Raw genomic sequence first — 55,802 nt, forward strand, 5'->3', positions numbered from 1 at the left:
GTGCGACAAGGACTTCGAGGATCTGATCCAGAAGGCCAAGAAGACCAGCGACCAGGCCGAACGTACCAAGCTCTATGAAGAGGCGCAGGTTGTCTTCCAGAAGCAGGCTCCGGCCTTCCTCATGGCACACAGCCAGGTCTACGCAGTCGTGCGCAAGAATGTCAGCGGCTTCATGATGGACCCGCTCGGCATTCATCGCTTCGACGGCGTCGACAAGGCCGAATAGAACTGTTAGGCGGGCGGCGCGCAATCAGGCGCCGCCCGCTTTTCAAGATGCTCCGATATCTCCTAAACAAAATCGTCTTGGTGCTGCCGACGCTGATCGGCATCACCATCTGCGCCTTCGCTTTCGTCAGGCTGCTGCCCGGCGATCCCATTCTTGCCATGGCCGGCGAGCATGGCGTGTCGCCCGAGCGTTACGCGGAACTGAAGGAACAGTTCGGCTACAATTTGCCGATCTGGGAGCAATACGCGCATTATGTCCGCGATGCCGCGACCGGTAATTTCGGCGTGTCGATTTCGTCCAAGCGGCCGGTCATCGAAGATTTCATGACGCTGTTCCCGGCAACCATCGAGCTCTCCGTCTTCGCCATGATCTTCGCCATGGTGCTGGCCATACCGGCCGGCATCATTGCTGCGGTCAAACGCGGCTCCTGGTTCGACCAGGGGCTTATGGGCACCGCCCTCGTCGGCTATTCCATGCCGATCTTCTGGTGGGGCCTGCTGCTGATCATCTTTTTCTCCGGCTATCTCGGCTGGACCCCGGTTTCAGGCCGCATCGGCCTTCAGTTCTTTATCAAGCCGATCACCGGCTTCTTGACCCTCGACAGCCTGCTCTACGGCAAATGGGATGCTTTCCGCTCGGCATTGAGTCACCTGGTGCTGCCGACAATTGTGCTCGGCACCATCCCGCTGGCGGTGATCGCGCGCCAGACGCGCTCGGCCATGCTCGAAGTGCTGGGCGAAGACTATGTGCGGACCGCCCGCGCCAAGGGCCTGTCGTCGTCCCGCGTCATCGGCGTGCATGCGCTGCGCAATGCGCTGATCCCGGTGGTCACCACCATCGGCCTGCAGGTCAGTACCCTGCTCGCCGGCGCCATTCTCACAGAAACCATCTTCGCCTGGCCGGGCATCGGCAAGTGGATGGTCGAATCCATATCCAAGCGCGACTATGTCGTCGTGCAGTCAGGCTTGCTGCTGATCGCCCTTATCGTCATGGCGGTGAACCTGATCGTCGACGTGCTTTATGCCGTCATCAACCCGCGCATCAGGGCGGCGTGATGAGCCAGTCGACCGAAATCGCCCCGATGGCCGCCGGCAACCCTGACCGACTGACCGGCTTCAGGACTTTCTGGCACTATTTCTCGGTAAACCGCGGCGCCGTCATCGGCCTGTTCGTCTTCATCCTTTTGGTGCTGGCCGCGCTCTTTGCACCGCTGCTCGCGCCCTATGCGCCCGACATCCAGGACAAGACCGCTTTCTTGCGTCCGCCGGCCTGGCAGGCAGGCGGCAGCATGGAATATCTGCTTGGCACCGACGCGGTCGGCCGCGACATGCTCTCGCGCCTGCTCTATGGCGCGCGTTTCTCGCTGCTCATCGGCGCCGTCGTGGTCACGCTGGCGCTTGTCGGCGGCATCACGCTCGGCCTTTTGGCTGGCTATTTCCGGGGCTGGGTCGACGTGGCGATCATGCGGGTCATGGATCTGATCCTGTCCTTCCCGTCGCTGCTCTTGGCGCTGGTTCTGGTCACCATCCTCGGCCCCGGCCTGTTCAACGCCATGCTGGCCATCGCGCTTGTCCTGCAACCCCACTTTGCCCGTCTGGTGCGCGCTGCCGTCATGGCCGAAAAGAGCCGCGAATATGTGGTCGCCGCCAAGGTCGCCGGCGCCGGCCATATAAGGCTTATGCTGCGCACCATCCTGCCCAACTGCCTGGCGCCGCTGATCGTGCAGGGCACGCTGTCCTTCTCCAACGCCATCCTGGAGGCGGCCGCTCTCGGCTTTCTCGGCCTTGGCGCCCAGCCGCCGACACCGGAATGGGGAACCATGCTCGCCTCGGCGCGTGAATTCATCCTGCGCGCCTGGTGGGTGGTGACCTTCCCCGGTCTGGCCATCCTCATCACCGTGCTTGCCATCAACCTGATCGGCGACGGTCTGCGCGATGCGCTCGATCCGAAGCTGAGGAGGTCGTAATGGCGCTGCTCGACATCCGCAATCTCGTCGTCGAGTTCCAGACCGCATCCGGCCCGTTCCGCGCGGTCGATGGCGTCTCGCTCCATGTGAACGAACGTGAAGTGCTGGCCATCGTCGGCGAATCCGGCTCCGGCAAGTCGGTGTCGATGCTGGCTGTGATGGGACTGTTGCCGTGGACGGCGACGGTCACTGCCGACCAGATGAGCTTCAACGGTCGCGATCTTCTGAAGATGAGCCCGGCCGACCGTCGCAAGATCGTCGGCAAGGACATGTCGATGATCTTCCAGGAGCCGATGGCCAGTCTCAATCCGTGCTTCACCGTCGGCTTCCAGATCGAGGAAGTGCTGCGCTTCCATATGGGCATGGACAAGGCCCAGCGTCGCGAGCGCGCCATCGAATTGCTGACGCAGGTCGGCATTGCCGAGCCGGCCGAACGGCTGAACTCGTTCCCGCACCAGATGTCGGGCGGCCAGTGCCAGCGCGTGATGATCGCCATCGCCATCGCCTGCAATCCCAAGCTTCTGATCGCCGACGAGCCGACCACCGCGCTCGACGTTACCATCCAGAAGCAGATCCTCGACCTGCTGGTCTCGCTGCAGGTCAAATACGGCATGGGCCTGATCATGATCACCCACAACATGGGCGTCGTCGCCGAGACCGCCGACCGCGTCATCGTCCAGTACAAGGGCCGCAAGATGGAAGAGGCCGACGTGCTGTCGCTGTTTGAATCGCCGAAGAGCAATTACACCCGCGCGCTTTTGTCGGCGCTGCCGGAAAATGCCGTCGGCGACCGGCTACCGACCGTCGCGGACATGCTGTTCGAACCGGCTGCCGGGGGCGTCTGATGAGCATCAAGGTCGTCGAAGGCAAGGACATCGTGCGCGACTATCACGTCGGCGGCGGCCTGTTTCGCGGCGCGCGCACCGTGCATGCGGTCAAGGGCGTCTCGTTCAGCGTCGACAAGGGCAAGACGCTGGCCATCGTCGGTGAATCGGGCTGCGGCAAGTCAACGCTGGCGCGCATCATCACGCTGATCGATCCGGCAACGTCGGGCGAACTGTTCATCGACGGCAACAAGGTCGACATCGCAAGGAACGGCCTGACCAGGGAGATGCGCCGCAAGGTGCAGATCGTCTTCCAGAACCCTTACGGATCGCTCAATCCGCGCCAAAAGATCGGAGATGTGCTGGGCGAGCCGCTGCTCATCAACACCGACAAGCCGGCCGAAGAGCGGCGCGACCTCGCCATGAGGATGCTGAAGAAAGTCGGCCTCGGAACCGAGCACTACAATCGCTATCCTCACATGTTCTCGGGCGGCCAGCGCCAGCGCATCGCCATTGCCCGCGCGCTGATGCTGAACCCGAGCCTGCTGGTGCTTGACGAACCGGTCTCCGCGCTCGATCTTTCGGTGCAGGCGCAGGTGCTCAACCTGCTCGCCGACCTGCAGGACGAATTCCAGCTGACCTATGTCTTCATCAGCCACGATCTGTCGGTCGTGCGCTACATCGCCGACGATGTGATGGTGATGTATTTCGGCGAAGCCGTCGAATACGGCTCGCGCGAGGAGGTCTTCGCCGACCCCAAGCACAACTACACCAGGACGCTGTTCGCCGCGACGCCGCGCGCCGACGTCGCCTCGATCAAGGCGCGGCTGGCGAAGAAGAAGGCCGCCTGACCTCCCACCGAGAATTGTTTTTGAACAATCGGAAATGCGTCGCGGCGGTGGTTTGCCGGCAGGATTGATCGCAATCTGCGAGCTGCCGGGCGCAAGCCGCGTCGCAGGTCGGGGTGCGCCCCATCACTCACCCGCTCCGTGCTGGTAAAGCTCGTCCATGCTGAGCATTGCCAGGGTTGCGAAGGGGGCCTGTTTTTTCACCCGACCGCGGCTCAAGATCACCACGTCGTCGCAGAACGATATGGTGCTGTAATGATGACTGATGACAATGGTGGTGCGGCGGCCGGCCCGCGATTTCAGCGTCTCGACAATAGCGGCTTCTGACAACCCATCCACCGCACTGGTGGCTTCGTCGAGGATGAGAATATCGGGATCGCGCACCAGCGCCCGCGCCAGGGCGATCCTTTGCCTTTGTCCGGCTGACAGGTTGATGCCCCGGTATCCGACCAGTGTCGCGTAGCCCTGCGGCAGGTGCTCGATGAATTGATGTGCCTCGGCCAGCCTTGCGGCGCGCATGGCGTCGCTGGCCGACGCCGTGTCGTAGCCGTAGATAATGTTTTCAAAAATGGTGCCGTCGACCAGTTCCAGCTCCTGACTGGCCAGGGCAATGTTCCGCCGCCACTGGCTTGGGTCCACTTCATCGAGCGGTGCCCCATCGACGAGGATCCTGCCGCTGTCGGGTTTGACGAAGCGGCACAGGAGATTGACGATCGTCGTCTTGCCGGCGCCCGAGCGGCCGATCAGCGCCGTCGAGCGGCCGCTGCGGATGTCGAACACCGCCTTATGCAGCACCGCCTCGCGCGCGTCGGGGTCTGACAGGGGACCGGAATAGGCGAAGCTCACGTCATCAAAGCTGATCCCTTGGCGCAAGCCGTCGAACGGCAGGCTGCCCTGCGGCGCCTCGGGCTTGTCGGAAGGATCGAGCAGCCATTGTACCTCCTCCAGCGAGCCGCTCATGCCTTGCAACTGACTCCAGGACATCTGCAAGGCGCGCATATGCGGCTGCAGTCGGTAGAGCAGGATGAGGAAGGCGACGGTCAGCGGGAAGCTTACATTCGCCAGCCAGGCTCCGATCACCACCGCCAGGAACAGCATCGCGTGCAACACCTCGGTCAGTGGCGGCAAGACGCCCTGGCGGATTGAAAGCACGAAAGCCGCCCGCCGCACCCCGTCGGACGCTTTGGCGAAGACCGCCTTTTCGCGGTTCTCCTGCCCGAAGATGCGAATTAGGCGCCCGGCATGCACCAGATGCAGCATCTGCGACGCCAGTGCGCTGTTGCGCGAGACGACGCTGCGGCTCGGCACCTTCAGATTGGACGACAAAACCCCGTGCGCCAGTTGGACGAGCGCCAGCCCTAGCGTCACCAGCAGCGTCATCTGCCAAGAGAGGAGCAGGAGGAAGGCGAGCAGGATGACGGCGGCCGAGGCACTGACGATCGCGCCGAGCAGGGCCTGGATAGCGTCGGATGCTCGCCAGGATTCGTTGGAGATGATGTTGAGCAGCCGCCCGGGGCTTTGCTGCAGGAAAAAGGGGTAGCCGACCCTGAGCAACTGCTCCGACAGTGCGCTACGGATCGAATAACCTGCCTTGCCGTAGATGTAGCTGGTCAGCAGAGTGTTGGCGAAGGCAAAGACATTTTTCAGTACGATCGAACCGAGGATCGCGGCCGAAATGGCGATCAGCCGCTGGCGCTCGCCGAGGTCCGCTCCAACCTGCTGGAGGAGGGCGGAGAAACCGGCCATGCCTGATGTTTCGCCACGTCCCATAATGATGCCGAGCAGCGGAATGATGAGACCGATGCCGAGGCCTTCCAGCGCGGCGCCTGCAAGCCCGAGCCCCACCACGACGGGAACGAGCCGCAACAGCCTGCCACCAAGCGCGCGGCGCAGCATTGGCAGGGCTGACGGAATCAGTGACATTATCGCGCTCTGGCCTCCGCGTTGGCTTCGCTGGCTTGTCGGTCGTGGCGCAGTGGCAGCCGTTTTGGCCATCCCATCATGACGAGCAGCGCAAATCTGGCGGCACCTGCCAGATTCATAAAGACAATAGGCCAGTGCGACAGATCGAGGTCGCGGTCAAAGCGAGGACGGCCCGCCAGTTCCCTGAACGCGGCCCGCGCGGACCAATAGACATGGCGAAGCAGCCAAGGGGCGTGGCGGACATGTTTCAGGCACAGCGCACCATTACCGAGGCTATAGTCGCGGTGCAGCCTGTCGATCGATTTGCGGTCTCGCCGGCCGTGATGATGCAAGACCGTCATGTCGGGCACATACTCGACCGGCATGCCGAGCAGCATCGCCCGCACGAGATAATCAGTATCTTCAGCCGAGCGTAGCGGGCCGCCAGCGCCGAAGCGTTCGTCGAACGAGCCGATGCGGGCCGCGACGTCGCGGTGCATGGTCATGTTGCAGCCGAGCACGAAGCCGCCGGGGTGGACCGCCGGGGTCAGCCGCTCGCTTGCCTCGCGGAGCTTTATGGTGAAGGGCAGGTCCCGGGCATCACCGAGCTCGACCCGGCCGCCGCGGATCAGCCACTTCTCGCCACTCCGGTAGTGCCGCTCCAGGTCGCGGAGATAGTCGCGGTCGAGCTTGCAGTCGTCGTCGACGAAGACCAGCACGCGGCCTCGCGCTCGCGCCAATCCGGCATTGCGGGCAGCGGCTAGTCCGGGGCGAGTCTCCGAGACGGCTGTGACTGGGATGTCGGAAGTTTCGGCGATAGCGGCCAGCCGCTTTGACGTGCCGTCCCGTGAACCATTATCGACCACCACCAACTCTGCCGCGAAGGTGGCGTGCACCCGGCATGCCGCCTGGATCGAGGCTATGCAAGCCTCCAGCACAGCGGCGCGGTCGCGCGTGCAGACGATGAAACTGACCTCGAGCGACGGCCGCTCCGATCGGGGAGATGTCGGGACAGGCGCACTCGCAAACTGGTGATCGCGCAGGAGCGGGTGGGGCCTGTCGGTCATACCAGTCCCCGCTGATAACGCGCAAGCACCGCTTCGGCCGGCGTGGTTTTGAAGAAGTAGGCCACCGCGTCCGCCCGCTTTCCGGCCCTTATCGAGAGCAGGCTGAGCCAAGGCGCCCAGACGCCGGGACGCAGCGCATATTGTTCGCGGCGCCGGATGAAATTCCATCTCGCCGTCCGCGTGAGCAATTCGTGGGTGAGCGGCGGTTCTCCTTCGTCGCCGACGAGTTGGTAGAGGAAATAGAACAGGTTCAGCGCGCCTGCCTCGAAGCTTGGCCGTGTGTCGGTCGGCAGCTCGGAAATCCGCTCTTCGAGCGCACGGATGAAATCGGCTGCGCGCGAAACCGTGTCGAAAGAGACGGCCTCGCCGATGTCGCGCAGATCCGCTGTGGTTTCCGCAAGCCCCTCACGCTCGAGATTTTCGGCCACGATCCGCAAATGCGTCCTGCGCATTTCCTTGGCATGCCGCATGGTCACGCTTCCCGCGTGGATGCGATAGACGAGCAGGCTATCGGGCAATATGGTCGCCGGGAAACGGCCGGCAAGCCGTCTGAAGAGATCGAAATCCTCGGCATGCCTATATTTTGGATCGTAATAGAGATCGTTGTTCCCAATAACCTTCCTGTTATAGATCACCGTCGGATGTAAGAATATCGTAAAGAACATCGACAATATGTCGAGCCGGCCGAGCCGGAACACCGGGTCTAGCCTGCCTTTGGCGATACGGCCGTGAAGCAAGGTATCGACGCAGGCGCCGCAGAAGCCGAGATCGGGCCGCCGCTCGAACAGTGCGACCTGGCGCGAGAGGCGCCGGGGATAGGCGACATCGTCCGCATCCATTCGCGCAACAAGCTCGCCCTGGGCCAGTCGTAGCCCTTCATTGAGGGTGGCGACGAGGCCGCGGTTCTCACGCGAGATGACAGAAACGCGATTGTCTGCCCGGCGGTATCGTTCGAGAATCTCGAGCGAGTTGTCAGTCGATCCGTCATCGATAGCGATGACCTCCAGGCGATCGTAGTCTTGCCGCAGAATGCTCTCCAGCGCAGCGGTGAGATAAGGCCCGGCATTGTAGACCGGCAGCAGGACGGAGACGAGCGGCGCGGTGGTCATCTCTGCGCATCCGTTCGCCGGAGTTCGAGTGCGGCGCGGCCATCGGGGGATCCGCCGGGATAGGCGTCCGCCGCCCTGCCGAGCCAGCCGGCATCGCCAGAGCGTGCCTGGGAGCGGCGGCGCGCTACATAGGGGAAGCGGCGCTTGAGGCCGTTGAGCGGCTTTTCGAAAGCCGTCCACGAGATCGAAGCGACGGCGATCGTGGCGGCGCTCGCGACCAGGAAACGCCCTGGCCCCTGCTCCGAGACATTGAGCGGGATCCAGGGCTGTGACTTGACGGCGAGCGACAGAAGGATCGGATGGTAAAGATAGACGCCGTAGCTGATGCGGCCCAGTGACAGCAGCGGTGGCAGTTCGAAAACCCTGCCGAGGACGCCGCCAAGGCCGGCTGAACAGGCGGCCACAACGGCCACCAGCGGCACTAGGGGCAGGATCTGCAGCAACGCCCAGCGGGCCCATTCCAGCATAGGATCGGCCGGCGCAGGGATAAGCCACTCAATCGCCAGGAAGACAGCCGCAAGGGCTGGCCAGCCTAGCCGCATCCATTGCGGCAGGCCGGCGCCTCTGGTCCGCCAGCAGGCAAGCAAAGCACCAAACGCCAGCGCGTCCATCGATGCTGGCGGCAGCAGGTCGCGCGCTAGCGCCGGGGTGGCGGTGATCGGCCAGTAGAAGCGATAGGCCAGCGACAACAGGATGACGCCGATAGTGATCGCTTCCACCCGCAGGCGGGGTGCGAGAAGCACGACCAGCGGCCAGGCGATATAGAACTGCTCCTCGATGCTCAGGCTCCAGAAATGGCAGAGTAGCCAGGGCGTCCATTCGTTGCGCAGCGCGTACCAAAAATTCGACAGGTAAAGCGCATGCCAGACGAGCGATCCACTGGACTGCTCCAGATCGGTCAGCCAGACGAACCCAAGCACGGCGAAATAGGGCGGGAATATGCGCAGCGCGCGCCTGATGTAGAAGGAACTCAATGCAGGGCCGGCTTTGAATTCGGCCGCGGCGCGCGCTTCGAGCAGCAGTCGTGTGATCAGGAAGCCGCTCAGCACAAAAAAAAGCCGCACCCCGATGTGGCCCCAAAAGGAGGACCCGTTGGGTGCAAGGAAATGGGAATAGAGAACCATCGTGACAGCGATGGCGCGCAGAGCGTCCAACTGATTGTCACGCGCGACCGCCATCAGCCATTTCCGCCGGTCTGAAATCTCCGATGAAGCCAGCGGCCCTGCATTCCGGGCCTCAGGTCGAGGCCTGCCAGCGTCGAGAGTGCGCCGACAACATCAAACCCGCGCCTTTTGCGCGGGGCAGCCTCGAAATCGGTGCTGGCCAGCGAAAAATTCAAGCTGATCAACTTGGCGGAATCCTCCACGGCGCACTTCCCAGTACCAAATCCCCCAAGAAATGGTGCAACCGGGCAATGGTGCAGTGCAACACAAAATATCTATCGAGCTGTAATATTCGTGTGAGTTACTGATAAAAATGGGTATGATTTGCGAGTGCGTTGCGTCGCTGAGGGTTTTTCACGTCCGCAATGCTGTACGAGAAGTGGTACCATGTCAGAAAAGACACGGTTTAATTACACAACTATAATCCGGAGTGTCTGATATAGGTCAAAATTGACGAAGATTATTCTAAGGTAGTGGTTTTGTATCTTATAAATTATGCTTGTAGTGTCGGGTTCTCTAGGTTGTCGATCTTGCGCGATGCAGCATAGTCGATGGTCAAGCGTCTGACGACGCAATCCTGTGGCGGCGGCCATATGGCGCATGTCGACGAGGCAGACAGGAAGTGCCGGTGTTGGCCTAGGGAGTGACGTGCATTAGCCTTGCACCTGCCGTCACGCTTGCGTCGGATGGAGAACTGGTGCCGCTTAGGTGACTCGAACACCTGACCCCATCATTACGAATGATGTGCTCTACCAACTGAGCTAAAGCGGCCCAGGAAGCGCGAAGCCTCCAGGATCGGCTGGGTGATAGACTCAACCGGCCGCTAATTCAAGATGGGCAACCGTGATTTCAAGGCTGGATCCGGCAATTCGTCCCGTCATTTTCCATTGGCGCGGAATAAGCCACCGCCTCGTTTGCTTTTTCGGTTACGCGGAGACGTCGCGCCGGACTGCGCGCAAATTGCCCGGCGAGGCGGCAAACGGGACTGATTTTATTGCCAAAAAGCATCGAAATGGGCGTTGAACAGGCCTGTAAGGCAGAATGCGGGCGCTCGCCCGTTGATTGATTGGTCGCCTGCGGCTAACGATCATGGCAATGTAAGCGAACGGACAGGGGAATTCGCTTGGACGCGATCGAAAAAGCGATCCGCAACGCCTTCGAGAAAGGCAACGCCGAGGACCGGGCATTTCGCGAGAGGGTCTATCGGTCGGCTTTCGCGGCGCTCGACCGCGTGCTCCAGGCCAATCCCGGCGTGACGGTGGAAGCCGCCATCAAGCGCCGCAAGGCGGTCCAGGAAAAGATCGCCGAGATCGAATCCGAATTCCTGCCCGCGGTCCCCGATGTCGCCGCGCAGACGCAGAGCGCTGCGCAGACACAAGATACCGCGCTGACGCAACGCGTTGCGCAGCCGCAAGACGCCGTACAGGGCGCCGCCGAAGCGCCCGCGGTCGATGCCCCGACAGGTGTCGCGGCCGGACCGTCGCCGGCGATCGTCGTTGATGAACCGGTTCAGCCCGAGGCATCCGACGCGCCGCGTTCGCGCGTGCTGCCGGTCGTCCCCGACATCATGCCTGACGCCACGCTGCCCGGCGCCCCGGCGATCGATATGGCCGATTCCGCGCCGGCCGAGGCCGCGGCGGAAGTGGCGCCTGACCGTGATGAAAGGCGGATGAGGGGCCGCCGCCTGCCGCTGACGGCGATCTTCTTTGGCGTGACGTTGCTCGCCGCCGCCGGCATCGGCCTCTATTTCGCCGTGCAGACCGGAGTCTTCAAGACGCCGGCGCAGCTCGACACGGCGCCGCCCGAAGCGCCGCCGACCGTCGACGATGACGACTTCACGCCGCCCGCCGATACAACTGAGCCGCAGCAGCCTGGCGCGCCGCAGCAGCCTGGTGTCGCCGAACAGACGCGCGACTGGATCAACGTGTTTACACCCACCGATCCAACGCATGTGGCGACCCCGTCCGACGCCAAGGCCGATGTCGTGCAGGACGACACCGGCTCCTTCCTGCGCATCCGCTCCGGTGCTTCCGGCTCGGCCATCAGCTTCGATGTCGGGCAGGGCGTGCTGGAGAAGCTTGCCGGCAAACATGCCGTGTTCGACGTCGTCGCCCGCGCCGAGGACGGCAAGGACACGCAGATCTCCGTCGACTGCAATTTCGGCGATCTCGGCGATTGCGGCCGCAAGCGCTATGCGGTCGGCCAGCAGCGTAACGAATATCTGTTCGACGTGAAATTCCCCGACAAGCCCCCGGGCGCCGCCGGCAGCATCGCCATCAACTCCGACTTCGACAAGCAGGGCAAGGCGGTCGACATCTACGAGATCCGCGTCTCGATCGAACCGTGAGCGCTGCCTAGCGATCCAGCAGCGCCTGCAGCGTCTCGATGCGGTCGGCTTCGGCGGTCGGCTTGTCCCAGCGCAGCCGTGAGATGCGGGGAAATCGCATCGCAACGCCGGATTTGTGGCGAGTCGAACGATTGAGACCTTCGAACGCCACCTCCAGCACCAGGCCTTGGCTGCGGTCGGCGCGCACCGAGCGCACCGGGCCGAAACGCTCGACCGTGTTGTCGCGGACAAATTTGTCAATCTGCTTCAGCTCCTCGTCGGTGAAGCCGAAATAGGCCTTGCCGACCGGCACCAGTTCCTCTGCGCCTTCCGGCCCCGACCAGACGCCGAACGTATAGTCGGAATAAAAGCTTGACCGCTTGCCATGGCCGCGCTGCGCATACATCAGCACAGCATCGACCGTGTGCGGATCGCGCTTCCACTTGAACCACGGGCCTTTCGGCCGTCCCGCGAGATAGGGCGAATCCCAGCGCTTCAGCATCACGCCTTCGATGATCGGGTGCGGCGGCGCGCGGCGCAGTTCCTCCAGCGTTTGCCAATCCGGGAATTCGACGAATGGCGACAGATCGAAACGGTGCGGGTCCAGCGTTGTGATGAAGGCCTCAAGACGGGCCCGCCGCTCGCGGAAAGGTAGCGCGCGCAAATCTTCGCCGTTGATCTGCAGCGCATCGTAGCAGCGCATGAAGGCCGGGTATTGCTGCTGTATCTTCGGGGCCACGCTCTTGCGATTGAGCCGCTGTTGCAGGTCCGAAAACGTGCCGGTCGCCGCAGGCTCGCCGACCAGCAATTCGCCGTCGAGCGCGGCGGAAAAATTCATCGCCTGGGCGAGATCGGGGAATGCGCCGGACACATCGTCGCCGGTGCGCGAATAGAGCCGGCGCACGCCGCCCTCGCACACCGCCTGAACGCGGATGCCGTCCCATTTCCATTCCGCGGCATAGGCGGCCGGATCGAGCTTTTCGAGGTCGCCGTCGCCGACCGGGTTCGACAGCATCACCGGACTGAACAGGGCAAGTGCGGTCCGCTTCGGCTTCTCGGCCTTGCCTTCCAGCCACGCGAACAGCGAGATATAGGGCGGCGTCAGCCCGTGCCACAGCTCCTCGATCTCGGCGACATCGACCTTGCCGAAATCGGCCAGCGCCTGTTTGGCCAGCCGCGCCGAAACGCCGATGCGCAAGCCGCCGGTGACCAGCTTGATGATGGCAAAGCGCGCCGAAATGCCGGCGCTGTCGAGCAGCCCGGCCAGCACCTTGGGTCCGTCGGAGCGGCTCGCCGCCTGCAGCGTCGCCACGACGTCGCCAAGCGTCGGCTCCCGGTTGGGGATATGTCCCGGCGTTTGCGGCCAGACCAGCGACACGGTTTCAGCGAGGTCGCCGACATAGTCGTAGGAATAGCCGAACAGCACCGGATCCATGCGCTCGGTGACCAGCGTGCGCAGCATCGCCGGCTTGACCGCCGCAATGTTGAGGTCGCCGGTGATCGCCGCCAGCGCCAGCCCGCGGTCGGGGTCCTCGACGCTGCGGAAATAGTCGACGAGCAGCGTCAGCTTGCCATTGCGCGACGGCGTCAGCACCAAGCGGTCGAGGAGTTCGGCGAAACGGTTCATGCGTCGCCCCACGCCAATGGTGAAAACCGGCGCGAGGCACCCCCCTCTGGCCTGCCGGCCATCTCCCCCTCAAGGAGGAAGATCGGATGTCGCGCCGGCCTTGGCCAATCTCCGATATTGGCGGAGATGAGCCGGCATTGGAGCTGCCAATATGCCCCCTTGACGGGGAGATGTCCGGCAGGACAGAGGGGGGCGCAACGGGTCGCGGCGCTGGTGATCACCATCAATCGCCCTCGTCCTCATAGCCCACAAGGTGCAGTGGCCTGGCGGCGATGCCTTCCAGCTCGCACCAGCGCACCAGCGCTTCCTCGCGGCCATGCGTCACCCAGATTTCGCCGGCGCCCGTCTCCTTGACGGTGGCGGTCAGTTCGTCCCAGTCGGCGTGGTCGGAAATGATCAGCGGCAGTTCGACGCCGCCTTGCTTGGCGCGCTGGCGGATGCGCATCCAGCCCGAGGCGAAGCACGAGATCGGGTCGGGAAAGCGCCGCGCCCAGCGGTCGGCGAAGGCCGATGGAGGGCCGACAACGATGACCCCAGTGAAATCCTGCTTGCCGCCGCTGTCGACGGTTGCCGGCTCCAGCGTGCCGAGGTCGATGCCCTGGCTCTGGTAATATTCGCTGAGCTTGGCCAGCGCGCCGTGGATATAGATCGGCCTGTCATAACCGGCATCGCGCAGCAGCCGCATCACCCGCTGTGCCTTGCCCAGCGCATAGGCGCCGACCAGATGCGATCGCTCGGGAAACTGCGCCGCCGATTTGAGCAGCCGGGCGATCTCCTCCGTGTCGGGCGGATGGTGAAACACCGGCAGACCGAAGGTCGCCTCGGTGATGAAGACGTCGCATTGGACCGGTTCGAACGGTGCGCAGGTCGCGTCCTTCTGGCGCTTGTAGTCGCCGGAGGCGACGATGCGCCTGCCCTTGTGCTCGACCGCGATCTGCGCCGAGCCCAGCACATGGCCGGCCGGATGGAAGGTGACGCTGACATCGTTCAGCGCCATAGCTTCGCCAAGCACGGCCGCTTGCGTTGTCCCGGCAAAATCCTCGCCATAACGCAACCCCATAATGTCGAGCGTCTGCTGCGTCGCCAGCACCGAACGATGGCCGGATCGGGCATGGTCGGAATGGCCATGCGTGATCAACGCCCGGTTGACTGGCCGCACCGGGTCGATGAAGAAATCGCCGCATGGGCAATAAAGGCCTTCAGGCCGGGGATGGAGCAGGTCGCTGGCGCGCATCCAGTCAAGATAGTGGCTAATTCCAGCGCGGGAAGCCTGTTGCAAGAGACTGCTGACTCGGCCTACAGCCAGCCACCGGCCGCATCAGCCGGCGGGGCCATCGCCATGCAACCGCTGAAAATCTCGTCCGGCGACCTGACCGCCGACCGTCGCGCCGACTATGCCGAGATGCTTTTCGGGTCGGGCGAGCACGCGGCAGCGACGGAGCTGCTGCTCGGCGCGCTGGAACTGGCGCCGCAATGGGCGGCGGGCTGGTTCCGCCTGGGCGAGATGCAGGAGGCAACGGGGCTGCTCGACCTGGCGACGCAGGCCTGGGCGACGGTGCTGAAACTGGACCCGGCGGATCGCCTGGGTGCTGCGCTGAAGCTGCAGCTGATCGGCAAGGCGCCGGCTGCCGCAGCGCCACCCAGCGCCTTCGTCGAGACGCTGTTCGACCACTATGCCGAGACTTTCGAGGACTCGCTGGTCGACAAGCTCGGCTACCGGCTGCCGGAGTTTCTCGATCGCGCCATTCGCGCGGCAAGACCGGGCCGCTTTTCGCTGGCGCTCGATCTCGGTTGCGGCACCGGTCTGATGGGCGAGAAACTGCGGCCGGTCGCCGAACGGCTGGAGGGCTACGACATCTCCGCCGCCATGCTGAAAAAGGCCCGCGCCAAGGGCGTCTACGACCTGCTCGCCAAGGCCGATCTGCAGCATTTCGCCTATGCCGGGCCGAAAGCCGATCTGGTGGCGGCGGCCGACGTGTTCATCTATGTCGGCGCGCTCGATCGCGTGGTGAAGACCGTCGCCGGCATTCTGGCCACCAATGGCCTGTTTGCCTTTTCCGTCGAAACGCCAGCCAAGGGCGGGGCGGGCGGCGACGCCGGTTTTGCGCTGCAGCCGTCTCGTCGCTACGCCCATTCTCAAGCCTATGTCGAGCGGGTGCTTGCCGCAAACGGCCTGTCGGTGCTGTCGATGCAGCCGACCGTCATCCGCTGGGATCGCCGCCAGCCGGTCGGCGGGCTTGCCGCGCTGGCGGTGCCCTCGTCCAAGGGTTGATGTCTCGTCTTGTTCGAAAACGTGAATAGGATTTTTGCGGCTGGCGCGGCATCAGGTAGGATACAAGCCGAGAAAAGCCCTCGGCAGGCATTGAGGAGGAACACATGCGCTGGAACATGATGGTCTTGGTGTCTTGCCTGGCAATGACCGGCTGCATGGGCAGTTCGATGTCGGAGCGGCAGGACCAGGACGTGCAATCGTCGCTGCAATATGACAACGTGGCTTGCGACCAGTTGCTGGCGCAGCGCAACGAACTGGCGCAGCAATACCATCTGTCGACGGACGCCAAGCCGAGCTTCTCCAATCCGGCGATGGGCTTCGGCCCGTTCACGCCGGATATGCGCTCCAAAAGCAAGCGCGATACTGATCTGGCAAGTGGCAAGATCGACGCCATGAACCGCTCGATCGTCCGCCGCGACTGCGGCACGCCCAACAAGCAGAAGAAGTTCAGTCTGCCGAGCTGAACCTGGACTTCCTCAGTACCCCGCCTTGCGGTCGACCACGTTATCAAGCTTTTCGCCGCGCTCGAAGGCATCCATCTGCCGCAACATGCTCGGCGCCAGGTGGACAGGGTCGGAGGTCGCCGCCGCGTGCGGCGTCACGAACACTTTCGGGTGACTCCATAGCGGACTGGTCTTCGGCAGCGGCTCGACCTCGAACACGTCGAGGCTCGCCTCCTTCAGCGTGCCGTCGCCCAGCGCGCGCAATATGTCGGCGTCCTTCTGCAGCCGGCCGCGCCCGGCATTGATCAGCACCGAGCCGCCGAGGCCGTTGCGCTTGCGCAATTCCTTCAGCACGCCGTAATTGATGATGCCGTGCGTATCCGGCGTCAGCGGCAGCAGCACCACCAGTATGTCGGTGGCGTTGAGGAAGGGGATCAGCCCGGCCTCTCCGGCATAGGTCGCAACGCCTTTCATGGCCTTGTCGCTGCGCGACCAGCCATTGACGGCAAAGCCGAGCGACAACAGCACCGACGCCGCGGCGCGGCCGAGATTGCCGAGCCCCATAATGCCGACCGAGATGTCGCCGGCCGGCCGCTGCGGCGGTTCGTGCCAGGTCTTCTTCGGCTGCTGGGCACGATAGAGCATGCCCTGGCGATGATGGTCGAGCACCCGCCAGACGACATATTCGGTCATGTATTGGGTGAGGTTGTCGGCTACCACTTTGACGATCGGCACATCGGGCAGGCCGGGATCGGCGAAGATATGGTCGACGCCGGCGCCGATCGAGAAGATTGCGCGTAGATTGGGCAGCGATTTCAAGAGGTTCGGCTTCTGCTTCCACACCACCGCATAGGTGATCGACGGATCCGAAGCGCCGTCCGGCTCCAGCACCACTTCGCGCTCGGCCGACAGCAGCTCGCGCCAGCGCTGCGGATGAAAGCCGGTGACGGCAAGCAGGATTTTGCCTTTTTCCATTTGCGGATTGTATTCCCTGTTATTCGCTGACGATACCGACCGGCGCCGTCTCGATCTTGAACGCGGCCGAGATCAGCGCCTTCGTATAGTCGGTCTGCGGCCGCTCGAAAATCTGTTCGGAAGGGCCGGCTTCGACGATCTTGCCATTGCGCATGACGATGACGTCATTGGCAAGGGCGCGAATGACTTTCAGATCGTGGCTGATGAACAGATAGGCAAGGTCGTGCCTGGCCTGCAGATTGCGTAAGAGGTCGACCACTTGCGCCTGCACGCTCATGTCGAGCGCCGAGGTCGGTTCGTCCAGCATGACGAAGCGTGGATTGAGCACCATGGCGCGCGCAATGGCGACGCGCTGGCGCTGACCGCCGGAGAATTCATGCGGATAGCGGTTCCTGGTCGCCGGATCGAGCCCGACCTCCTTCAGCACGGCGACGACCTTGTCGTCGCGTTGGTCGGGCGACAGCTTCGGCTCGTGGATCTTCAAGCCTTCCTCGATGATCTCCGAGACCGACATGCGCGGGCTGAGCGACCCGAACGGGTCCTGGAAAACGATCTGCAACTCGCGGCGCAGCGGCCGCATGGCGTTGAAGGAAAGCTGGTTGATGTCGCTGCCATTGAACTGGATGGTGCCGGTCGATGAGATCATCCGCGCCAGCGCCAGGCCGAGCGTCGTCTTGCCGGAGCCGGATTCGCCGACGACGCCGAGCGTCTGGCCGGCGCGTACGGTGACGTCGATTCCGTCAACTGCCTTCACATTGTCGACGGTGGTGCGAAAGAAACCCTTCTTGATCGGGAACCAAACCTTGATGTCCTTGCCGGTCATCACAGGCTTGGCGGCGTCGTTGGCGGCCGGCGGCTTGCCTTTCGGCTCGGCGGCCAACAGGTGCTTGGTATAGGCGTGTTGCGGGTTGGCGAAGATGTCCCTGGTCGGCCCGGTCTCGACGATCTTGCCTTTGGTCATCACGCAGACGCGGTCGGCGATCTTTCTGACAATGCCGAGATCATGGGTGATGAACAGCATTGACATGCCCTTGCGGCTCTTCAGCCCCGCCAGCAATTCGAGGATCTGCGCCTGCACGGTGACGTCGAGCGCCGTCGTCGGTTCGTCGGCGATCAGCAGTTCCGGTTCGTTGGCCAGCGCCATGGCGATCATGACGCGCTGCCGCTGGCCGCCGGACAATTGGTGCGGATAGGCGTCGAGCCGCTTTTCCGGTTCGCGAATGCCGACCTCGTTGAGCAGCGCCAGCGTGCGCGCCTTGGCCTGGCGGTCGCCCATGCCCTGATGCAGCGCCAGGATCTCGACGATCTGCTGCTCGATCGTGTGCAGAGGATTGAGCGAGGTCATCGGCTCCTGGAAGATCATGGTGATCTTGTTGCCGCGCACGCTGCGCAACTGCTTTTCGTTCATCGCCAAAAGGTCGGCGCCCTGGAACAGGATCTTGCCCGAGGGATGGCTGGCCGTCGGGTAGGGCAGCAGCTTCAGAACCGACAGCGCCGAGACCGATTTGCCGGAACCGGATTCGCCCACAAGCGCCACCGTCTCGCCCTTGGCGAGATCGAAGGAGATGTGGTCGACGGCTATCGACTGGTTGCCGCCTTGCGTGAAGGCAACGCTGAGATCGCGGACCGAGAGCAGGGGCTCGCTCATCGGAACGCCTTGCGCGGATCGAACGCATCGCGCGTCGCCTCGCCGATGAACACCAGCAGCGACAGCATCAGCGAGATGACGATGAAGCCCGATATACCGAGCCAGGGGGCATTGAGGTTACTCTGCGCCTGTTTTAGCAGTTCACCGAGCGACGCGGTGCCGGGCGGCAGGCCGAAGCCGAGATAGTCGAGCGAGGTCAGTGTCGAGATCGAGGCGCTGACCAGGAAAGGCATGAAGGTCAGCGTCGCCACCATGGCATTAGGCAGAAGATGGCGCAGCATGATGGTGCGGTTGGACACACCAAGCGCGCGGGCCGCGTTGACATATTCGAAGTTGCGTGCGCGCAGGAATTCGGCGCGCACCACGCTGACAAGCGACGTCCAGGAGAACAGCAGCATCAGCCCGAGCAGGATGAAGAAGCCCGGCGGCAGGATGGCGGCGACGATCAGCAGCAGATACAGCAGCGGTATCGCCGACCAGATTTCTATGAAGCGTTGAAAGAGAAGGTCGGTCCAGCCGCCGAAATACCCTTGCAGCGCGCCGGCGGCGACGCCGATAACCGACGAACCCGCAGTCAGGATCAACCCGAACAGCACGGAAATCCTAAACCCGTAGATGATGCGCGCCAGCACGTCGCGCGCCTGGTCATCGGTACCCAGCCAGTTCCAGTTGCCGACAATGCAGTCAGGATCGGCAGCGCCTTGCGGATATTGGCTGCATCGCCTCTGCGCGTCGTATTCCCATGACGGTTTTGCGGGAGCGGCGTCGGGGATCGCATTGTTGACGGTGCGGTAGGAATAGCGGATTGGCGGCCAGATCATCCAGCCATTGGCGTTGATCTCGTCGCGGATGACCGGGTCGCGATAGTCGGTGACGGCGTAGAAGCCGCCGAATTTTTCCTCGGGGTAGGCGACCGCCACCGGGAACAGGATCTCGCCTTTGTAGTAGGCGACGATCGGCCTGTCGTTGGCGATCAGTTCGGCAAACAGCGACAGCACGAACAGAGCGAGGAATATCCACAACGACCAGTAGCCGCGCCGGTTGGCCTTGAAGTTCTGCCAGCGCCGCTTGTTGAGCGGCGACAGCCAGGGGCGGGCGATCCTTGTCGGTGTGATCTCGGCTGCAGCCTGCGTCATCAGACGTCTCTCCGCTCGAAATCGATGCGCGGATCGACCCATGTGTAGATCAGGTCGGACAACAGCGTCACGAACAAACCAAGCAGCGAAAATATATAGAGGTTGGCGAACACGACCGGATAGTCGCGCGCCAACACGGACCTGAAACCGAGCAGCCCGAGACCGTCGAGGGAAAAGATGTTCTCGATCAAAAGCGAGCCGGTGAAGAAGGCCGAGATGAAGGCCGCTGGAAAGCCGGCAATGACGATCAGCATTGCGTTGCGGAACACATGTCCGTAAAGCACCCGCCGCTCCGACAGGCCCTTGGCACGGGCCGTCACCACATACTGTTTGCGTATCTCTTCCAGGAAGGAGTTCTTGGTCAGCAGCGTCGTCGTCGCGAAGGCCGACAGCACCAGCGCCGTCAGCGGCAAGGTCATGTGCCAGAAATAATCGACGATCTTGTCGGGCCACGACAATTGGTCCCAATTGTCGGAGACGATGCCGCGCAGTGGGAACCAGTCCCAGAAGGAGCCGCCCGCGAACAGCACCATCAGCAATATGCCGAACAGGAAGGCCGGTATGGCATAGCCGACGATGATCACGCCGCTGGTCCAGACGTCGAAGGCGGAGCCGTCCTTGACCGCTTTGCGGATGCCAAGGGGGATCGAGATCAGATAGGACAACAGCGTGATCCACAGCCCAAGCGAGATCGACACCGGCATCTTCTCCAGGATCAGGTCAAGAACCGAGATGTCACGGAAATAGCTGTCGCCGAAATCGAAGCGGGCATAGTTCCACAGCATCATGCCGAAGCGTTCGAGCGGTGGTTTGTCGAAGCCGAATTGCTTTTCCAGCTTCTTGATGAATTCCGGATCGAGCCCTTGCGCGCCGCGATACTTCGAGCCGACGTCACCGGCCACATCGAAATTGCCGCCGCCTCCTGCATCGCCGCCGCCGCTGCCGAGGCGGTCGCTGCCGCCCTGGTTGGTCAGGCTGGCGATGACCTGCTCGACCGGTCCACCCGGTGCGAATTGAGTGACGACGAAAGCAACCGCCATGATGCCGAACAGGGTCGGTATCATCAGCAGGATACGGCGCAGTATGTAGGCGCCCATCAGCTTTCACCCTCCCCCTTGTGGGGAGGGTCGATCCGCGAAGCGGAGCGGGGTGGGGGTAGTCTCGATCCGGCGTACGCCGTCACACCCCCACCCCGGTTCGCCATTCGCGCTGCGCACGAAGTGCTCACCGACCCTCCCCACGAGGGGGAGGGTAAAGTGCCGCGCAACAGCCTACCCTTTGCCAATTTTTGCCGCCTTGCCCTTGTCGACCCACCACAGCGCTTCGACCGGGAAGTCGAAATCGGGTTTCCGCTCGGGAAAACCGAACATGTCCCAATAGGCGCTTCGATGATTCGCCAGGAACCAACTTGGAATCCAATCCCTCCGTGCACGCAAGACCCGGTCGAGCGCGCGCATGGCAATTGTCAGGCTTTCGCGACCCTCGGCGGCACCTGCGGCGTCAACCAGGGCGTCGATGGCCGGGCTCGACGTTCCCGGCAGATTGCGAGAGCCCGATACGGTAGCTGCTCGCGAATGGAAAATGGTTTCGAGGTCGTCACGGGTTGGCGTCGCCGGAAACGAGGCCGCGACCGAGACGAGGTCGTAGTCGAACGAATTCTGCCGCAGCTGATATTGCGCGGCATCCACCAGCCGGATCGAGGCATCGATGCCGACCGCCTTCATGTTTTCGACCCAGGGCGAGTAGACCTGTTCGAAGACTTCGTCGTCGACAAGAAACTCTGCGGACAACCGACCACCCTTGTCGTTCACGACGAAATTGCCGGACCGTTTCCAGCCGGCCTCGGCCAGAAGCTTGGCCGCCTTGCCAAGCAACTGCCGGTCGCGGCCGGAGCCGTTCGACGCGTCCTGGATCACGGCTTCGCCAAAAGCCTCGGCGGGAATCTGCTCACGCAGCGGCTCAAGAAGAGCCAATTCTTGTGGCGACGGTCTGCCCTCGGCGCGAAATTCGGATTTCTCGAAGCAGGATTGCGAGCGCTCATAGGAACCGTAGAAGAAATTGCGCCGCGTCCATTCGAAGTCGAAGCAGAGCCCGATCGCCTGCCGCACGCGCGAGTCGCGAAACTGCTCGCGCCGCTGGTTGACGGCGGTGGCCTGCATGGAGGGCATGGTTTCAGCCGGGAATTCGTGTTTCACCACCTTGCCGGCAATGAAAGCGGGGAAGTCATAACCCGTCGCCCAAATGCGAGAGACGGCCTCCTCCTTGTAGAGGATCTCGCCCTTCTTGAACGCCTCGAAGGAAGCGTTGCGGTCCTGATAGAACTCGATCCGGATGCGCCCGAAATTGCTCTGGCCACGATTGACCGGCAGGTCATTGCCCCAATAATCAGCCACACGCTCATATTCGATCCAGGCCCCTGCCGACCAGCGATCGACCTTGTACGCGGCTGACCCCAGCGGCGGGTTCATCTGCGAGGAATCGAACGGGTTGGCCGTATAGAAAGCCTTCGACAGGATCGGGAACGCTACGACGTTGAGGATGGTGCGGCTTGTCTGCTTGCCGGAGAAGTTAAGCTTCAACGTGTGAGCGTCAATGGCGATCGCGTCGTTCAGGTGAGTAAGCGGCAGCGAATAGTCCGGATGGCCCTTGTCCTTCAGCAGCTTGAAGGTAGAGGCGGCGTCCTCAGCCGTCAGCGGCGTGCCGTCATGGAAACGGGCCTGCGGGCGCAGTGAGAAGGTGAAACCGTTGCGGTCGTCGGAAATCGTCACGCCGTCTGCGATCAGCCCGTAGACGGCGTCAGGCTCGTCGAAAGCCCTCACCATCAGTGAATCGAAACACATCTCCATGCGCTGAGGCGAATCGCCCTTGGGGACGAACGAATTCAGCGTGTTGAAGGTCAGCGGCGTCTGGTTGGAGCCCCAGGTGCGCGGCAGGAAGTTGAAGGTGCCGCCTTGCGGCGCATCGACATTGACATAGTCGAAATGAGTGAAGTCCGGCTTGTATTTGAGGTCGCCGAAAGCCGACAGTCCATGCAGTTTCACGCCGGTTGGGCTGGCGGCGAAAGCCTTGCCCGGCAGCAGCGCAGCAACGGCCGCGGCGCCACTGAGGGCCAGGAAATCGCGGCGAGGGAGCCCCGCCATCAATTGCTGCCCTTGTACTTGGCGGCCAGGGCCTTTTCCTTGTCCGCATCGATCCACCAGGAATCGATATCGGCGCCACGGTAGCCGGGCTGCTTTTCCGGGATGCCGAACTTGTTCCAGTAAGCCAGCCACACAACGGCGCGATAGTATTGCGGCACCACATAGTAATTCCACAGCAGCACGCGGTCGAGCGCATGGGTGGTGGCGACGAGGTCATCGCGATCCGTGGCAAAAATGATGCGGTCGACAAGGGCGTCAACGACCGGGTTCTTGATGCCGGAATAATTGCGCGATGCCGGTGTGTCGGCGGCCTTGGAGCTCCAGAAATCGCGCTGCTCGTTGCCGGGCGATTCCGACTGTTGGAGCTGTCCTGTGATGACGTCGTAATCGAAATTTCTGACGCGGTTGGTGTACTGGCTCGGGTCGACGATGCGCAGTGTCGCATCGACGCCGATCTTGCGCAGATTGGCGATCCAAGGGCTGGAAATGACCTGGTCGGTTTCATTCGAGCCTAGGATTTCAAACTTGAATGGCTCGCCGGTCTTGGCGTTGACCATCTTGCCGCCCTTAATCACCCAGCCGGCCTGGGCGAACAGGTCGACCGCCTGCTTCAGATATTTGCGCTCCGCCTGCGGCGAATCGTAGACCGGCAACTTGAATTCCTGGGTGAATACTTCCGGCGGCAGCTTGTCGCGGTACTTCTCCAGGATCTCCAATTCCTTGCCTTGCGGCAAGCCGCTGGAGGCTAGGTCCGTGCCCTGGAAATAGCTGTGGGTGCGAGTGTTGAAACCGAAGAACAGCGTGCGGTTCATCGATTCGAAATCGAACGGGTAGGTGAGCGCGGCCCTGACCAGACGATCGGCAAACAACCTATGTCTCTGGTTGAGCATGAAAGCCTGCATCGGCTCGGGCGAGGTGGTCTTGAACTCCTGCTTGATCACATCGCCGGCCTTGATCGCCGCGAAATCATAAAATGTCGCCCAGCGCTTCGAGCTGTTTTCCGGCTTGATATCGTCGAGGCCACCTTTCTTGAACGCCTCCCAGGAGGCGTTGTCGTCAAGAATGTAGGTAAAGTGCTGCGTGTCGAAATTCTCCCGACCGATTTTCACAGCCAGCTTGGCGCCCCAATAGTCGGGGACGCGCTGCCAGACGATTTCCGACCCCGCCTTGAAGCTGGCGATCTTGTAGGCAGCCGAGCCCAGCGGCGGCTCCAGCGTCCCCTTGGTGATGTCGCGTTTCTTGCCATTGGCGTCGGTGCCTTCCCACCAATGCTTGGGCAGCACGACAAGGTCGCCGAGGATCTTGGGCAGTTCGCGATTGCCCTTCTGGTCGAAGTGGAACTCGACCTCACGGTCCGAGACAGCGACTGCGTCGGTGACGTTTTCGAAATAGCGGCTGTACATCGGGCTGTTGGCCTTCAGCACCTGGAACGACCAGATCACGTCGTCAGTGGTGATCGGCTGTCCGTCATGCCATTTCGCCTGTGGGTCGAGCCGGTAGGTGGCCGAGGAATAGTCGGTCGGGTACTTGTAGGCATCGGCGATGAGCGGGTGGCTGACGCTGCCTTCGTCAGTCGCCTGATCCATCAGCGTGTCGTAGAGCAGGCCGCCGCCAAATGGCTGCAGGCCGGCCGCCGGCGATCCCAGAACGATATAGGGATTGAAGCTGTCGAACGTGCCGGAAACGACCGAATTGTAGGTACCGCCCTTCGGTGCATCCGGATTCACATAATCGTAGCGCTGGAAATTCTCGCCATACTTGGAGGGGCCGATCAGCGAAGAGGTGGTGTGCCATTCCTGGGGGAAGGCTGCCTGCAGGCCGCCTGCGAGGGCGCCCACAACCAGAAAGAACCTCAGAAGCGTTCGGCCAACCGTCATGCGTTCTCCTCTTCGCGATGCCCGGCAATCCTAAATGATTTGACGCCGGTGAAAACCGCCACGCGGCGGCTTTGTCGCCGCATATGCGATTTTCCTAACAAAAAGCCGGGCTGAACCCGGCTTTTTTGAGATCATGGAGATGACAATTCGGTTATTTGGCGGGCGCCGGTGCCGGCGTCGCAGGGGCTGGAGCTGCACCTTCAGCCGGCTTGGCCGGAGCAGCACCCTCGGCCGGCTTGCCCGGCGCGGTTGCATCAGCGGCGGCACCTGGCGTCGGCAGCGGCTTTGGGCTGTCCGACAGCGTTCGCAGATAGGCGATGACGTTGGCGCGGTCCTCGTCCTTTGGCAGGCCGGCAAAGCCCATCGCCGTGCCCTTCACGAATTTCTTCGGCGAGGTGATGAAGTGGTTGAGGTTGTCATAGGTCCACTTCTCGGCGCCGCCCTTGGAAAACTCCTTCATGCCGGCCGAATAGGCAAAGCCCTCATGCTCGGCGACGGGGCGGTCGACGATGTCCCAGAGATCCGGGCCGACCTTGTTCGGGCCGCCTTTTTCGCCGGAATGGCAGGCCTGGCATTTCTTGAAGACGGCCGCACCTTGCTCGACATTGGCGGTGGCTAAAAGGTCGGCGATCGGCTTGGCCTCTGCCGCGGGTCCGGCGGCGCCGCCTTCGGCAGGCTCCGTCGCCTCGATGGCGAAGCCGGGCTTTTCCGGCGCCGGCGAGGCAAACAGGGCGTCGGACACCAAACCGACCGAGAAGACGACGAAACAGGTTCCAAGCAACCCGGCGAGCAGTTTGTTGACTTCGTTGGAATCCATACGCCCCAGGGCTCCCTTTTCCGGCGGACCTCTCCGTCCACTCCGTCCGTCGGTATCGTGACCCACCCCGTCGAGCCGGTCAAATCGGGCGGAAACTAGGTCTTTTGCTTGGGCGTTGCAACACCTATAAGGGCGCTTCCAGTGAGACCTTTTGCCACTTTCCCCATCCTCTTTCGAACGCCTTGCAACCTCGATGTCCACGCTCATCCTGATCCCGGCCCGCATGGCCTCGACGCGCCTGCCGGGCAAGCCGCTGGCCGACATAGCCGGCGCGCCGATGATCGTCCATGTCGCCCGCCGCGCCGCTGAGGCTGGGCTTGGCCGGGTGGTGGTGGCAACCGACACGCGCAACGTGGCCGAAGCGGTGCGCGCGCACGGTTTCGAGGCGGTGATGACGCGCACCGACCACGAATCCGGTTCCGACCGTATCTTCGAGGCGCTGACCGCCCTCGACCCCGATCGCAAGGTCGAAACCATCGTCAATGTGCAGGGCGACCTGCCGACCATCGATCCCAAGATCATCGGTGCGGCGCTGAAACCGTTCGAGGACGCTGCGGTCGACATCGCCACGCTCGGCGTCGAGATCGTCCGCGACGAGGAAAAGGCCAACCCCAACGTCGTCAAGATCGTCGGTTCGCCGTTGTCGGCGACGCGGCTGAAGGCGCTCTATTTCACCCGCGCCACCGCGCCCTGGGGCGAGGGGCCGCTCTATCACCATGTTGGCCTCTACGCCTATCGGCGCTCAGCCCTCGAACGCTTCGTCGCGCTAAAACCGTCGCCGCTCGAACGGCGCGAGCGGCTGGAGCAGTTGCGGGCGGTGGAGGCCGGTATGCGCATCGATGCCGAGATCGTGCAATCGCTGCCGCTCGGCGTCGACACGCCGGAAGACCTCGAACGCGCCCGACAAATTCTTTCCTGAGACCTTCAACCTGAGATATCGGCATGCCTGACAAGACCAACAGAATATCCTTCCAGGGCGAACCGGGCGCCAATTCCGACACCGCCAGCCGCAACATGTTCCCCTCGATGGAGCCGTTGCCGTGCCCGACCTTCGAGGACGCCTTCAACGCGGTCGAGACCAACAAGGCCGACCTCGCCATGATCCCGATCGAAAACACCATCGCCGGCCGCGTCGCCGACATCCATCATCTGTTGCCGGAATCGAAACTCCACATCGTCGGCGAATATTTCCTGCCGATCCATTTCCAGCTGATGGTGCTGCCCGGCGTTAAACGCGAAGAGATCAAGACCGTGCACAGCCATATCCATGCGCTGGGACAGTGCCGCAAATACATCCGCAAGAATGGCTGGAAGCCGGTGATTGCCGGCGACACGGCGGGTTCGGCGAAGCTGGTCTCCGAGCTCAAGGACCGCAGCATGGCCTCGCTGGCGCCTGCGCTCGCCGCAGAACTCTATGGCCTCGACATCATCGAGAAAAATGTCGAGGACACGGACTCGAATGTCACCCGCTTCGTCGTCCTGACCAAGGACAAGCGATTGGCCGAACGGCCCTCGGCCGACACCAAGATGATGACGACCTTCATGTTCCGTGTCCGCAACGTGCCGGCTGCGCTCTACAAGGCAATGGGCGGTTTCGCCACGAACGGCGTCAACATGACGAAGCTGGAGAGCTATCAACTGGGCGCCTTCACCGCGACGCTGTTCTACGCCGATATCGAGGGCCATCCCGACGATCCGCTGGTCAAGCTGGCGCTGGACGAACTGCGCTTCTTCTCGCGCGAAGTGCGCATTCTGGGCGTCTATCCCGCCAGTGAGTCGCGCGAGCAGTGGAAGGTCGCGGACTAAGGTTCCCCTAAACCAGCAGGGTCAGCGGCACATAGTCGATTTCCATGAAGGTTTCGACTTCCGGGATCCAGCGGTCACGCACGAAGGCGACGTGGTCCGGGTGCTCATTGTATCTGGTGTAGGCGGCCTGATCGACGAACTCCATCGAGAAGCCGAAGTGATAGTCGTTCTTCGGGCTGACTTGCCGCAGCGGCTCGAAATGGGTGACGCCCTTGATTGCGCTGAGGATGCGCTTGGCATCGGAGAGGAACCGCTTTTCCTCCAGCGAGTACTGCGGGTGCTTCAGGGTGAAAACCACGGTGTGACGGATCATTTTTTGCTCCCGTTAAGCAATTCCAGGAAAAGTGTGAAGCGGTTTTCCGTCCGGAATTGCGTAAAATAACAAGTCTTATTCGCTGTCGACCCAGGCGCGGATCAGATGATGCGCGATCGCGCCTTTCGGCGGCGTGACCAGATTGTCCTTGTGCGTCCTCTCCAGCATGGAACGCACCTCGTCGCGAAAAAACCAGCGGCAATCTTCCAACTCGTTGAGATCGGCCTGGATGTCGTCATTGAGCGGTTCGCCGAAACAGCCGATCATCAGCGAATAGGGGAACGGCCAGGGTTGGCTGGCATGGTAGACGACGCGGCCGAGCCGGATGCCGGCTTCCTCCAGCGTTTCGCGGCGCACCGCCGCCTCGATCGTCTCGCCCGGCTCGATGAAGCCGGCAAGCGCCGAGTACATGCCGGGCCCGAAATGCCGGCCGCGGCCGAGCAGGCATTTTTCCCGCGTCGCCGTCAGCATAATCGCCACCGGATCGGTGCGTGGAAAGTGCTCGGTGCCGCAATTTGGGCAATGGCGCTTGTAGCCGCCGGCCCGCATATGCGATTCATGGCCGCATTTGCTGCAGAAGCGATGGGTGGCATGCCAGGCAAGCAGGGCGGCGCCTTGCGCCAGCGCGCCCGCTGCCGCCTCGTCGATCAGCCCCTGCATATAGACCGAGCGATAATCGATCGCCTTCATGGTCTCCGGTAGCTGTTCGGGATCGAGGCCGACCGGCACGGCAAGGACCGGGCCGCTCTCGGCAAAGCCAAGCAGCACGCCTTGTGCGAGTGATGGCTGCAGCTTCTGGCTCTCAGCCAGATCGAACCAAGGGTCGAAGCTGCCATCGTGCAATTTCAGATACAGCCGTCCGCCATGCATCGGCAGAAGACGTGCCGAGGGATCGGCCAACGCCCTTTCGACGGAATCGTCGGCGCGGTTCTCGGATTGCCGATCAATCGTGTTTCCGGCGAAGCCGACGAACTGGCTCGGTTCGCGCAAGGGCGCGTCAAAAAGGCGAAAGGTCATGGAAGCTCGAACGTCTAGGGATGGACACAGGCGGCTTATAGCGCCGCCTTGATCTGTTGCGCAAATTGGCGGATGCCTGAACGCTCATAGGGCTCGCGCATGCCGTGCCCCCACACCGGCCCCGGCCAGCCCGGATCGCCTTCCGAGCGGGCGATGACGTGGACATGCAATTGCCGAACGATGTTGCCGAGCGCGCCGGTGTTGATCTTGGTGCAGCCCGTGGTTCTTTTCAGCGCCTGCGCCACCATGTTGGTTTCGAAGGTCAACATCGCCTGGTCGAGCGGCGTCATGTCGTGGATTTCTTCGGCCCCCGGCCGCTGCGGCACCAGGACCAGCCATGGCCAGCGGCTATCGTTCATCACCCTGAGCTCGCACAGGCCGAGCCACATCAGCTGCTCGCTATCCGCCTCCAGCCTGGAGTCGAGCGTGAATCCGGCCTTGAGGCCCGGTAGCATTGGCGTTTCCCTTGCGCTTCTCGCATTATTCCCAAACTCATGACGCTAGAGCGGCTGCACGGGGGCTGCAAGCGATTCATTGAGCGGCGGAGTTCAAGGGCATCCGATTCTCAATGCACCCTTGCATTTGATCGCTGAATTGCCGATATGGAACGCGGGAGGTTGGTGGTGGACGATCCACTCGCCAACCGGGTCAGGTCCGGAAGGAAGCAGCCCTAACGAGCCCGGAACGGGTCATTGTTCCAGCCTCCCACCTCATCGGCCCCTCTCGCGACATTGACGACGCATTGCAGCGCGGGCGAGACTATTGGAGCAATTCCAGGGAAAGTGTGAGCGGTTTCCCGTCCGGAATTGCGTTAAAGCAAAGGGTAGAGCGGTTTGCCGTTTCAGAAAACGGTGAAACGATCTAGCAGGAATCGGCTACGCTGAGACGCGGCCTTTTGGAGCTTTACGGGCGAATGAGCGAAGCCGGAAATTCGGACCCCGAAAACCTGGAGAAGCAAAAGGCCGTCGCCTATCGCGTGCTGGCGCGCAAATATCGTCCGTCGAATTTCTCGGAACTGATCGGCCAGGAGCCGATGGTCCGCACTTTGACCAACGCTTTCTCCACAGGCCGCATCGCCCAGGCCTGGATGCTGACCGGCGTGCGCGGCGTCGGTAAGACCACGACGGCGCGCATCCTGGCGCGGGCGCTCAACTACGAGACGCCGACGGTCGACCATCCCTCGGTCGACCTCGCCCTCCTGGGCGAGCACTGCCAGGCGATCATGGAAGGCCGCCATGTCGACGTCATCGAGATGGACGCCGCGTCGCATACCGGCATCGACGACATCAGGGACATTATCGAGCGCGTGCGCTATGCCCCGGTGTCGGCGCGCTACAAAGTCTACATCATCGACGAAGTGCACATGCTCTCCACCCAGGCCTTCAACGGCCTGTTGAAGACGCTGGAAGAGCCGCCGCCGCACGTCAAATTCATCTTTGCCACCACCGAAATCCGCAAAGTGCCGATCACCGTGCTGTCGCGCTGCCAGCGTTTCGACCTGAGACGCATCGATGCCGGCGCGCTGGTCGCGCATCTCGCCTCCATTGCCGGCAAGGAAGGCATTTCGGTAGACGACGACGCGCTGGCGATGATCGCGCGCGCCGCCGAAGGCTCGGCCCGCGATTCGCTCTCCATCCTCGACCAGGCAATCGCCCATGGCGGCGGCGCCGTCAGCGCCGAAGCGGTGCGCGCCATGCTGGGTCTCGCCGACCGCGCCCGCATCGTCGACCTGTTCGAACATGTCATGAAAGGCGATGTGGCGGCCGCCCTTGCCGAATTCCGCAACCAGTACGACACCGGCGCCGATCCGGCTGCCGTGCTGACCGATCTGGCCGAATTCAACCACCTCGTCACCCGGCTGCGCTTCGTGCCGACGGCTGCCGACGACGCTTCCCTGTCCGAGGATGAGCGCCGCCGCGGCGCCGACTTCGCCAGCACGCTGTCGGTCAAGGTTCTGTCGCGAACCTGGCAGATGCTCTTGAAAGGCATTCCCGAGGTGCAGTCGTCCAACCGACCGGTCAGCGCCGGCGAGATGGTGCTGATCCGGCTGGTGCATGCCGCCGACCTGCCGACGCTGGACGAGGCGCTGAAATCTCTAGAGAGCGGCGCTCCGGCGTCCGGTGGTGTTTCACGCCCGAATGGTGCGCCGGTAAATGCCGGCAATGGCGGCGGCGCCAGCGCGGTAGCGCAGACCCGGATGCCGTCCGGGCCAGCCGGTGCGCAAACCATGCGATTGGTCGACGCGCCCCCGGTCGCCTTTGTCGCGCCTCCGCAGCCGGTCGTCGAGCCGCAATCGCCGCCGCTGAAATCGCTGGCCGATATTGTCGCTCTTGCCGACGCGCAGCGTGACATCGCCTTCAAGGTGCTGGTCAAGAGCTGTATTCGCCTGGTGCGCATCGAGCCCGGCCGTATCGACGTCGGCCTGACCGCCGATGCGCCCAAGATGCTGCTCAACGACTTGACGACGAAGCTGCGGGCCTGGACCGGCCGCAACTGGCTGGTGTCATTGTCGAAGGAAGAGGGCGGCCAGACGTTAGCCGAGATGGAATCGACCAGGCGCGAGACCGCTTTCTCCGACGCGAAAAGCGATCCGGCGGTGGCCGCCATCCTCGCGCGCTTTCCCGGCGCCAAGATCATCGACGTGCGCATTCCCGACGCGCCGGAAGTCGACACCGACAAGGCCGAAGCGCCGGTCGAGCCGCCGTCCGACGACGACGAAACCTGACCATAGCCACGAATCCGCAAAGGACCCGACCATGAAAGATCTTCTCAGCCTGATGGGCAAGGCGAAGGAAATGCAGGCCAAGTTCCAGGCCATGCAGGACGAGATCGCGACGATTGAAGCAAGCGGGCAGGCGGGCGGCGGGCTGGTCAATGTCACGCTGACCGGCAAGTTCGAAATGAAGTCGCTGAAGATCGATCCGTCGCTGTTCAAGGAGGACGAGGTCGAGATTCTCGAAGACCTGCTGCTGGCCGCTCACAATGACGCCAAAAATAAGGTCGAGCAGATTATGCAGGAGAAGACCAAGGCGCTGACGGCAGGCTTGCCGATCCCGCCCGGAATGAAATTGCCGTTCTGAGCCGGCTCCAACCAGTTAATTGATTATGAAGGGAAATCGGCTGCGGAGGCTGTTGTTAAGACTTTCTCCGGCTTTGCTCACGCGGACATATCCGGGCATTTATAAAGTTTTACCTATGCTGCACGAAAGCTAATCCTTTAGCCATCTTTTTGCCTTTAAGCGTCTCATTCTTGCCACAGCTCGGGGCGGGCTGGCATCTGGACAATGAGGCATTTTTGTTGATCGCGACGCGATGGAAGACGCCGCTTCTGCTCGGCATCATCTTCTCCCCTATGTTCCTGGCCGGTTGCAGCCAGACCACGTCTTCGCACGGCCTGTCGGTCGCCAGCCTGACCGACGCCATCACGCCCAGCTTCCTTTCGACGCGCGCCTACCGCAACACGCCGAAGGAGAAGGAATGCCTGGAGCGGGCGATGTTCTTCGAGTCCAACCGCTCGAGCCGTGACGGCATGATCGCCGTCGGCACGGTGGTGATGAACCGGCTGCGCTCCGGCAATCATGGCAGCACCATTTGCCAAGTGGTTGGCGAACCGGGCCAGTTCGCGCCCGGCGTGATGACGCGGGCGATGAATTCGAAAGCGATGCCCGATGTCGAGGAGGCCGCCGATGCGGTGCTCAAGGGCGAGCGCAAGGCCAAGCTGAAGAACACGATGTACTTCCACACCGCCGGCCTGAGGTTCCCCTACAAGAACATGCATTACACCATGGTTGCCGGCGGCAACGCCTTCTACGAGAAGCGCGGCCGCAACTGGCAGCCGCTGCCGGATGAATCCACGACCATGGTTGCCTCGGCGCAGCCGCGCGCTCCTGTGCCTGAAGCGCCGGTGCAGGTTGCCTCCGCCGAGCCGGTGGTGAAGACCGTTGTCCGTCCAGATCCTGCCAAGCAGGCCGCGGCGGTTCGCGCAGCCAAGGCGACACGTGCCCCGGCCGAGCAGACCTATGTGACGGCTTCCGCGGCGCCCGCCAAGAGCGCCCGCGTCGCCGCCAAGCAGACGGAGGTGGCGATGCAGGAGCCGATGGCCGAGCCGGATGCCTCGCGTTTCGGCGGCACGCTGAACGCCCGCTACGTCACCTTGGTGCCATCGGCGACGCAGGAAGCGTCGATGGGCTTCCAGTCGACGCCTGAGAACACCGACGATATCGGCGCAATGATCGTCGATCAAACCCGGCCGCTCTCAGCCTACTGACGCCCAGAACATTTCCGAGCCCGCCATGGCAGCATGGCGGGCTCGGTGCGTATGCGCATGTTTCAAAGCGCGCGGAAAAATCCTAGATCAGTGCGATGTCAAAGCGAATCGCCGGTCCCGAGATCGAACGCCTGATCCAGCTCCTGGCCAAGGTGCCGGGGCTAGGGCCTCGTTCGGCCAGGCGTGCGGCACTGCACCTGATCAAGAAGAAGGAGCAGCTTTTGTCACCGCTCGCCGCCGCCATGGCTGAAGCCGCCGACAAGGTGCGCATCTGCACGACCTGCGGCAATGTCGATACCTCCGACCCTTGCATGATCTGCACCGATCCGCGCCGCGATGCCTCGACGCTGATCGTCGTCGAGGATGTCTCCGATCTCTGGGCGCTGGAGCGGGCGGCGGCCATGAATGTGCGCTACCACGTGCTCGGCGGCACGCTGTCGCCGCTCGACGGCATCGGTCCCGAACAGCTCAACGTGCGCTCGCTGGTCGACCGCGTTGCCGGCGGTGAGGTGAAGGAGGTGATCCTTGCCGTCAATGCCACCGTCGAGGGCCAGACGACGGCGCATTATCTCACCGACCAGCTCTCGGGTTTCGAGATCAAGGTCACCAGGCTTGCGCATGGCGTGCCGGTCGGCGGCGAACTCGACTATCTGGATGAGGGGACGCTGGCGGCGGCCTTGCGCTCGCGGACGGCGTTTTGACGCAATTGGCGGGCAGGATGTGCGACATGAAAGCTTCGCATTCTTCGAGGTTTGCGCCAAACACCCCCCTCTGTCCTGCCGGACATCTCCCCCTCAAGGGGGGAGATTGGCTGTCGCTTCGGTTTTCGCCTACCACCTGCGTTGAAAGAAGAATGCCGTCCAAGAAGCTGCTGATCTCCCCCCTTGAGGGGGAGATGTCCGGCAGGACAGAGGGGGGTGTGAAGGAACGCAAGCCTCCAAGGCTGCTACTATTTTCATTCCTTGCAGCCCTGCTCGCCCTCTTCCTCATCTCCCCAGCCTCCGCGGCCAAAATCGACGACCAGTTCCGCGCCTGGCTGCAAACCGATCTCTGGCCGGAAGCCCAGAACAAAGGCATCTCCAAATCCACCTTCGACGCCGCTTTCGACGGCGTGAAGCCGAACCTCAAACTGCCCGACCTCGTTCTGCCCGGCGAAAAGCCCAACACGCCGCAGAAGCAGCATCAGGCGGAGTTCGGTTCGCCCGGCGCCTATTTCGCCGAAAAGACGGTGCGCGCCGTCACGTCAGGTGGGCGCACGCGCGAGGCGGCCAACGCCAAGACGCTGGCTGCGATCGAAAAGCGCTACGGTGTCCCGGGCGAGATACTGTTGGCGATCTGGGGCCGCGAGACCGGCTTCGGCGCGGCGAAAATGCCCTACGACGCCTTCGAGGTTCTCGGCACCAAGGCGTTCATGTCGACCAAGAAGGACTTCTTCCGCACCGAGGTGCTGGCGGCGCTCGAGATCGTCGAGCATGGGTTGGCGCCGGTCGGCGCCATGAAATCGTCCTGGGCCGGCGCGCTCGGCCAGCCGCAATTCATGCCGACCTCGTTCCTGAAGCACGCAGTCGACTATGACGGTGATGGGCACCCGGACATCTGGAATTCGACGCCGGACGTGCTGGCCTCGATCGCCAACTATCTCGTCCACTATGGCTGGGTGAAGGGGCGTGGCTGGGGTTTCGAGGTGACGGTGCCGGAAAGCGTTTCCTGCTCGCTCGAAGGTCCCGACCAAGGCAAGAAGATCTCAACCTGGGCGGCGATGGGAATCAGCCGCGTCGGCGGCAAAGCCTTTCCGGCAAACGAACTGAAGGCGGAAGGGCTCCTTTTGATGCCGGCCGGACGCAGCGGCCCGGCCTTTATCGCCACGCCCAATTTCTACGTGCTGAAACAGTACAACACCAGCGACCTCTACGCCCTGTTCATCGGCCATGGCGCTGACCGCATCGCCCATGGCGATGCTGATTTTGTCCGCAGCTGGGGTGCGGTCGGCGGCCTGCATCGTTCCGACATCGCCGCGCTGCAACGGGCGCTGGAGGCCAAGGGCTACGATGTCGGCAGCGCCGATGGTCTGCCCGGCTTCAAGACCCGCCGCTCGATCGGCTCCTGGCAGGAAAAGAACGGCCGCCCCGCCACCTGCTTCCCCGACGCCGATCTGGTTGCTGCCATCAAGTAGCACCGAAAAGAGCAGATTTTTCCCCATCGGCGGCTGCAATTGGCTCGCCCATGCTTCGACGCGCACAGCGTATTCCGGTCCAGTATGCCGGCTCGCAAAATGCCCGTTGCCGGTTGGAGGGCCGCCGGATAGGGTGTTGACCAACTGGAAAAAAATCAACACGGTATGGGGTCTAACGGTCGTCCTCCGGCCGCGAAAAAGATTACTGCAGCCCTGAGCCGGGAACTCGGGGTCAACAATCAACAAAACAGGGAACAATCATCATGATGATGGAAAAGTTTGCTCTACGTTCGCGCGTCTGGCTCGCAGGTGCTGCCATGTCCGCTCTGCTCATTGGCGTCGCGCCGGCCTTTGCCGTGACCCCCGCCGACACGCTGGTCGAAGGTTTTGCCATCGACGACATCATCTCCATGGATCCGGGGGAGGCGTTCGAACTGTCGACCGCAGAGGTCACCGGCAACACCTATGATCTGCTGGTCCGCCTCGACCTCAGCGACACCTCCAAGGTCAAGGGCGACCTTGCCGAGAGCTGGACCGTTTCCGACGACGGTCTGGTCTATACGTTCAAGCTCAAGCCCGGCCTAAAGTTCGCTTCGGGCAATCCACTGACCGCGGCCGATGTCGCCTATTCCTTCGAGCGCGCCATCAAGCTGGACAAGCCGCCGGCATTCATCATCAACCAGTTCGGCATCAACGGCGACAATGTTGCCGACAAGGCCAAGGCCGTCGACGATACCACCTTCCAATTCACCGTCGACAAAGCCTATGCGCCGAGCTTCGTGTTAAACTGCCTGTCGGCAACGGTCGCTTCGGTCGTCGACGCAAAGCTGGTCAAGGAACATGTCGCCGCGGTGACACCGAGTGCCGACTACAAATGGGACAACGATTTCGGCAACGCCTTCCTGAAGACCGGTTATGCCGGCTCCGGCGCCTACAAGCTGCGCGAATGGCGGGCCAATGAGGTCGTCGTGCTCGAGCGCAACGACAATTACAATGGCGAGAAGGCCAAGCTCGCCCGCGTCATCTACCGCAACATGAAGGAGAGCTCGGCGCAGCGCCTGGCGCTCGAAGCAGGCGACATCGACGTTGCCCGCAACCTCGAGCCGAACGATCTCGACGCCATCGCCAAGAATGCCGATCTCACCACGACCAGCGCGCCGAAGGGCACGGTCTTTTACATCAGTCTCAACCAGAAGAATCCGAACCTCGCCAAGCCCGAGGTTCGCCAGGCGTTCAAATATCTGGTCGACTACGATGCGCTGAGCACGACCATCCTCAAGGGCATTGGCGAGATCCACCAGACCTTCCTGCCCAAGGGCGTGCTGGGCGAACTGGACGAAAATCCGTTCAAGTTCGACGTCGCCAAGGCCAAGGAACTGCTGACCAAGGCCGGCCTGGCCGACGGCTTCAGCGTAACCATGGATGTACGCACGGGACAGCCGACAACGGGCATGGCAGAATCGATCCAGCAGACGCTTGGCCAGGCCGGCATCAAGCTGGAAATCATCCCCGGCGACGGCAAGCAGACGCTGACCAAATACCGCGCCCGCAATCACGACATCTATATCGGCCAGTGGGGCCAGGATTATTTCGATCCGAACTCCAACGCCCAGACCTTTGCCTCAAACCCGGACAATTCGGATGAAGGCAAGACGAAGACGCTGGCCTGGCGCAATGCCTGGGACATTCCGGACCTGACAAAGCAGACCGAAGCAGCCTTGCTGGAGAAGGATGCCGGCAAGCGCGCCGATATGTACAAGAGCCTTGAAAAGACGATCCTCGACACCAGCCCCTTCGTCATCATCCACCAGCAATTGGAAGTGGCAGGCCTGCGCAAAAACCTGAAAGGCTTTGCGCTCGGCCCGAGCTTCGACACCAACTTTGTCGGCCCGGTCTCCAAGGAATAGCGCCGGCGGACGCGCCCTGATGAGCGCGATTGAAAACCAGGCGACGGCGGGGCAGGGAAGCGCCCGCGCCGTCGCTATCTTGTTGGCGATCGGCCGCTTCCTGGTCATCGCCGTCACCACCTATCTCGGCCTGCTCGCGGTGACCTTTTTCATCGGCCGCGTCATCCCGATCGATCCGGTGCTGGCGGTGCTCGGCGACCGCGCACCGGCCAATGTCGTCGAGCGCACGCGCCGCGAGATGGGGCTCGACCTGCCGTTGATCGAGCAATTCTATATCTATCTCAAACATGCGCTGAACGGCGATTTCGGCACCTCGGTGCTGACCACCAATCCGGTGATGACCGACATACGCCGCGCCTTTCCGGCAACCATCGAACTGGCGACGCTGGGCACACTGATAGGCTCGTTGCTCGGCGTGCCGCTCGGCGTGCTGGCAGCGGTAAAACGTGGCAGTCTCATCGACCAGATCGTTCGCATTGTCGGCCTGATCGGCTATTCCGTGCCTATCTTCTGGATCGGGCTTTTGGGGCTTGTCCTGTTCTACGCCAAGCTCCAATGGGTGGCTTTTCCCGGCCGCCTCGACATCGTCTACGAGTACACATTCACACCGATCACCGGCTTCTACCTGCTCGACGCCGCGCTGCAGGGCCAGTGGGATGTCTTCTACGACGCTTACCGCCACATCATCCTGCCGGCAGGGCTGCTGGGCTATTTCTCGCTCGCCTATATCAGCCGGATGACGCGCTCCTTCATGCTGAACGAGCTGTCGCAGGAATACATCGTCGCCGCGCGCGCCAAGGGCCTGTCTGAAACGCGAATCATCTGGGGCCATGCGCTGCGCAACGCCGCGGTGCCGATGGTCACGGTGATCGCGCTGTCCTATGCCGGGCTGCTCGAAGGTTCGGTGCTGACCGAGACGGTGTTCTCCTGGCCCGGCATCGGCCTCTACATCACCAATTCGCTGCAGAACGCCGACATGAACGCCGTGCTCGGCGGCACCATCGTCATCGGTTCGGTGTTCATCGGCATCAATCTCCTGTCCGATGTTCTCTACAAGGTGCTCGATCCGAGGACGAAGACAGGATGAGCGCCGAAGCAATCCAAACGCGCCGCGATTGGCTGCTCAGCGATCGGCCGGCCTCGCGCATGCAGGCACGGCTCGGCCGCGCCTACGTCGCTTGGCGGCGCTTTTCCGCCAACCGGCTGGCGTTTCTCGGCCTGCTCATCATCATCGCGCTGCTGCTGGTCGCAGCCTTTGCCGATGTGCTGGCGCCCTATTCGCCGACCATCGGCGAACTCAAGAATGCCCGGCTTTTGGCGCCGAGTGCGGCGCATTGGTTCGGCACCGACGATCTCGGCCGCGATATCTATTCGCGCATTCTTTTTGGCTCGCGCTGGACCCTCTATGTCGTCATTCTTGTCGCTGTCATCGCAGCCCCCATCGGCCTTTTGGTCGGCACCGTCGCCGGCTATGCCGGCGGCTGGACCGATGCCATTCTGATGCGCATTACCGACATCTTCCTCGCCTTCCCCAAGCTGATCCTGGCACTGGCCTTTGTCGCGGCCCTTGGCCCCGGCATCGAAAACGCGGTGCTGGCCATCGCCATCACCTCGTGGCCGCCTTACGCCCGAATTGCGCGGGCCGAGACGATGACCGTGCGCAATTCCGATTACATCAAGGCGGTGCAATTGATGGGCGCCTCGCCGTTCCGCATCGTGCTGCGCCACATCATGCCGCTCTGCATCTCTTCGCTGATCATCCGGGTGACGCTCGATATGGCCGGCATCATCCTCACCGCCGCCGGCCTCGGTTTCCTTGGCCTCGGCGCGCAGCCGCCGCTGCCGGAATGGGGCACCATGATCGCGTCCGGCCGTCGCTTCGTGCTCGACCAATGGTGGGTGGCCGGCGCGCCCGGCTTCGCCATCCTGATCGTCAGTCTCGGCTTCAACCTGCTGGGCGACGGCCTGCGCGATGCGCTCGATCCCCGGAGTGGCGACCAATGAGTGGTGACCAATGAGCGGTGCACTTCTCGATGTCGACGACCTGCGCGTCACCTTCCCGACTCGGACCGGCCTCATCCAGGCGGTGCGCGGCGTCACCTTCTCGCTCGGCCGAGAGCGGCTGGGCATTGTCGGCGAAAGCGGCTCCGGCAAGTCGCAGACCGGCCGCGCCATCATGGGGCTGACGCCGCCGCAGGCTCTGGTTTCGGCCAAGAAGCTCGCCTTGGACGGCATCGATCTTTTGGACATACCCGCCCGCCAGCGCCGGGCGCTGCGCGGCAAACGCATCGCCATGATCCTGCAGGATCCGAAATATTCGCTCGACCCGGTGATGAGCATCGGCCGCCAGATCGTCGAGACGCTGCGCACGCATGAAAAGGTCTCCAAGGCCGAAGCGCGCGAGCGGGCGCTGGCCATGCTGGAAGCTGTGCAGATCCGCGATCCCTCGCGTGTCTTCGACCTGCATCCGCACGAGGTGTCCGGCGGGATGGGCCAGCGCGCCATGATCGCAATGATGCTGATCGCCGGACCGGAACTGATGATCGCCGACGAGCCGACCTCGGCGCTCGACGTCACCGTTCAGCTCGATGTGCTCGGCATCCTCGACCGCTTGGTCAGTGAGCGCGGCATGGGTCTGATCTTCATCTCGCACGATCTGCGGCTGGTCGCCTCCTTCTGCGACCGCGTCATCGTCATGTATGCCGGCAAGGTGGTCGAGCAGCTCAAGGCGTCGGAGCTGCGCGACGCCCAGCATCCCTACACGCGCGGCCTGCTCAACTGCATGCCCAGGATCGGTTACGAACGCCACCCGCTGCCGGTGCTCGACCGCAAGCCGGAGTGGGCGGCATGACGCCAGCCATTTCGATTGAAGGGCTGGAGGTGGTGTTCGACCGTTTTCGCGCGCTGAAAGGGGCGAACCTCGAGGTGAAGTCCGGCGAATCCTTCGGCCTGGTCGGCGAGAGCGGTTCCGGCAAGTCGACGCTGCTCAAAGCCATTGCCGGCCTGGTGCCTGTCGCATCCGGTACTATCACGGTCAATGGCAAGACGCTGGGAGCGCGCCGCGACAAGGCTTTTTATCGCGAAGTGCAGATGGTCTTCCAGGACCCCTATGGTTCGCTGCACCCGCGTCAGACCGTCGACCGCCTGCTACAGGAGCCGCTCGCCATTCACGGCTTTGCCGATGGCGAGCAACGCATCCAGCGCGCCCTCGACGAGGTCGGATTAGGCAACGGTTTCCGTTTCCGCTACGCGCACCAGCTCTCCGGCGGTCAGCGTCAGCGCGTGGCGATCGCGCGGGCGCTCATCCTCGAACCGTCGATCCTGCTGCTCGACGAACCAACCTCGGCGCTCGACGCTTCGGTGCAGGCGGAAGTGCTCAACCTGCTGGAAGAGGTTCGCCGTCGGCGCAAGCTGACCTTCCTGATGGTCAGCCACGACCTCGCCATCATCACCCATATGTGCGAGCGCCTGATGGTGATGCAGAATGGCGAAGCGGTGGAGAACCTGACGGCGGGCCAGCTGATCGGGCACCGCGTGGAGAAGGATTACACACGCAATTTGCTTAGGGCGAGCGAGGGGTTTGTTCGGACGGCGTGAACTAGTTTGTTCCGCAGAATAATCGCTTGGGGAATTCCATGGAAGAATGGAAGTTTGCAGATCCGCCCAATGTCGCGGTGCTATCGGACAAGAGCATATTCAAACGGGGCGACTGGATCGCATACGTTGTGCATGAAGCTGACGATGACGAGAACTACAACGATGAAGGGGGCAGTTGGCAATTCTATAGCAGCGACTCTTGAGATTGGGATGAACGCGAGATAATGCTCGTTGGCCTGCAAGAGGTGGTGCAGCAGGATGAAAGCATCCTGGCATTGGCCGACTTGCCAAAAGGCTGGCATGCTTGGCGGACGTCAAAATCATCGCCATGGCAGCGAGCGAAATCGCGCCCCGAACCCTCTAACGATAACGAATGATCCGGCAAAGCCTTAAGCGGGGTCTTGCGCCAGTTCGCCGTTCTCCGGAACAGATGGTTCGTCCCCCTGCTTAGGCTCCTTGATCCTGAACCACGTCACATAAAGCGCCGGCAGGAACAGCAGCGTGATCGCCGTGCCGGCGATGATGCCGCCCATCATGGCGTAGGCCATCGGGCCCCAGAACACTTCGCGCGCGATCGGGATCAGCGCTAGGCTGGCGGCCGCGGCCGTCAGCGCGATCGGCCGCATGCGGTGCTCGGTCGCTTCGATCACGGCTTCCCAGCGGTCTTGGCCCTCGGCCACCAGATCCTCGATCTGCACGATCAGGATCACCTGAGTTGCGGATCAGGATGCCGATCAGCGCCAGGACGCCCAGAATGGCGACGAAGCCGAGCGGTGCGCCGCTCGGCACCAGGGCCGCGACCACGCCGATCAGGCCGAGCGGCGCCACCGCCACGACCAGGAACAGGCGCTGAAAACTTTGCAACTGGATCATCAGGATGGTCGCCATCACGAACAGCATCAGCGGCACCACCGCTGCGATCGGTCCCTGGCTTTTGGCGCTTTCCTCGACCGAGCCGGCGGTTGCAACGGAATAGCCGGGCGGCAGTTTGGCGATGAAGGCGTCGACCGACGGCTTCAATTCGTTGACGACGGTGGCCGGCAGCACGTCGCCAACGAGGCCTGCGCGAACGGTGATCGTCGGGATGCGGTTGCGCCGCCACACCGTCGGCTGTTCGAGGTCGTAGCGGAAGTTCGCCACCGCGGCGAGCGGGATCGCTTCGCCGTTCCCGGTGACGGGTGAGCTGTCACGGACTGCCCCGTACGTGTATCGGTCGGCTGGTTAAGACCGGTCTGTCGAAGTGGCCCGCATCGACGACAGGCCCAATCGCCCGGCGGCGGTGCCAACTTGAGGAAAACGTGAAATAAGGTCAGAAGAGGCCTTGGCATTCATCTAACGAGAACGGGCGTCGGCCCGATGAGGGACGAAATGAAGAACGCAGCCATTTCTGAGCGCAAGAACCAGTCGATCTCGCGCGGCGTCGGCATGACGACGCAGATCTATGCCGACCGCGCCGAGAATTCGGAGATCTGGGATGTAGAAGGCCGCCGATACATCGATTTCTCCTCCGGTATCGCCGTCGTCAACACCGGCCACCGCCATCCCAGGGTGATCGAGGCGGTCAAGGCACAGCTCGACCGCTTCACCCATACCTGCCACCAGGTCGTGCCCTATGAGAGCTATGTCAGGCTGGCCGAACGGCTGAACGGCATGCTGCCCGGCAAGTTCGAGAAGAAGACCATCTTCGTCACTACGGGTGCTGAAGCGGTCGAGAACGCCATCAAGATCGCCCGCAACGCCACTGGCCGCCAAGCCGTCATCGCCTTTGCCGGCGGCTTCCACGGCCGCACCTTCATGGGCATGGCGCTGACCGGCAAGGTCGTGCCCTACAAGGTCGGCTTCGGCGCCATGCCGGGCGACGTCTACCACGCGCCGTTTCCGGTGCCGCTGCACGGCGTGTCTACAGCCGATTCGCTGGTCGCACTCGACAAACTGTTCAAGGCCGATGTCGATCCGGCTCGCGTTGCCGCCATCATCATCGAGCCGGTCCAGGGCGAGGGCGGCTTCTACGACGCGCCGCGCGAATTCCTGACGGCGCTGCGCAAGCTCTGCGACCAGCACGGCATGCTGCTGATCGCCGATGAGGTGCAGACCGGCTTTGCCCGCACCGGCAAGATGTTCGCCATGGATCATCATGAGGTCGCGGCCGACATTACCACCATGGCGAAAAGCCTGGCCGGCGGCTTCCCGCTGGCGGCGGTCACCGGCCGCGCCGAGATCATGGATGCGCCCGGTCCTGGCGGGCTCGGCGGCACCTATGGCGGCAGCCCGATCGGTGTCGCCGCAGCACACGCCGTGCTCGACGTAATCGAGGACGAAAAGCTGTGCGACCGCGCCAATACGCTGGGCGCCCGGCTGAAACAGCGGCTGCAGTCGATCCGCGACGATGTGCCCGAGATTGTCGACATCAGGGGTCTCGGCTTCATGAACGCGGTCGAGCTCAACGACGTCAAGAGGGGCCTGCCGTCGGCCGAGATCGCCAATGCGATCCGGCTGAAGGCGCTCGACAAGGGGCTGATCCTGCTGACCTGCGGCGTCTACGGCAACGTCATCCGTTTCCTGGCTCCGATCACCATCCAGGACAATGTCATGAACGAGGCGCTCGACATTCTGGAAAGCTCGATCCGCGAAGTCTGCGCTGCCTAGCGCAAAACCCTACCTCCCCCTTGTGGGGAGGTCGGACCGCAGGTCCGGGTGGGGGGCCTCGCGCCGACCCCAACCCCGCTGCTTCGCAGCGACCCTCCCCACAAGGGGGAGGGTAAGTGCGTCTAGCCCGCAGCCCGTGCCGGCTCATCCTGCTGGAACGCTGCCAGTGCAGCCTTCAGCCCGTCAGGTCCCTCAGCAATCGTCTGCGCCATCGGCGAAAACCCGGCCCCGAGCATCTTGCGGCCCAGCATATGGTCGCCCGGCCTGTTGACGGATTCGATGCCGAGCAGCCGGCTTCCAGCATAGTGGTAGATCGAGAACTTGTTCTCAGCGAGGTCGCCCAGCACGACATGGCTGTCGCCGCCCGAGGTCAGCCCGACCATCTGCAGTTTCATGTCGCCGATGTCAGACCAGAACCACGGCACCGCCGCATAGGCGTCCGTATGGCCGGTGATCGTGCGTGCGGCAAGCCGCGCCTGGTCGGTGGCGTTCTGCACCGATTCCAGCCGCACGTCGCCGCCGGTCGACCAGTGGCGGTAGGAAGCGGCGTCGCCGATGGCCAGAATATCAGGCACTGAGGTGCGCATCTGTTGGTCGACGCGGATGCCATTGGCGACAGTCAGTCCGGCAGCCTGCGCAAGTTCGACATTCGGCACGGCGCCGATGCCGACGATGACCATGCGCGCGGGCAGCCTTTCGCCGGTGGAGGTGATGGCAGCGCAGACATGGCGGTTTTCCCCTTCCAGCCTGGCAATGGTGGTGCCGGTGAGGATACGCACGCCGATCGCCTCCAGCCGTTGGCGGACATGGCTCGCCACCACCGGCGCCACGGCGCGGCCAAGCAGCCGGTCGACAGCCTCGACCAGGGTGACGTTGCGGCCGGCGGCCCTCAGCGTTGCCGCGATCTCCAGCCCGATGAAGCCGCCGCCGAGGATGACCACGTCTTCGCTTTGGGCGCTGAGCGCGCGGATCAGCCGCGCATCGGCGATCGAGCGCAGCGACAGCACGCCCGAGAGGTCGGCGCCCGGCAGCGGCAGAAGCCGCGGCCGCGAACCGGTGGCCAGGATGAGCCGGTCGAACGGCAGCACGCCGCCGCCCGCTATGTCCAGCTTGCGGCCTGCCGTATCGATGCTGTCGATTCGGACGCCCGGCCTGAAGTCGATGGCGCTGCCGGTGTAAAAGGCCTCGCCGCGCAAGGGTTGCGGCTTGGCATCGGCGTCCTTGATGAAGGTCTTCGACAGCGGCGGCTTGTGATAGGGCAGATCGGTTTCGTCGCCGATCAGTATGACAGGCCCGTCATAGCCTTCCTCGCGCAGGCTGGCGGCCGCTTGCACGCCCGCATGACCCGCACCGACAATGACGACCCCGTTCTTCATCGCAACCCGAATTCCTGTTTCAAATCTGGAGCATGATGCCGAAAAGTGTGAAGCGGTTTTCGGACGACATCATGCTTTGATTGTGAGCCGTTCCGCCAGATGGCGATTGTCTGCCGCCGTCGCAAGAGCCCCGGTCCGGGTCGCACCCGGAACGGTCGCTTGTCAATCGCGGCGTCTCTCACCTTGGCTGCTGGCTACGATTTAAAGTTGATAGTGCTAGTTTAGAATAATTCTAAACTGTTGTTTCAATTGAATTTTCTAGGGTTCACCAGTTGACTTCCGGCCTCGCCATCGTTTTATGGAGGCTCGCGCGTCAGCGCATCCCTTTGATGTTTGGGCCTTGAACCCGTTCGATTGGAGGCATTTGGTGTCTTTCTCCCGTGAGCCGCAGAGCGGCGCGGCATCTGTGGTGTCCTACGGCATGCCTATGTCCCGGCACCGTTTGGCACGCGCGCCTTTTACCGAATCCCCTTTGAACTGGAGACTGATGATGACAGCGCGATATGGCGGCAGACTGGCTGCGATCGGTGCCACGGCTATGTTGACGGCGGCGGTTTTCATCCTGCCGGCCAAGGCGGCGGAGATCGATGCCAAGGCGGTCATCAAGACCTATTCCGACATCGCGCTGGCCAAGTACGAGGATTCGCTGACCACGGCGCAGGCGCTCGACAAGGCTGTCGACGCGCTGCTTGCCAACCCGTCGGCGGACACGCTGAATGCCGCCCGCGATGCCTGGAAGGCGTCGCGCGTGCCCTACCAGCAGACCGAGGTCTACCGCTTCGGCAACAAGATCGTCGACGACTGGGAAGGCAAGGTGAACTCCTGGCCGCTCGACGAAGGCCTGATCGACTACGTCGCCAAGAGCTACGGCACCGAGTCCGACGCCAACGCGCTCTACACCGCCAATGTCATCGCTAACAAGGACATCGAGATCGACGGCAAGAAGGTCGACGCCTCGAAGCTTTCGCCGGAGTTCCTCGCCGGCACGCTGCAGGAGGCCGGCGGCATCGAGGCCAATGTCGCCACCGGTTATCACGCCATCGAATTCCTGCTCTGGGGCCAGGATTTGCACGGCACCGGCCCGGGCGCCGGCGAGCGTCCGTACACCGACTACGACCTCAAGAACTGCACCGGCGGCAATTGCGATCGCCGGGCCGAGTATCTGAAGTCGGCCAGCGATCTTCTGGTCTCCGACCTGCAGGAGATGGTCGGCAACTGGAAGGAAGACGGCGCCGCCCGCAAGAACCTCGTCGATGGCCAGCCGAACACCGCTATCTCGGTGATCTTCAACGGCATGGGCTCGCTGTCCTACGGCGAACTGGCCGGGGAGCGCATGAAACTCGGCCTGCTGCTGCACGATCCCGAAGAGGAGCACGACTGCTTCTCGGATAATACCTACAACTCGCATCTCTATGACGCCATCGGCATCCGCGCCGCCTATCTCGCCAGCTACACGCGCATCGACGGCACCGTCGTTTCAGGCCCGTCGGTGCACGATATGGTCAAGGCGGCCGATCCGGCGATCGACAAGGAACTGTCCGACAAGCTCGATGTCTCGGTCGCCAAGATGGAGGCGATCAAGGCGCGGGAAGTGGCCGGCGAGGCCTACGACCAGCAGATCGCCGAGGGCAACACCGAAGGCAATGCTACCGTGCAGGCGGCAATCGACGCGCTGGTCGACCAGACCAAGTCGATCGAACGCGCCGTCGGCGCGCTGAACCTGAACAACATAGCCTTCGAGGGGTCCGACAGCCTCGACGCACCGGACAAGGTGTTCAAGTAGCACCCCAACCAACTACCAGCCAAACGGCGCGGAGGGGCGCCGTCAGCCAGAGCCAATCCATGCTGATCTGCCATTGCAACATCATCACCGAAAAGGAGATTGAGCAGACGATCGTCGATCTGCTGGATCAGGACCCCTGGCAACTGATCGTGCCGGCGAAGGTCTATCACACGATGCAAAAGCGCGGTCGCTGTTGCGGCTGCTTCCCAAATGTGGTCGAAACGATCATTCGGGTCACCGAAAATTACCACACCCGTTCGGAGGCGAGCGGCGTGGACATCGTTTCACACCTGGATCGCGTCAGAGGCCTGCGCGTCCAATATGGGAGCAGAATCCATGAAAGGCGAACCGCAGATCATCGAGCGGCTTAACGAGGCTCTGTTCCTGGAGCTTGGCGCCGTCAATCAATACTGGGTGCATTTCCGCCTGCTCGAAGATTGGGGATATGCCAAGCTGGCAAAGAAGGAACGCGCCGAATCGATCGAGGAGATGCACCATGCCGACCGGCTGGTGGCCCGTATCATCTTCCTCGAAGGGCATCCCAATTTGCAGTCCGTGGCGCCGTTGCGCATCGGCCAGAACGTCAAGGAAGTGCTCGAATCCGATCTCGCCGGCGAATATGACGCACGCACCGCCTACAAGCGTTCGCGCGAGATCTGCAACGAAGCCGGCGACTACGTGACGATGAAGCTGTTCGAGGAATTGCTGGCGGATGAGGAAGGTCACATCGACTTCCTCGAGACGCAGCTCGACCTCCTTGCCTCGATCGGCGAGGAAAAATACGGCCAGCTCAACGCCGCATCGGCGGACGAGGCGGAATAGGACCATGCAGGAATGCGGCGCCCCATAGATATTCTGCGCCGCTTGCGGCGGGCCGCCGGCCCGCTGCTCCTCAAAAACCCGCGATATCAGGCCTTTCGCGGGCTTTCGGTTGTAACCCTGGCGGCAATTTTGGCCCCGGCCCTGGCCGGATCGTCGGAACCGGTCGGCCTCGCCACGAGCCGCACCGACCTGACGCCGAAGGACCAGGCCCGCGTCCTTGCAGTTACCAGGCCAACCCAGGATTTCTCCAAGCCCGAATCCTTCGAAACGATGCAAGGCGGCGCCGGCACGTCGCGCAAGCAGGTCGACCGCGACGCCTTCTCGCAACCCTCTGAAAACATTACCTTCGAGGAACAGGGCAATTTCAAGCTCGGCAATGCGCTTTTCCGCAAGAACTGGGTGTCGTCGCCATCCTCGACCCAGGCCTCGGACGGTCTCGGACCCCTGTTCAACGAGCGCGCCTGCCAGAATTGCCATTTGAAGGATGGCCGCGGCCGCCCGCCGGCCGCCGACAGCCGCACCACGTCGATGTTCCTGCGGCTGGCGCGCGATGCGAGCACGGCCGAGGAAAAAGCCGAGATTGCCGTGCACAAGGTGCTGAACTTCCCCGATCCGGTCTACGGCGCGCAGTTGCAGGAACTGGCGGTGCCCGGCCTCAAGGGCGAAGGCCGCATGTATGTCGATTATCGCAAGGAAAAGGTCACGCTCGGCGACGGTAGCATCGTTTCGCTGCGCAAGCCGAGCTATTCGCTCGACGGGCTTGGCTACGGCCCGCTTGACCCGCGCACCACGCTGTCGCCACGTCTGACCCCGCCCATGATCGGCCTTGGCCTGATCGAACAGATCGCGCCGGCCGACATCCTTGCCCATGCCGATCCCGACGACCGCGACGGCATTTCCGGCAAGCCCAACATGGTGCGTGACCTCAGCAGCGGGCAACTGACGCTTGGCCGCTTCGGTTGGAAGGCGCAGACCGCATCGATCCGCCAGCAGGCGGCGGACGCCTTTGCCGGCGATATCGGCATTTCGACGCCGGAAGAGCCCAGCCACTGGGGCGATTGCACCGCAGCCGAAGAGGCCTGCTTAGCCATGCCCAATGGCGTGCAGAAGCGGCTCGGCCCGGTCGAGGCGCCACCACCGGTGATGGACCTCGTCACCTTCTATTCACAGAACCTTGCGGTGCCGGCGCGGCGCGATGTCGGCGCACCCGCCGTGCTCGCCGGCAAGAAGCTGTTCTACGAGATGGGCTGCATTGCCTGCCATACGCCGAAATTCGTCACCATGCGCGGGAACAAGGCGCAGGCGTTCCAACTGATCTGGCCCTATTCCGACTTTCTGCTGCACGACATGGGGCCTGGCCTTGCCGACGGCCAGGCGGTGGGCGATGCCACGGGCAGTGAATGGCGCACCCCGCCGCTATGGGGCATCGGCCTGACAAAGACCGTCAACGGCAACGCTTTCTTCCTGCATGACGGGCGTGCGCGCACGCTTACCGAAGCGATCCTGTGGCATGGCGGCGAGGGGCAGAAGGCGCGCGATCGCTTTGCCGCCGCCAATACGGCCGACCGCGATGCTCTCATCAAATTCCTGGAGTCATTCTGATGCTCAAGCGGGTTTTGCCTGTTCTCCTCCTCCCATTGGCTCTGTTCGGTGCGTCCCCGGCATCGGCCTCGGTGAAAGCCTCCGACGTGATCCAAAGAGCGATCGACGGCTTTGTCCGCCCCGCCTATGCCAGCCTGCATGGCCATGCCGGCACCTTGGCGAAGGCCATGGACGCGCTCTGCCAGGCGCCGTCGCAGGGCAACCTCGATGCCGCGCATGCCGGATTCTCGGCCACGGTCGCAGCTTGGTCGTCGGCTGAAATCATCGGCTTCGGGCCAATCAAGGAGAACAACCGGCTGGAGCGCATGCTCTACTGGCCGGACCGAAAGAGCATCGGCCTGAAGCAGGTGCAGGCGGCGCTGGCCGGCAAGGATCCGACCGCCACCGATCCGGCGCAGCTGGCGGGCAAGAGTGTCGCGATGCAGGGATTAGGGGCGCTTGAGTTCGTGCTTTACGGCGACGGCGCCGAGACGCTCGTCGGCAAGGACGAGCCCTATCGCTGCGCCTATGGCGCGGCAGTCGCCAAGAACATCGAGACCATGGCGGCCGATGTCGACGCGGCCTGGAAAAAACCGGACGGTTTTGCAGCCTCGTGGGCTAATCCCGGACCCGACAATGCGCTTTACCGCGACGGCACCGAAGCGGTGACCGAACTGGTCGGCGTCTTCATCAACGAGCTGGAAATGGTCCGCGACGTGCGCCTCAAAGGTTTTTTCGGCGCCAAGCCGGAGGCTGACAAGCCAAGGCAGGCGATCTACTGGCGGTCGCAAAACACCGGCCTGTCATTAGCCGGCAACCTCTCCGGCATTGATGCGCTGTTCCAGGCCTCGAAGCTCGGCGACGCGCTGCCCGAGGATAGCAGATGGATGGCGGAATCCATCCATATCCAGCTCATCAATGGCGTTGCCACTGCCAAATCCATCCAGGGTCCGATCGACAAGACGCTGGCCGATCCCGCGGAGCGCGGAAAACTCGAGCATTTCGCGCTGATCACCTCCAGCCTGTCGGGCCTGATCGGAACCAGGCTGACCGCCGAGTTCGGCCTGACCGCCGGCTTCTCCTCGCTCGACGGAGACTGATCATGAGGACGCCGCTGATCGACCGCCGCGATTTTCTCAGGGCTGCCGGCGCCGGCTTCGTCGCGTCAATGGCGCCGCGGGCCTGGGCGGACACGCTTGCCGCCGATGCCGTCTTTGCCACCGCCTTCGGCAAGCGCGACGGCAGCTTTGGCGCCGCTGTGTTGTCGGAAGCCGGAAAAGTATTGCATGCGATCGACCTGCCCGACCGTGGCCACGACGTCACCTTCGATCCGGCCTCAAAGCGCTCCGTGGTCTTCGCCCGGCAACCCGGCACCTTCGCCGTGGTCTTCGACCATGCCGGCCGCGAGCCGCCGCTGACCATCGCCAGCATCACCGGTCGGCATTTCTTCGGCCACGGTGTGTTTTCCACCGACGGCGCGCTGCTTTACGCCACCGAAAACAATTTCGACAATGCCGCCGGCGTCGTCGGGATCTACGACGCACGGGCCAAGTTCAGCCGCATCGGCGAGTTTCCGACCTATGGCATGGGGCCGCATGAGCTCTTGCTGCTCGGAGACGGCCGGACGATCGCCATCGCCAATGGCGGCATCGAGACCCATCCCGACTATGGCCGCGCCGAGCTCAACATCGCCACCATGAAGCCGTCCTATGTGCTGGTCGATCGCACAACCGGCGATCTCATCGAAAAGCACGAACTGCCGCCGGCTCTGCACCAGCTGTCGATTCGCCACATGGATGCCGACCCCACAGGCACCATCTGGTTCGGCTGCCAGTACCGCGGGCCGGGCACCGAGCGGCCACCGCTGGTCGGCCGCGCCACGCGCGGCAAGGGGCTGCAGCTGCTCGACATGCCGCAGGACGTGCTATCCGGCTTCCGGAACTACATCGGCTCGGTCGCCGCCAACCCGATTGCCGGCACGGTCGCGGTGTCTTCGCCGGAAGGCAATTCGCTGGCCGTCATCGACGCCGCCAGCGGCAAGATCGTCGCCACCAAGGCGCTGGTCGAGGTCTGCGGCCTGGCGCCCGACGGCCCGGGCTTCATGGCAACCACGGGTGCCGGCGAAATCATCGAAGGCAGCGGCGCGACGCGCTCCGAGCCCGACTATGTCTGGGACAACCACATGCTGCGCATCGCGCCGGCGGCGTAAGCCGTCCGGCCTGCACCGAAGCGAAGCCGCTTAACAATTTACGCGCTGGCTCTTGCGGCGGCGCGCCGTGGCGGGCAGAGGGAGACTGTTTTTCGAACCGGTCGCCCATGAAACTGCTCGCCATCGACTGTGCCGCCAATCTCTGCGCCGCTTGCGTCTATGACGCATCGGGCGGCAGAGAGCTCGGCCGCTCGGTACTCGATCTCGGCAAAGGCCACGCCGAACACCTGATGGCTGTCATTGACGAAGCGTTGAAAGCGGACGGCACCGATTATGCCGGCCTTGGCGCCGTTGCGGTCTCCATCGGTCCGGGTTCCTTCACCGGCCTGCGGGTGGGCGTCTCGGCGGCGCGCGGCCTGGCGCTGGCGCTGAAGATCCCGGCGATCGGGGTAACGACACTGGAGGCGCTGGCGGCCGAGGCGAGGGCGGCATTTCCCGGCCGCCCGATCCTGGCCGCTCTCGATGCAGGCCGCGAGGAGATCCATGCCGCGTTTTACGATGCGGAAGCGATTTTGCGCTATGGTCCGGCTGTGACCACACTTGCCCAAGCCGCGGGAATGGCGGCGGACAATCGTCCGGTGCTTGCCGGCACGGCCGCCGTGCAGATCGCAGCCGCGGCCGGTCGCGATTTCGATATCGGCCCGACGGCTGCCACCGCCGACATTGCCGTCTACGCCCGGCTCGCCGCTGCAAAAGGTGAGGGCGACAAGCCGAAGCCACTCTATCTGCGCGGCGCCGATGCCAAGGCGCAGGCCGGGTTCATCCTGTTGAGGCAGGAAAAGTGATGCGCATCCCTTTCCTCCAGCCGCGCCGCAGGGACTATGCGCTCGAGCCGCTGACCATCGCCGACAGCCCGGCAGCGTCGGTGCTGCATCGCGAGGATTTCGTCCGGCCCTGGACCGATGGCGAGTTCGCCGCGTTGCTCGAACAGGAAACCGTGTTCGGCTATGCCGCGCGCGAAATCGGCCAGGGCGCCAAGCCGCCGGTCGGCTTCGTGCTGGCCAGGCTTGCAGCCGGCGAGGGCGAGATTCTGACCGTGGCGGTGGCGCGCTCGCATCGCCGCCAGGGGCTCGGCTGGCAATTGATGGACGCCGTGCTGCGCGAATTGCATGCGCAGCGCGCCGAGGCGCTGTTCCTTGAGGTCGACGAGACCAATGTCGCTGCCATCGCCCTCTACCGGCGGCTCGGCTTCCGCCAGGTGGGCCACCGCGCCAATTATTACCGCTCGACCGAACATGGTCCTACCGGCGCGCTTGTCATGCGCCGCGATCTTCGCTAGCCAAAGTTTTGGGGCAGGGCCAAGCTGCATGATCGGAAAAATCAGGATTTTCCTGGCGCTGAGCCTCGTTGTCGTCGGTTCGCTGGTCCTTGTGCCTTTGCAGCTGCTGTCGATGAAGACCGGAATCTGGCGCGAGACGGTCATTCTGAAGGTCTGGCACAGCCTCATCGTCCGGACGCTCGGCCTGCGCATCCATGTCAAAGGCGCACTGTCCAGCCAGCGCCCGCTGCTGGTCGCCTCGAACCATATCTCCTGGACCGACATCATGGTGCTCGGCTCCTTTGCCGATGTGACATTCATCGCCCGGGCGGACATGGAGGGATGGCCGCTGATCGGCTGGCTGTCGAAACTGCAGCGTACGGTCTTCATCGAACGCGAGCGCAAGCGGACAGCTGGCGACCAGGCCAGCGAGATCGCCAGCCGCATGGCCAAGGGCGACGCCATGGTGCTGTTTGCCGAGGGCTCTACCGGCGACGGCAACACCATCCTGCCGTTCAAGAGCACCTTGTTCGGCGCCGCCTCGATGGCGATTTCGGAAGGCGCGGCCGAGCAGGTCTTCATCCAGCCGCTGGCGATTGCCTACACGCGGGTGCACGGCGTGCCTCTCGGCCGTCGCCACCGGCCGCTCGCTGCCTGGATCGGCGATCAGGACCTGATGCCGCATCTCAAGGTGCTGATGGCCGAAGGCGCCATTGACGTCGAGGTGCATTTCGGCGAGCCCATCGCCTTTTCCAAGGGCTCGAACCGCAAGGAAACGTCGAGGATGATGGAAAGCCAGGTGCGCGCCATGATGCAGGCCGCGCTCGCCGATCCCCGACCGAGCCGCTAGCGCAGGCCGGGCGCCTACAGGCCGATGCCCGAGAATCGTCTGTTTTTTGTCACGGAAAGGCGTTAGAAGCCGCCGGATGGATTTGAACACGATAGAGCGGAACGAAACCGACAGCGCCTCGCAAAGCGCTGCTGCGGCGTCCGCCCCGGCCAAAAAGGTCTTCGTCAAGACCTATGGCTGCCAGATGAATGTCTATGACTCACAGCGCATGACCGATGCGCTGGCCGCCGACGGCTACACCGCAACCGATGTCATCGCCGACGCCGACCTGGTGCTGCTCAACACCTGCCATATCAGGGAGAAGGCGGCGGAAAAGGTCTATTCCGAGCTCGGCCGCATCCGCGACATGAAGGCTGAACGCGCAGCAGTTGGGCGCGAAATGCTGATCGGCGTCGCCGGTTGCGTCGCGCAGGCCGAAGGCGCGGAAATCATCCGCCGTTCGCCTGCTGTCGATCTGGTCATCGGCCCGCAGACCTATCACCGGCTGCCCGATGTGCTGGCCCGGGTGCGTGGCGGCGAGAAGATCGTCGAGACCGAATACGCCATCGAGGACAAGTTCGAGCATCTGCCGCAGCCGAAGCGCGCCGAAATGATCAAGCGCGGCGTCACCGCCTTCCTCACGGTGCAGGAAGGCTGCGACAAATTCTGCACCTTCTGCGTCGTGCCCTATACCAGGGGCTCGGAAGTGTCGCGGCCGGTGGCGCAGATCGTCGCCGAAGCCGAGCGGCTGGCCGATGCCGGTGTGCGCGAGGTGACGCTGCTGGGGCAGAACGTCAATGCATGGCACGGCAAGGGTGAGGATGGCATGGAATGGGGGCTTGGTCGCCTGCTGTTCCGGCTGGCCGAAATTCCCGGCCTGGCGCGGCTGCGCTACACCACCAGCCATCCGCGCGACATGGACGACGAATTGATCGCTGCCCATCGCGATCTCCCGGCTTTGATGCCTTATCTGCACCTGCCGGTGCAATCCGGGTCAGACCGCATCCTCAAGGCGATGAACCGCAGGCATACGGCCAAGGACTATCTGGCGCTGCTCGAGCGCATCCGCGCTGCACGCGGCGACATCGCGCTGTCCGGTGACTTCATCGTCGGCTTCCCCGGCGAGACCGATGCAGATTTCGAGGCCACGATGGGTCTGGTGCGCCAGGTGAACTACGCCTCGGCCTTCTCGTTCAAATATTCGCCGCGTCCCGGCACGCCGGGCGCCGATATGCCCGATCACGTGCCGGAAGCGGTCAAGGACGAGCGCCTGCAACGCCTGCAGGCGCTGCTGCTGAAACAACAGCAGGATTTCGGCCTGGGCCTGGTCGGCAGCACCATCGACACGCTGATCGAGAAGCCCGGCCGTCAGGCCGGCCAGAAGGTCGGCCGCTCGCCCTGGCTGCAGCCGGTTATTGTTGATGAAATGGCCGGCGAAATCGGTGACATTATCCGGGTGCGAATCACGAAGACGGGCTACAATAGCCTGTTCGCCGAGTTGGCTTGATGGCCTCGGCAGATGAGGAGAGACGGTTGAGCGCTGCTGAAGTGAAGACTCTGCCCCAGAACCAGACATCCGGGGCCTCTGACATGGCGCACATCGTTCTGACTTTCGACAACAACAAGCTTGCCAGCGCCCTGTACGGCCAGTTCGACGAGAATTTGGCCCGGCTTGAGCAGAAGCTCGGCGTCGACATCCGCTCGCGCGGCAACCAGTTGACCATCAAGGGCTCGGCCTCGGCGGCCGAACAGGCGCGCCGCGCACTCGACAATCTCTACGGCATTCTCCAGAAGGGCACCGACATTGGCCAGTCCGACGTCGATGGCGCCGTGCGCATGGCGATTGCCGCCGACGACCAGCTGACGCTGCCGACGCTTGAACGCAAGGGCAAGGTTTCGGCCGCCCAGATCTCCACCCGCAAGAAGACGATCTATGCCCGTTCGCTCAACCAGGACGCCTATATGCGGGCACTGGAGCGTTCGGAACTTGTCTTCGGCATTGGCCCGGCCGGCACCGGCAAGACCTATCTGGCGGTGGCGCATGCGGCGATGCTGCTCGAACGCGGCATGGTCGAGCGCATCATCCTGTCACGGCCGGCGGTCGAGGCCGGCGAGCGGCTGGGTTTTCTGCCCGGCGATATGAAGGAAAAGGTCGATCCGTACCTGCGGCCCCTCTATGACGCGCTTTACGACATGATGCCGGCCGACAAGGTCGAGCGCGCCATTGCCGCCGAGGTCATCGAGATCGCGCCGCTGGCCTTCATGCGCGGCCGCACGCTGGCGCATGCCGCCGTCATCCTCGACGAGGCGCAGAACACCACGCCGATGCAGATGAAGATGTTTTTGACCCGCCTCGGCGAGAATTCGCGCATGATCGTCACCGGCGATCCGACGCAGATCGATCTGCCTCCAAGCACCAAGTCGGGCCTCGTCGAAGCCTTGCGTGTCCTTGACGGCGTGGCGGGCGCGGTAACCGTGCGCTTCAACGATGTCGACGTTGTGCGCCACCCGCTGGTGGCCGAAATCGTCAGGGCCTATGACCGCGACGCCAAGCTGGCGCGCGGCCTCGGCGCCGAGAGCTGATGTGACGATGCGGGCTCATGCCTGAAGACATAAGACCTGGCGGCGGGGATAGTTCGGTTCCCGTCGAGATCGATATGTCGGTCGAGGCCGGCGACTGGCCCGATGAGGCGGCGCTGACGCGTCTGGTCGATCGCGCCGTGTCGGCTGCCTTTGCCGAAACCGCTGCTGCCGGTCCTTCCGAAGTCAGCATCGTCTTTTCCGACGATGCCCATATCCGTACCCTCAATGCCGGCTGGCGCGGCAAGGACAAGGCGACCAACGTCTTGTCT

General features: G+C 63.1%; 52 protein-coding genes, 1 tRNA gene, 1 other RNA gene and 1 pseudogene (2 of these 55 running past the window's edge). 35 read left to right on the forward strand and 20 right to left on the reverse strand.

What is annotated here, in order from left to right; translation table 11 throughout:
• The 5 genes in view from NKI46_RS12315 to NKI46_RS12335 are tightly spaced (at most 47 nt apart) and all read left to right on the forward strand, a layout consistent with a single transcriptional unit that may run on beyond the window.
• Nucleotides 1–226, forward strand: partial view of an ABC transporter substrate-binding protein gene (locus NKI46_RS12315; protein ID WP_023669491.1) — the 3' portion only. It extends 1,373 nt beyond the left edge of the window; the window shows 226 of its 1,599 coding nt (coding positions 1,374–1,599); its start codon lies beyond the left edge, outside the window; it ends in the stop codon at nucleotides 224–226.
• 47 nt (nucleotides 227–273) lie between these two features.
• Nucleotides 274–1,281: an ABC transporter permease subunit gene (locus NKI46_RS12320; RefSeq protein ID WP_023703511.1), complete on the forward strand. Its 1,008-nt coding sequence runs from the start codon at nucleotides 274–276 to the stop codon at nucleotides 1,279–1,281.
• Nucleotides 1,282–1,307: 26 nt separating this feature from the next.
• On the forward strand, nucleotides 1,308–2,192 hold the full coding sequence (locus NKI46_RS12325) for an ABC transporter permease subunit (RefSeq protein ID WP_050485757.1): 885 nt from the start codon (nucleotides 1,308–1,310) through the stop codon (nucleotides 2,190–2,192).
• Nucleotides 2,192–3,037: an ABC transporter ATP-binding protein gene (locus NKI46_RS12330; protein WP_023738158.1), complete on the forward strand. Its 846-nt coding sequence runs from the start codon at nucleotides 2,192–2,194 to the stop codon at nucleotides 3,035–3,037. Before NKI46_RS12325 ends, NKI46_RS12330 begins: the two co-directional genes overlap by 1 nt.
• A complete protein-coding gene (locus NKI46_RS12335; RefSeq protein WP_023682050.1) occupies nucleotides 3,037–3,867 on the forward strand; it encodes a dipeptide ABC transporter ATP-binding protein in 831 nt (276 codons plus the stop codon). The genes NKI46_RS12330 and NKI46_RS12335 overlap by 1 nt, the downstream gene beginning before the upstream one ends.
• Before the next feature lie 123 nt (nucleotides 3,868–3,990).
• Here the strand turns inward: NKI46_RS12335 and NKI46_RS12340 are convergent, their stop codons facing one another.
• The 6 genes from NKI46_RS12340 to NKI46_RS12365 all read right to left on the reverse strand — a co-directional run bounded on the left by NKI46_RS12340 (nucleotide 3,991) and on the right by NKI46_RS12365 (nucleotide 9,876).
• Complete coding sequence (locus tag NKI46_RS12340; protein ID WP_352746406.1) at nucleotides 3,991–5,787, reverse strand: ABC transporter ATP-binding protein; 1,797 nt, start codon at nucleotides 5,785–5,787, stop codon at nucleotides 3,991–3,993.
• A complete protein-coding gene (locus NKI46_RS12345) occupies nucleotides 5,787–6,833 on the reverse strand; it encodes a glycosyltransferase family 2 protein (RefSeq protein WP_352746408.1) in 1,047 nt (348 codons plus the stop codon). The genes NKI46_RS12340 and NKI46_RS12345 overlap by 1 nt, the downstream gene beginning before the upstream one ends.
• Nucleotides 6,830–7,942, reverse strand: a complete 1,113-nt coding sequence (locus NKI46_RS12350) for a glycosyltransferase family 2 protein (protein ID WP_023682047.1) — start codon at nucleotides 7,940–7,942, stop codon at nucleotides 6,830–6,832. The genes NKI46_RS12345 and NKI46_RS12350 overlap by 4 nt, the downstream gene beginning before the upstream one ends.
• Complete coding sequence (locus NKI46_RS12355) at nucleotides 7,939–9,120, reverse strand: acyltransferase family protein (protein WP_352746411.1); 1,182 nt, start codon at nucleotides 9,118–9,120, stop codon at nucleotides 7,939–7,941. Before NKI46_RS12355 ends, NKI46_RS12350 begins: the two co-directional genes overlap by 4 nt.
• Nucleotides 9,120–9,308 carry a hypothetical protein gene (locus NKI46_RS12360; RefSeq protein ID WP_023669500.1) on the reverse strand — a complete coding sequence of 63 codons (189 nt, stop codon included), beginning with the start codon at nucleotides 9,306–9,308 and terminating at the stop codon, nucleotides 9,120–9,122. Before NKI46_RS12360 ends, NKI46_RS12355 begins: the two co-directional genes overlap by 1 nt.
• Before the next feature lie 492 nt (nucleotides 9,309–9,800).
• Nucleotides 9,801–9,876: transfer RNA gene (locus NKI46_RS12365), tRNA-Thr, on the reverse strand.
• A gap of 352 nt (nucleotides 9,877–10,228) precedes the next feature.
• Here NKI46_RS12365 and NKI46_RS12370 point away from each other — a divergent pair.
• Nucleotides 10,229–11,452, forward strand: coding sequence for a hypothetical protein (locus tag NKI46_RS12370; RefSeq protein ID WP_352746413.1), 1,224 nt, complete (start codon nucleotides 10,229–10,231; stop codon nucleotides 11,450–11,452).
• A 7-nt stretch (nucleotides 11,453–11,459) separates the two neighbouring features.
• Here the strand turns inward: NKI46_RS12370 and NKI46_RS12375 are convergent, their stop codons facing one another.
• Together NKI46_RS12375 and NKI46_RS12380 are read right to left on the reverse strand one after the other, a co-directional pair.
• Complete coding sequence (locus NKI46_RS12375) at nucleotides 11,460–13,058, reverse strand: cisplatin damage response ATP-dependent DNA ligase (protein ID WP_023821511.1); 1,599 nt, start codon at nucleotides 13,056–13,058, stop codon at nucleotides 11,460–11,462.
• Nucleotides 13,059–13,281: 223 nt separating this feature from the next.
• Nucleotides 13,282–14,292, reverse strand: a complete 1,011-nt coding sequence (locus NKI46_RS12380; protein WP_023712591.1) for a ligase-associated DNA damage response exonuclease — start codon at nucleotides 14,290–14,292, stop codon at nucleotides 13,282–13,284.
• Between the two features lie 105 nt (nucleotides 14,293–14,397).
• Here NKI46_RS12380 and NKI46_RS12385 point away from each other — a divergent pair, with 105 nt between their 5' ends.
• Both NKI46_RS12385 and NKI46_RS12390 read left to right on the forward strand, forming a co-directional pair.
• Nucleotides 14,398–15,330, forward strand: coding sequence for a methyltransferase domain-containing protein (locus tag NKI46_RS12385; protein WP_023682041.1), 933 nt, complete (start codon nucleotides 14,398–14,400; stop codon nucleotides 15,328–15,330).
• A 104-nt stretch (nucleotides 15,331–15,434) separates the two neighbouring features.
• Entirely contained in the window at nucleotides 15,435–15,794 is a 360-nt protein-coding gene (locus NKI46_RS12390; RefSeq protein ID WP_023682040.1) for a hypothetical protein, read from the forward strand.
• A gap of 12 nt (nucleotides 15,795–15,806) precedes the next feature.
• Here NKI46_RS12390 and NKI46_RS12395 read toward each other — a convergent pair whose 3' ends face one another.
• The 7 genes from NKI46_RS12395 to NKI46_RS12425 all read right to left on the reverse strand — a co-directional run bounded on the left by NKI46_RS12395 (nucleotide 15,807) and on the right by NKI46_RS12425 (nucleotide 25,366).
• Nucleotides 15,807–16,748: a 2-hydroxyacid dehydrogenase gene (locus NKI46_RS12395; protein ID WP_023682039.1), complete on the reverse strand. Its 942-nt coding sequence runs from the start codon at nucleotides 16,746–16,748 to the stop codon at nucleotides 15,807–15,809.
• 19 nt (nucleotides 16,749–16,767) lie between these two features.
• Nucleotides 16,768–18,396, reverse strand: a complete 1,629-nt coding sequence (locus NKI46_RS12400; RefSeq protein ID WP_023682038.1) for an ABC transporter ATP-binding protein — start codon at nucleotides 18,394–18,396, stop codon at nucleotides 16,768–16,770.
• The gene (locus tag NKI46_RS12405; protein WP_023682037.1) at nucleotides 18,393–19,532 is read right to left on the reverse strand and encodes an ABC transporter permease; all 1,140 of its coding nucleotides are present in this window, start codon (nucleotides 19,530–19,532) and stop codon (nucleotides 18,393–18,395) included. Before NKI46_RS12405 ends, NKI46_RS12400 begins: the two co-directional genes overlap by 4 nt.
• Nucleotides 19,532–20,629 (reverse strand): microcin C ABC transporter permease YejB, encoded by a 1,098-nt coding sequence (locus NKI46_RS12410; RefSeq protein WP_023669509.1) that lies wholly within the window; start codon nucleotides 20,627–20,629, stop codon nucleotides 19,532–19,534. Before NKI46_RS12410 ends, NKI46_RS12405 begins: the two co-directional genes overlap by 1 nt.
• Nucleotides 20,630–20,803: 174 nt before the next feature.
• Nucleotides 20,804–22,672, reverse strand: a complete 1,869-nt coding sequence (locus NKI46_RS12415) for an extracellular solute-binding protein (RefSeq protein WP_352746416.1) — start codon at nucleotides 22,670–22,672, stop codon at nucleotides 20,804–20,806.
• Nucleotides 22,672–24,549 (reverse strand): extracellular solute-binding protein, encoded by a 1,878-nt coding sequence (locus tag NKI46_RS12420; RefSeq protein WP_352746419.1) that lies wholly within the window; start codon nucleotides 24,547–24,549, stop codon nucleotides 22,672–22,674. The genes NKI46_RS12415 and NKI46_RS12420 overlap by 1 nt, the downstream gene beginning before the upstream one ends.
• Nucleotides 24,550–24,700: 151 nt before the next feature.
• A complete protein-coding gene (locus tag NKI46_RS12425) occupies nucleotides 24,701–25,366 on the reverse strand; it encodes a c-type cytochrome (RefSeq protein ID WP_023688767.1) in 666 nt (221 codons plus the stop codon).
• 193 nt (nucleotides 25,367–25,559) lie between these two features.
• Here NKI46_RS12425 and NKI46_RS12430 point away from each other — a divergent pair, with 193 nt between their 5' ends.
• Together NKI46_RS12430 and NKI46_RS12435 are read left to right on the forward strand one after the other, a co-directional pair.
• On the forward strand, nucleotides 25,560–26,285 hold the full coding sequence (locus NKI46_RS12430) for a 3-deoxy-manno-octulosonate cytidylyltransferase (RefSeq protein ID WP_023669513.1): 726 nt from the start codon (nucleotides 25,560–25,562) through the stop codon (nucleotides 26,283–26,285).
• A gap of 23 nt (nucleotides 26,286–26,308) precedes the next feature.
• The gene (locus tag NKI46_RS12435) at nucleotides 26,309–27,172 is read left to right on the forward strand and encodes a prephenate dehydratase (protein WP_352459204.1); all 864 of its coding nucleotides are present in this window, start codon (nucleotides 26,309–26,311) and stop codon (nucleotides 27,170–27,172) included.
• 7 nt (nucleotides 27,173–27,179) lie between these two features.
• On the opposite strand, the gene NKI46_RS12440 is transcribed toward NKI46_RS12435, so the two are convergent.
• The 3 genes from NKI46_RS12440 to NKI46_RS12450 all read right to left on the reverse strand — a co-directional run bounded on the left by NKI46_RS12440 (nucleotide 27,180) and on the right by NKI46_RS12450 (nucleotide 28,957).
• Nucleotides 27,180–27,485, reverse strand: a complete 306-nt coding sequence (locus tag NKI46_RS12440) for a Dabb family protein (RefSeq protein WP_023669515.1) — start codon at nucleotides 27,483–27,485, stop codon at nucleotides 27,180–27,182.
• A gap of 75 nt (nucleotides 27,486–27,560) precedes the next feature.
• Nucleotides 27,561–28,502, reverse strand: coding sequence for an NAD(+) diphosphatase (gene nudC, locus NKI46_RS12445; protein ID WP_023682033.1), 942 nt, complete (start codon nucleotides 28,500–28,502; stop codon nucleotides 27,561–27,563).
• Between the two features lie 35 nt (nucleotides 28,503–28,537).
• The gene (locus tag NKI46_RS12450) at nucleotides 28,538–28,957 is read right to left on the reverse strand and encodes an HIT domain-containing protein (RefSeq protein WP_023682032.1); all 420 of its coding nucleotides are present in this window, start codon (nucleotides 28,955–28,957) and stop codon (nucleotides 28,538–28,540) included.
• Between the two features lie 157 nt (nucleotides 28,958–29,114).
• Here NKI46_RS12450 and ffs point away from each other — a divergent pair.
• The 12 genes from ffs to NKI46_RS12510 all read left to right on the forward strand — a co-directional run bounded on the left by ffs (nucleotide 29,115) and on the right by NKI46_RS12510 (nucleotide 40,649).
• Nucleotides 29,115–29,211, forward strand: an RNA gene (ffs, locus tag NKI46_RS12455) — signal recognition particle sRNA small type.
• 204 nt (nucleotides 29,212–29,415) lie between these two features.
• Nucleotides 29,416–31,227: a DNA polymerase III subunit gamma/tau gene (locus tag NKI46_RS12460; protein ID WP_352746423.1), complete on the forward strand. Its 1,812-nt coding sequence runs from the start codon at nucleotides 29,416–29,418 to the stop codon at nucleotides 31,225–31,227.
• Nucleotides 31,228–31,258: 31 nt separating this feature from the next.
• The gene (locus NKI46_RS12465) at nucleotides 31,259–31,582 is read left to right on the forward strand and encodes a YbaB/EbfC family nucleoid-associated protein (protein WP_023682030.1); all 324 of its coding nucleotides are present in this window, start codon (nucleotides 31,259–31,261) and stop codon (nucleotides 31,580–31,582) included.
• 218 nt (nucleotides 31,583–31,800) lie between these two features.
• Nucleotides 31,801–32,769, forward strand: coding sequence for a cell wall hydrolase (locus NKI46_RS12470; RefSeq protein WP_352746426.1), 969 nt, complete (start codon nucleotides 31,801–31,803; stop codon nucleotides 32,767–32,769).
• A gap of 95 nt (nucleotides 32,770–32,864) precedes the next feature.
• Complete coding sequence (recR, locus tag NKI46_RS12475; RefSeq protein ID WP_023682028.1) at nucleotides 32,865–33,470, forward strand: recombination mediator RecR; 606 nt, start codon at nucleotides 32,865–32,867, stop codon at nucleotides 33,468–33,470.
• A gap of 194 nt (nucleotides 33,471–33,664) precedes the next feature.
• Nucleotides 33,665–34,942, forward strand: coding sequence for a lytic murein transglycosylase (locus NKI46_RS12480; protein ID WP_023682027.1), 1,278 nt, complete (start codon nucleotides 33,665–33,667; stop codon nucleotides 34,940–34,942).
• Between the two features lie 263 nt (nucleotides 34,943–35,205).
• Nucleotides 35,206–36,849, forward strand: coding sequence for an ABC transporter substrate-binding protein (locus NKI46_RS12485; protein ID WP_023738171.1), 1,644 nt, complete (start codon nucleotides 35,206–35,208; stop codon nucleotides 36,847–36,849).
• A 19-nt stretch (nucleotides 36,850–36,868) separates the two neighbouring features.
• Complete coding sequence (locus NKI46_RS12490) at nucleotides 36,869–37,936, forward strand: ABC transporter permease (RefSeq protein ID WP_023738172.1); 1,068 nt, start codon at nucleotides 36,869–36,871, stop codon at nucleotides 37,934–37,936.
• A complete protein-coding gene (gene nikC / locus NKI46_RS12495) occupies nucleotides 37,933–38,853 on the forward strand; it encodes a nickel transporter permease (protein WP_023738173.1) in 921 nt (306 codons plus the stop codon). Before NKI46_RS12490 ends, nikC begins: the two co-directional genes overlap by 4 nt.
• Nucleotides 38,854–38,863: 10 nt before the next feature.
• Nucleotides 38,864–39,700, forward strand: coding sequence for an ABC transporter ATP-binding protein (locus tag NKI46_RS12500; protein ID WP_023669526.1), 837 nt, complete (start codon nucleotides 38,864–38,866; stop codon nucleotides 39,698–39,700).
• Complete coding sequence (locus tag NKI46_RS12505) at nucleotides 39,697–40,446, forward strand: ABC transporter ATP-binding protein (protein WP_023669527.1); 750 nt, start codon at nucleotides 39,697–39,699, stop codon at nucleotides 40,444–40,446. The genes NKI46_RS12500 and NKI46_RS12505 overlap by 4 nt, the downstream gene beginning before the upstream one ends.
• Before the next feature lie 38 nt (nucleotides 40,447–40,484).
• Entirely contained in the window at nucleotides 40,485–40,649 is a 165-nt protein-coding gene (locus NKI46_RS12510) for a hypothetical protein (RefSeq protein WP_023749158.1), read from the forward strand.
• Nucleotides 40,650–40,835: 186 nt separating this feature from the next.
• Here NKI46_RS12510 and NKI46_RS12515 read toward each other — a convergent pair.
• Nucleotides 40,836–41,619, reverse strand: a pseudogene (locus NKI46_RS12515) (efflux RND transporter permease subunit); the annotation flags it as partial.
• A 195-nt stretch (nucleotides 41,620–41,814) separates the two neighbouring features.
• Between NKI46_RS12515 and NKI46_RS12520 the strand changes: the two are divergent.
• Nucleotides 41,815–43,092 (forward strand): 4-aminobutyrate--2-oxoglutarate transaminase, encoded by a 1,278-nt coding sequence (locus tag NKI46_RS12520; protein WP_023738174.1) that lies wholly within the window; start codon nucleotides 41,815–41,817, stop codon nucleotides 43,090–43,092.
• A 122-nt stretch (nucleotides 43,093–43,214) separates the two neighbouring features.
• Here NKI46_RS12520 and NKI46_RS12525 read toward each other — a convergent pair whose 3' ends face one another.
• Complete coding sequence (locus tag NKI46_RS12525; protein ID WP_023696740.1) at nucleotides 43,215–44,468, reverse strand: NAD(P)/FAD-dependent oxidoreductase; 1,254 nt, start codon at nucleotides 44,466–44,468, stop codon at nucleotides 43,215–43,217.
• 490 nt (nucleotides 44,469–44,958) lie between these two features.
• Between NKI46_RS12525 and NKI46_RS12530 the strand changes: the two genes are divergently transcribed.
• From NKI46_RS12530 to ybeY, 12 genes are all read left to right on the forward strand, one after another.
• A complete protein-coding gene (locus tag NKI46_RS12530; RefSeq protein ID WP_023692591.1) occupies nucleotides 44,959–46,251 on the forward strand; it encodes an imelysin family protein in 1,293 nt (430 codons plus the stop codon).
• A gap of 59 nt (nucleotides 46,252–46,310) precedes the next feature.
• Nucleotides 46,311–46,622, forward strand: coding sequence for a (2Fe-2S)-binding protein (locus NKI46_RS12535; RefSeq protein WP_023669536.1), 312 nt, complete (start codon nucleotides 46,311–46,313; stop codon nucleotides 46,620–46,622).
• A complete protein-coding gene (gene bfr, locus NKI46_RS12540; RefSeq protein ID WP_023669537.1) occupies nucleotides 46,588–47,073 on the forward strand; it encodes a bacterioferritin in 486 nt (161 codons plus the stop codon). The genes NKI46_RS12535 and bfr overlap by 35 nt, the downstream gene beginning before the upstream one ends.
• A gap of 12 nt (nucleotides 47,074–47,085) precedes the next feature.
• Complete coding sequence (locus NKI46_RS12545; RefSeq protein ID WP_023692590.1) at nucleotides 47,086–48,675, forward strand: di-heme oxidoreductase family protein; 1,590 nt, start codon at nucleotides 47,086–47,088, stop codon at nucleotides 48,673–48,675.
• Nucleotides 48,675–49,754 (forward strand): imelysin family protein, encoded by a 1,080-nt coding sequence (locus NKI46_RS12550; protein ID WP_023692589.1) that lies wholly within the window; start codon nucleotides 48,675–48,677, stop codon nucleotides 49,752–49,754. The genes NKI46_RS12545 and NKI46_RS12550 overlap by 1 nt, the downstream gene beginning before the upstream one ends.
• 2 nt (nucleotides 49,755–49,756) lie before the next feature.
• Entirely contained in the window at nucleotides 49,757–50,863 is a 1,107-nt protein-coding gene (locus tag NKI46_RS12555; RefSeq protein WP_023692588.1) for a DUF1513 domain-containing protein, read from the forward strand.
• 107 nt (nucleotides 50,864–50,970) lie between these two features.
• Nucleotides 50,971–51,648, forward strand: coding sequence for a tRNA (adenosine(37)-N6)-threonylcarbamoyltransferase complex dimerization subunit type 1 TsaB (gene tsaB, locus NKI46_RS12560; RefSeq protein WP_023682015.1), 678 nt, complete (start codon nucleotides 50,971–50,973; stop codon nucleotides 51,646–51,648).
• Nucleotides 51,648–52,142: a ribosomal protein S18-alanine N-acetyltransferase gene (gene rimI / locus NKI46_RS12565; protein ID WP_023669542.1), complete on the forward strand. Its 495-nt coding sequence runs from the start codon at nucleotides 51,648–51,650 to the stop codon at nucleotides 52,140–52,142. Before tsaB ends, rimI begins: the two co-directional genes overlap by 1 nt.
• A 28-nt stretch (nucleotides 52,143–52,170) precedes the next feature.
• Nucleotides 52,171–52,971, forward strand: coding sequence for a lyso-ornithine lipid O-acyltransferase (gene olsA, locus NKI46_RS12570; RefSeq protein ID WP_023682014.1), 801 nt, complete (start codon nucleotides 52,171–52,173; stop codon nucleotides 52,969–52,971).
• A 76-nt stretch (nucleotides 52,972–53,047) separates the two neighbouring features.
• Entirely contained in the window at nucleotides 53,048–54,457 is a 1,410-nt protein-coding gene (miaB, locus tag NKI46_RS12575) for a tRNA (N6-isopentenyl adenosine(37)-C2)-methylthiotransferase MiaB (RefSeq protein ID WP_352746432.1), read from the forward strand.
• Nucleotides 54,458–54,540: 83 nt separating this feature from the next.
• The gene (locus NKI46_RS12580) at nucleotides 54,541–55,533 is read left to right on the forward strand and encodes a PhoH family protein (protein ID WP_027049340.1); all 993 of its coding nucleotides are present in this window, start codon (nucleotides 54,541–54,543) and stop codon (nucleotides 55,531–55,533) included.
• A 17-nt stretch (nucleotides 55,534–55,550) separates the two neighbouring features.
• Nucleotides 55,551–55,802, forward strand: the 5' portion of a protein-coding gene (gene ybeY / locus NKI46_RS12585) for an rRNA maturation RNase YbeY (RefSeq protein ID WP_023682012.1). 255 nt of this gene lie beyond the right edge of the window; 252 of the gene's 507 nt are visible here — the first part of the coding sequence; it begins with the start codon at nucleotides 55,551–55,553; the stop codon falls past the right edge of the window.

The organism is Mesorhizobium sp. M0615 (assembly GCF_040320805.1).
In the GTDB taxonomy this organism is placed as follows: domain Bacteria; phylum Pseudomonadota; class Alphaproteobacteria; order Rhizobiales; family Rhizobiaceae; genus Mesorhizobium.

Bases quoted from the DNA above. Each gene is read 5' to 3' on its own strand.
- NKI46_RS12320 (WP_023703511.1), top strand. From the start codon at position 274: ATGCTCCGATATCTCCTAAACAAAATCGTCTTGGTGCTGCCGACGCTG.
- NKI46_RS12325 (WP_050485757.1), top strand. From the start codon at position 1,308: ATGGCCGCCGGCAACCCTGACCGACTGACCGGCTTCAGGACTTTCTGG.
- NKI46_RS12330 (WP_023738158.1), top strand. From the start codon at position 2,192: ATGGCGCTGCTCGACATCCGCAATCTCGTCGTCGAGTTCCAGACCGCA.
- NKI46_RS12335 (WP_023682050.1), top strand. From the start codon at position 3,037: ATGAGCATCAAGGTCGTCGAAGGCAAGGACATCGTGCGCGACTATCAC.
- NKI46_RS12340 (WP_352746406.1), bottom strand. From the start codon at position 5,787: ATGTCACTGATTCCGTCAGCCCTGCCAATGCTGCGCCGCGCGCTTGGT.
- NKI46_RS12345 (WP_352746408.1), bottom strand. From the start codon at position 6,833: ATGACCGACAGGCCCCACCCGCTCCTGCGCGATCACCAGTTTGCGAGT.
- NKI46_RS12350 (WP_023682047.1), bottom strand. From the start codon at position 7,942: ATGACCACCGCGCCGCTCGTCTCCGTCCTGCTGCCGGTCTACAATGCC.
- NKI46_RS12355 (WP_352746411.1), bottom strand. From the start codon at position 9,120: ATGGCGGTCGCGCGTGACAATCAGTTGGACGCTCTGCGCGCCATCGCT.
- NKI46_RS12375 (WP_023821511.1), bottom strand. From the start codon at position 13,058: ATGAACCGTTTCGCCGAACTCCTCGACCGCTTGGTGCTGACGCCGTCG.
- NKI46_RS12380 (WP_023712591.1), bottom strand. From the start codon at position 14,292: ATGCGCGCCAGCGACCTGCTCCATCCCCGGCCTGAAGGCCTTTATTGC.
- NKI46_RS12385 (WP_023682041.1), top strand. From the start codon at position 14,398: ATGCAACCGCTGAAAATCTCGTCCGGCGACCTGACCGCCGACCGTCGC.
- NKI46_RS12390 (WP_023682040.1), top strand. From the start codon at position 15,435: ATGCGCTGGAACATGATGGTCTTGGTGTCTTGCCTGGCAATGACCGGC.
- NKI46_RS12395 (WP_023682039.1), bottom strand. From the start codon at position 16,748: ATGGAAAAAGGCAAAATCCTGCTTGCCGTCACCGGCTTTCATCCGCAG.
- NKI46_RS12400 (WP_023682038.1), bottom strand. From the start codon at position 18,396: ATGAGCGAGCCCCTGCTCTCGGTCCGCGATCTCAGCGTTGCCTTCACG.
- NKI46_RS12405 (WP_023682037.1), bottom strand. From the start codon at position 19,532: ATGACGCAGGCTGCAGCCGAGATCACACCGACAAGGATCGCCCGCCCC.
- NKI46_RS12410 (WP_023669509.1), bottom strand. From the start codon at position 20,629: ATGGGCGCCTACATACTGCGCCGTATCCTGCTGATGATACCGACCCTG.
- NKI46_RS12415 (WP_352746416.1), bottom strand. From the start codon at position 22,672: ATGGCGGGGCTCCCTCGCCGCGATTTCCTGGCCCTCAGTGGCGCCGCG.
- NKI46_RS12420 (WP_352746419.1), bottom strand. From the start codon at position 24,549: ATGACGGTTGGCCGAACGCTTCTGAGGTTCTTTCTGGTTGTGGGCGCC.
- NKI46_RS12425 (WP_023688767.1), bottom strand. From the start codon at position 25,366: ATGGATTCCAACGAAGTCAACAAACTGCTCGCCGGGTTGCTTGGAACC.
- NKI46_RS12430 (WP_023669513.1), top strand. From the start codon at position 25,560: ATGTCCACGCTCATCCTGATCCCGGCCCGCATGGCCTCGACGCGCCTG.
- NKI46_RS12435 (WP_352459204.1), top strand. From the start codon at position 26,309: ATGCCTGACAAGACCAACAGAATATCCTTCCAGGGCGAACCGGGCGCC.
- NKI46_RS12440 (WP_023669515.1), bottom strand. From the start codon at position 27,485: ATGATCCGTCACACCGTGGTTTTCACCCTGAAGCACCCGCAGTACTCG.
- nudC (WP_023682033.1), bottom strand. From the start codon at position 28,502: ATGACCTTTCGCCTTTTTGACGCGCCCTTGCGCGAACCGAGCCAGTTC.
- NKI46_RS12450 (WP_023682032.1), bottom strand. From the start codon at position 28,957: ATGCTACCGGGCCTCAAGGCCGGATTCACGCTCGACTCCAGGCTGGAG.
- NKI46_RS12460 (WP_352746423.1), top strand. From the start codon at position 29,416: ATGAGCGAAGCCGGAAATTCGGACCCCGAAAACCTGGAGAAGCAAAAG.
- NKI46_RS12465 (WP_023682030.1), top strand. From the start codon at position 31,259: ATGAAAGATCTTCTCAGCCTGATGGGCAAGGCGAAGGAAATGCAGGCC.
- recR (WP_023682028.1), top strand. From the start codon at position 32,865: ATGTCAAAGCGAATCGCCGGTCCCGAGATCGAACGCCTGATCCAGCTC.
- NKI46_RS12480 (WP_023682027.1), top strand. From the start codon at position 33,665: ATGTCCGGCAGGACAGAGGGGGGTGTGAAGGAACGCAAGCCTCCAAGG.
- NKI46_RS12485 (WP_023738171.1), top strand. From the start codon at position 35,206: ATGATGATGGAAAAGTTTGCTCTACGTTCGCGCGTCTGGCTCGCAGGT.
- NKI46_RS12490 (WP_023738172.1), top strand. From the start codon at position 36,869: ATGAGCGCGATTGAAAACCAGGCGACGGCGGGGCAGGGAAGCGCCCGC.
- nikC (WP_023738173.1), top strand. From the start codon at position 37,933: ATGAGCGCCGAAGCAATCCAAACGCGCCGCGATTGGCTGCTCAGCGAT.
- NKI46_RS12500 (WP_023669526.1), top strand. From the start codon at position 38,864: ATGAGCGGTGCACTTCTCGATGTCGACGACCTGCGCGTCACCTTCCCG.
- NKI46_RS12505 (WP_023669527.1), top strand. From the start codon at position 39,697: ATGACGCCAGCCATTTCGATTGAAGGGCTGGAGGTGGTGTTCGACCGT.
- NKI46_RS12510 (WP_023749158.1), top strand. From the start codon at position 40,485: ATGGAAGAATGGAAGTTTGCAGATCCGCCCAATGTCGCGGTGCTATCG.
- NKI46_RS12520 (WP_023738174.1), top strand. From the start codon at position 41,815: ATGAAGAACGCAGCCATTTCTGAGCGCAAGAACCAGTCGATCTCGCGC.
- NKI46_RS12525 (WP_023696740.1), bottom strand. From the start codon at position 44,468: ATGAAGAACGGGGTCGTCATTGTCGGTGCGGGTCATGCGGGCGTGCAA.
- NKI46_RS12530 (WP_023692591.1), top strand. From the start codon at position 44,959: ATGACAGCGCGATATGGCGGCAGACTGGCTGCGATCGGTGCCACGGCT.
- NKI46_RS12535 (WP_023669536.1), top strand. From the start codon at position 46,311: ATGCTGATCTGCCATTGCAACATCATCACCGAAAAGGAGATTGAGCAG.
- bfr (WP_023669537.1), top strand. From the start codon at position 46,588: ATGAAAGGCGAACCGCAGATCATCGAGCGGCTTAACGAGGCTCTGTTC.
- NKI46_RS12545 (WP_023692590.1), top strand. From the start codon at position 47,086: ATGCGGCGCCCCATAGATATTCTGCGCCGCTTGCGGCGGGCCGCCGGC.
- NKI46_RS12550 (WP_023692589.1), top strand. From the start codon at position 48,675: ATGCTCAAGCGGGTTTTGCCTGTTCTCCTCCTCCCATTGGCTCTGTTC.
- NKI46_RS12555 (WP_023692588.1), top strand. From the start codon at position 49,757: ATGAGGACGCCGCTGATCGACCGCCGCGATTTTCTCAGGGCTGCCGGC.
- tsaB (WP_023682015.1), top strand. From the start codon at position 50,971: ATGAAACTGCTCGCCATCGACTGTGCCGCCAATCTCTGCGCCGCTTGC.
- rimI (WP_023669542.1), top strand. From the start codon at position 51,648: ATGCGCATCCCTTTCCTCCAGCCGCGCCGCAGGGACTATGCGCTCGAG.
- olsA (WP_023682014.1), top strand. From the start codon at position 52,171: ATGATCGGAAAAATCAGGATTTTCCTGGCGCTGAGCCTCGTTGTCGTC.
- miaB (WP_352746432.1), top strand. From the start codon at position 53,048: ATGGATTTGAACACGATAGAGCGGAACGAAACCGACAGCGCCTCGCAA.
- NKI46_RS12580 (WP_027049340.1), top strand. From the start codon at position 54,541: ATGGCGCACATCGTTCTGACTTTCGACAACAACAAGCTTGCCAGCGCC.